51 protein-coding genes and 7 pseudogenes (2 of these 58 only partly in view) are annotated in these 57,098 nt (G+C 66.3%); 40 read left to right on the plus strand and 18 right to left on the minus strand.

The features are described from left to right. From ACRXBZ_RS34955 to ACRXBZ_RS34975, 5 genes are all read left to right on the plus strand, one after another. Window positions 1-3,610: the 3' portion of an amino acid adenylation domain-containing protein gene (locus tag ACRXBZ_RS34955; protein ID WP_433882707.1), read on the plus strand. It extends 7,772 nt beyond the left edge of the window; only the last 3,610 of its 11,382 coding nucleotides appear in the window; the start codon falls outside the window, past its left edge; the stop codon is at window positions 3,608-3,610. Beyond that, a complete protein-coding gene (locus tag ACRXBZ_RS34960) occupies window positions 3,607-3,810 on the plus strand; it encodes an MbtH family protein (protein ID WP_433882708.1) in 204 nt (67 codons plus the stop codon). Before ACRXBZ_RS34955 ends, ACRXBZ_RS34960 begins: the two co-directional genes overlap by 4 nt. A gap of 191 nt (window positions 3,811-4,001) precedes the next feature. Beyond that, window positions 4,002-5,861: a class I adenylate-forming enzyme family protein gene (locus ACRXBZ_RS34965; RefSeq protein WP_433882709.1), complete on the plus strand. Its 1,860-nt coding sequence runs from the start codon at window positions 4,002-4,004 to the stop codon at window positions 5,859-5,861. Between the two features lie 2 nt (window positions 5,862-5,863). Continuing rightward, window positions 5,864-6,409: a cupin domain-containing protein gene (locus ACRXBZ_RS34970; RefSeq protein WP_190815957.1), complete on the plus strand. Its 546-nt coding sequence runs from the start codon at window positions 5,864-5,866 to the stop codon at window positions 6,407-6,409. Between the two features lie 163 nt (window positions 6,410-6,572). Continuing rightward, complete coding sequence (locus tag ACRXBZ_RS34975) at window positions 6,573-6,950, plus strand: Scr1 family TA system antitoxin-like transcriptional regulator (RefSeq protein WP_433884068.1); 378 nt, start codon at window positions 6,573-6,575, stop codon at window positions 6,948-6,950. A gap of 118 nt (window positions 6,951-7,068) precedes the next feature. Here the strand turns inward: ACRXBZ_RS34975 and ACRXBZ_RS34980 are convergent, their stop codons facing one another. Then, window positions 7,069-7,731, minus strand: a complete 663-nt coding sequence (locus ACRXBZ_RS34980) for a GntR family transcriptional regulator (RefSeq protein ID WP_168587862.1) — start codon at window positions 7,729-7,731, stop codon at window positions 7,069-7,071. Window positions 7,732-7,968: 237 nt separating this feature from the next. Here ACRXBZ_RS34980 and ACRXBZ_RS34985 point away from each other — a divergent pair, with 237 nt between their 5' ends. The 9 genes and pseudogenes from ACRXBZ_RS34985 to ACRXBZ_RS35025 all read left to right on the plus strand — a co-directional run bounded on the left by ACRXBZ_RS34985 (window position 7,969) and on the right by ACRXBZ_RS35025 (window position 14,246). Further along, a complete protein-coding gene (locus ACRXBZ_RS34985; RefSeq protein ID WP_433884069.1) occupies window positions 7,969-8,337 on the plus strand; it encodes a CoA transferase in 369 nt (122 codons plus the stop codon). Then, a complete protein-coding gene (locus ACRXBZ_RS34990) occupies window positions 8,321-8,641 on the plus strand; it encodes an HpcH/HpaI aldolase/citrate lyase family protein (RefSeq protein ID WP_433882710.1) in 321 nt (106 codons plus the stop codon). The genes ACRXBZ_RS34985 and ACRXBZ_RS34990 overlap by 17 nt, the downstream gene beginning before the upstream one ends. A gap of 168 nt (window positions 8,642-8,809) precedes the next feature. Beyond that, window positions 8,810-9,618: pseudogene (locus ACRXBZ_RS34995) on the plus strand (amidohydrolase family protein). Between the two features lie 153 nt (window positions 9,619-9,771). Continuing rightward, complete coding sequence (locus tag ACRXBZ_RS35000; protein WP_433882711.1) at window positions 9,772-10,419, plus strand: ABC transporter ATP-binding protein; 648 nt, start codon at window positions 9,772-9,774, stop codon at window positions 10,417-10,419. Next, window positions 10,416-11,840 carry an ABC transporter permease gene (locus ACRXBZ_RS35005; protein ID WP_433882712.1) on the plus strand — a complete coding sequence of 475 codons (1,425 nt, stop codon included), beginning with the start codon at window positions 10,416-10,418 and terminating at the stop codon, window positions 11,838-11,840. The genes ACRXBZ_RS35000 and ACRXBZ_RS35005 overlap by 4 nt, the downstream gene beginning before the upstream one ends. Then, window positions 11,792-12,277: an acyl-CoA dehydrogenase family protein gene (locus ACRXBZ_RS35010; RefSeq protein ID WP_433884070.1), complete on the plus strand. Its 486-nt coding sequence runs from the start codon at window positions 11,792-11,794 to the stop codon at window positions 12,275-12,277. Before ACRXBZ_RS35005 ends, ACRXBZ_RS35010 begins: the two co-directional genes overlap by 49 nt. 9 nt (window positions 12,278-12,286) lie before the next feature. After that, window positions 12,287-12,455 (plus strand): annotated as a pseudogene (locus ACRXBZ_RS35015) (alpha/beta fold hydrolase); the annotation flags it as partial. Window positions 12,456-12,878: 423 nt separating this feature from the next. After that, a pseudogene (locus ACRXBZ_RS35020) lies at window positions 12,879-13,460 on the plus strand (transposase); the annotation flags it as partial. Between the two features lie 219 nt (window positions 13,461-13,679). Continuing rightward, a complete protein-coding gene (locus ACRXBZ_RS35025; RefSeq protein ID WP_433882713.1) occupies window positions 13,680-14,246 on the plus strand; it encodes a polysaccharide deacetylase family protein in 567 nt (188 codons plus the stop codon). Between the two features lie 574 nt (window positions 14,247-14,820). Here the strand turns inward: ACRXBZ_RS35025 and ACRXBZ_RS35030 are convergent. Together ACRXBZ_RS35030 and ACRXBZ_RS35035 are read right to left on the minus strand one after the other, a co-directional pair. After that, a complete protein-coding gene (locus tag ACRXBZ_RS35030) occupies window positions 14,821-14,976 on the minus strand; it encodes a hypothetical protein (protein WP_433882714.1) in 156 nt (51 codons plus the stop codon). After that, the gene (locus ACRXBZ_RS35035; RefSeq protein WP_433882715.1) at window positions 14,977-15,813 is read right to left on the minus strand and encodes a class E sortase; all 837 of its coding nucleotides are present in this window, start codon (window positions 15,811-15,813) and stop codon (window positions 14,977-14,979) included. It abuts the gene before it with no gap. 228 nt (window positions 15,814-16,041) lie between these two features. Between ACRXBZ_RS35035 and ACRXBZ_RS35040 the strand changes: the two genes are divergently transcribed. Next, the gene (locus ACRXBZ_RS35040; protein WP_433882716.1) at window positions 16,042-16,596 is read left to right on the plus strand and encodes a DUF2020 domain-containing protein; all 555 of its coding nucleotides are present in this window, start codon (window positions 16,042-16,044) and stop codon (window positions 16,594-16,596) included. Window positions 16,597-17,131: 535 nt separating this feature from the next. On the opposite strand, the gene ACRXBZ_RS35045 is transcribed toward ACRXBZ_RS35040, so the two are convergent. Further along, window positions 17,132-19,546, minus strand: a complete 2,415-nt coding sequence (locus ACRXBZ_RS35045; protein WP_433882717.1) for an SdrD B-like domain-containing protein — start codon at window positions 19,544-19,546, stop codon at window positions 17,132-17,134. A 217-nt stretch (window positions 19,547-19,763) separates the two neighbouring features. On the opposite strand from ACRXBZ_RS35045, the gene ACRXBZ_RS35050 reads away from it, so the two are divergent. Both ACRXBZ_RS35050 and ACRXBZ_RS35055 read left to right on the plus strand, forming a co-directional pair. Continuing rightward, a complete protein-coding gene (locus tag ACRXBZ_RS35050) occupies window positions 19,764-20,543 on the plus strand; it encodes a hypothetical protein (RefSeq protein ID WP_433884071.1) in 780 nt (259 codons plus the stop codon). A 12-nt stretch (window positions 20,544-20,555) separates the two neighbouring features. Continuing rightward, on the plus strand, window positions 20,556-20,867 hold the full coding sequence (locus tag ACRXBZ_RS35055) for a hypothetical protein (RefSeq protein WP_433882718.1): 312 nt from the start codon (window positions 20,556-20,558) through the stop codon (window positions 20,865-20,867). Window positions 20,868-21,047: 180 nt separating this feature from the next. Here ACRXBZ_RS35055 and ACRXBZ_RS35060 read toward each other — a convergent pair whose 3' ends face one another. Further along, window positions 21,048-22,655, minus strand: coding sequence for a helix-turn-helix transcriptional regulator (locus ACRXBZ_RS35060; RefSeq protein WP_433882719.1), 1,608 nt, complete (start codon window positions 22,653-22,655; stop codon window positions 21,048-21,050). Between the two features lie 620 nt (window positions 22,656-23,275). Continuing rightward, window positions 23,276-23,494 (minus strand): ferredoxin, encoded by a 219-nt coding sequence (locus ACRXBZ_RS35065; RefSeq protein ID WP_433882720.1) that lies wholly within the window; start codon window positions 23,492-23,494, stop codon window positions 23,276-23,278. A 450-nt stretch (window positions 23,495-23,944) separates the two neighbouring features. Between ACRXBZ_RS35065 and ACRXBZ_RS35070 the strand changes: the two genes are divergently transcribed. The 3 genes and pseudogenes from ACRXBZ_RS35070 to ACRXBZ_RS35080 all read left to right on the plus strand — a co-directional run bounded on the left by ACRXBZ_RS35070 (window position 23,945) and on the right by ACRXBZ_RS35080 (window position 27,277). Further along, on the plus strand, window positions 23,945-25,027 hold the full coding sequence (locus ACRXBZ_RS35070; protein ID WP_433882721.1) for a thiamine pyrophosphate-binding protein: 1,083 nt from the start codon (window positions 23,945-23,947) through the stop codon (window positions 25,025-25,027). Further along, window positions 25,024-26,109 carry a transaldolase gene (gene tal, locus ACRXBZ_RS35075; protein WP_433882722.1) on the plus strand — a complete coding sequence of 362 codons (1,086 nt, stop codon included), beginning with the start codon at window positions 25,024-25,026 and terminating at the stop codon, window positions 26,107-26,109. The genes ACRXBZ_RS35070 and tal overlap by 4 nt, the downstream gene beginning before the upstream one ends. Window positions 26,110-26,321: 212 nt before the next feature. Beyond that, window positions 26,322-27,277 (plus strand): annotated as a pseudogene (locus ACRXBZ_RS35080) (phosphoglucose isomerase-related protein). Here the strand turns inward: ACRXBZ_RS35080 and ACRXBZ_RS35085 are convergent. Further along, the gene (locus ACRXBZ_RS35085; RefSeq protein ID WP_433882723.1) at window positions 27,254-28,627 is read right to left on the minus strand and encodes an IS701 family transposase; all 1,374 of its coding nucleotides are present in this window, start codon (window positions 28,625-28,627) and stop codon (window positions 27,254-27,256) included. The pseudogene ACRXBZ_RS35080 and the gene ACRXBZ_RS35085 overlap by 24 nt on opposite strands. A 56-nt stretch (window positions 28,628-28,683) precedes the next feature. Between ACRXBZ_RS35085 and ACRXBZ_RS35090 the strand changes: the two genes are divergently transcribed. From ACRXBZ_RS35090 to ACRXBZ_RS35150, 13 genes and pseudogenes are all read left to right on the plus strand, one after another. After that, complete coding sequence (locus ACRXBZ_RS35090; protein ID WP_433884072.1) at window positions 28,684-29,505, plus strand: phosphoglucose isomerase-related protein; 822 nt, start codon at window positions 28,684-28,686, stop codon at window positions 29,503-29,505. 109 nt (window positions 29,506-29,614) lie between these two features. Next, window positions 29,615-29,716 (plus strand): annotated as a pseudogene (locus tag ACRXBZ_RS35095) (IS982 family transposase); the annotation flags it as partial. Between the two features lie 283 nt (window positions 29,717-29,999). Next, a pseudogene (locus ACRXBZ_RS35100) lies at window positions 30,000-30,250 on the plus strand (alpha/beta fold hydrolase); the annotation flags it as partial. Window positions 30,251-30,281: 31 nt separating this feature from the next. Beyond that, window positions 30,282-30,467, plus strand: a complete 186-nt coding sequence (locus ACRXBZ_RS35105; RefSeq protein WP_433884172.1) for a hypothetical protein — start codon at window positions 30,282-30,284, stop codon at window positions 30,465-30,467. A gap of 70 nt (window positions 30,468-30,537) precedes the next feature. Further along, window positions 30,538-30,765 carry an alpha/beta fold hydrolase gene (locus tag ACRXBZ_RS35110; RefSeq protein WP_433882724.1) on the plus strand — a complete coding sequence of 76 codons (228 nt, stop codon included), beginning with the start codon at window positions 30,538-30,540 and terminating at the stop codon, window positions 30,763-30,765. A 388-nt stretch (window positions 30,766-31,153) separates the two neighbouring features. Further along, on the plus strand, window positions 31,154-31,303 hold the full coding sequence (locus tag ACRXBZ_RS35115; protein ID WP_433882725.1) for an AMP-binding enzyme: 150 nt from the start codon (window positions 31,154-31,156) through the stop codon (window positions 31,301-31,303). Between the two features lie 21 nt (window positions 31,304-31,324). Continuing rightward, a complete protein-coding gene (locus ACRXBZ_RS35120; RefSeq protein ID WP_433882726.1) occupies window positions 31,325-31,516 on the plus strand; it encodes a hypothetical protein in 192 nt (63 codons plus the stop codon). A gap of 216 nt (window positions 31,517-31,732) precedes the next feature. After that, window positions 31,733-32,335 carry a hypothetical protein gene (locus tag ACRXBZ_RS35125; protein ID WP_433882727.1) on the plus strand — a complete coding sequence of 201 codons (603 nt, stop codon included), beginning with the start codon at window positions 31,733-31,735 and terminating at the stop codon, window positions 32,333-32,335. Window positions 32,336-32,487: 152 nt separating this feature from the next. Further along, window positions 32,488-32,746 (plus strand): annotated as a pseudogene (locus ACRXBZ_RS35130) (RpiB/LacA/LacB family sugar-phosphate isomerase); the annotation flags it as partial. A 158-nt stretch (window positions 32,747-32,904) separates the two neighbouring features. After that, complete coding sequence (locus ACRXBZ_RS35135) at window positions 32,905-33,546, plus strand: non-oxidative hydroxyarylic acid decarboxylases subunit B (protein ID WP_433882728.1); 642 nt, start codon at window positions 32,905-32,907, stop codon at window positions 33,544-33,546. Next, window positions 33,536-34,957 (plus strand): non-oxidative hydroxyarylic acid decarboxylases subunit C, encoded by a 1,422-nt coding sequence (locus ACRXBZ_RS35140; RefSeq protein WP_168587879.1) that lies wholly within the window; start codon window positions 33,536-33,538, stop codon window positions 34,955-34,957. Before ACRXBZ_RS35135 ends, ACRXBZ_RS35140 begins: the two co-directional genes overlap by 11 nt. Before the next feature lie 25 nt (window positions 34,958-34,982). Next, the gene (locus ACRXBZ_RS35145) at window positions 34,983-35,228 is read left to right on the plus strand and encodes a non-oxidative hydroxyarylic acid decarboxylases subunit D (RefSeq protein ID WP_168587880.1); all 246 of its coding nucleotides are present in this window, start codon (window positions 34,983-34,985) and stop codon (window positions 35,226-35,228) included. Between the two features lie 64 nt (window positions 35,229-35,292). Beyond that, entirely contained in the window at window positions 35,293-35,571 is a 279-nt protein-coding gene (locus tag ACRXBZ_RS35150) for a hypothetical protein (protein ID WP_433882729.1), read from the plus strand. A 736-nt stretch (window positions 35,572-36,307) separates the two neighbouring features. Here ACRXBZ_RS35150 and ACRXBZ_RS35155 read toward each other — a convergent pair. The 7 genes from ACRXBZ_RS35155 to ACRXBZ_RS35185 form a co-directional block, all read right to left on the minus strand. After that, on the minus strand, window positions 36,308-36,580 hold the full coding sequence (locus tag ACRXBZ_RS35155) for a hypothetical protein (protein ID WP_433882730.1): 273 nt from the start codon (window positions 36,578-36,580) through the stop codon (window positions 36,308-36,310). Between the two features lie 439 nt (window positions 36,581-37,019). Continuing rightward, entirely contained in the window at window positions 37,020-38,225 is a 1,206-nt protein-coding gene (locus tag ACRXBZ_RS35160; protein WP_433882731.1) for a metallophosphoesterase family protein, read from the minus strand. A 766-nt stretch (window positions 38,226-38,991) separates the two neighbouring features. After that, a complete protein-coding gene (locus ACRXBZ_RS35165) occupies window positions 38,992-39,333 on the minus strand; it encodes a hypothetical protein (RefSeq protein WP_433882732.1) in 342 nt (113 codons plus the stop codon). A 132-nt stretch (window positions 39,334-39,465) separates the two neighbouring features. Beyond that, window positions 39,466-40,326, minus strand: a complete 861-nt coding sequence (locus tag ACRXBZ_RS35170) for a hypothetical protein (RefSeq protein WP_433882733.1) — start codon at window positions 40,324-40,326, stop codon at window positions 39,466-39,468. An 85-nt stretch (window positions 40,327-40,411) separates the two neighbouring features. Then, window positions 40,412-40,627 (minus strand): response regulator transcription factor, encoded by a 216-nt coding sequence (locus ACRXBZ_RS35175; protein WP_433884073.1) that lies wholly within the window; start codon window positions 40,625-40,627, stop codon window positions 40,412-40,414. A gap of 241 nt (window positions 40,628-40,868) precedes the next feature. After that, the gene (locus ACRXBZ_RS35180; RefSeq protein ID WP_433882734.1) at window positions 40,869-42,107 is read right to left on the minus strand and encodes a tetratricopeptide repeat protein; all 1,239 of its coding nucleotides are present in this window, start codon (window positions 42,105-42,107) and stop codon (window positions 40,869-40,871) included. Between the two features lie 1,057 nt (window positions 42,108-43,164). Further along, complete coding sequence (locus ACRXBZ_RS35185) at window positions 43,165-43,482, minus strand: hypothetical protein (protein ID WP_433882735.1); 318 nt, start codon at window positions 43,480-43,482, stop codon at window positions 43,165-43,167. 893 nt (window positions 43,483-44,375) lie between these two features. Between ACRXBZ_RS35185 and ACRXBZ_RS42200 the strand changes: the two genes are divergently transcribed. Beyond that, on the plus strand, window positions 44,376-45,737 hold the full coding sequence (locus tag ACRXBZ_RS42200) for an NsdA family TPR-like regulatory protein (RefSeq protein ID WP_490885432.1): 1,362 nt from the start codon (window positions 44,376-44,378) through the stop codon (window positions 45,735-45,737). After that, entirely contained in the window at window positions 45,734-46,198 is a 465-nt protein-coding gene (locus tag ACRXBZ_RS35195; protein ID WP_433882737.1) for a GNAT family N-acetyltransferase, read from the plus strand. Before ACRXBZ_RS42200 ends, ACRXBZ_RS35195 begins: the two co-directional genes overlap by 4 nt. Window positions 46,199-47,292: 1,094 nt before the next feature. Here the strand turns inward: ACRXBZ_RS35195 and ACRXBZ_RS35200 are convergent. Genes ACRXBZ_RS35200 through ACRXBZ_RS35210 form a run of 3 tightly spaced genes read right to left on the minus strand, consistent with a single transcriptional unit; the run spans window position 47,293 to window position 49,019 of the window. Next, window positions 47,293-48,159, minus strand: coding sequence for a helix-turn-helix domain-containing protein (locus tag ACRXBZ_RS35200; protein WP_433882738.1), 867 nt, complete (start codon window positions 48,157-48,159; stop codon window positions 47,293-47,295). A gap of 16 nt (window positions 48,160-48,175) precedes the next feature. Further along, the gene (locus ACRXBZ_RS35205) at window positions 48,176-48,709 is read right to left on the minus strand and encodes a DUF6879 family protein (RefSeq protein ID WP_433882739.1); all 534 of its coding nucleotides are present in this window, start codon (window positions 48,707-48,709) and stop codon (window positions 48,176-48,178) included. Further along, window positions 48,690-49,019 (minus strand): hypothetical protein, encoded by a 330-nt coding sequence (locus ACRXBZ_RS35210; RefSeq protein WP_433882740.1) that lies wholly within the window; start codon window positions 49,017-49,019, stop codon window positions 48,690-48,692. The genes ACRXBZ_RS35205 and ACRXBZ_RS35210 overlap by 20 nt, the downstream gene beginning before the upstream one ends. A gap of 388 nt (window positions 49,020-49,407) precedes the next feature. Between ACRXBZ_RS35210 and fxlM the strand changes: the two genes are divergently transcribed. From fxlM to ACRXBZ_RS35235, 5 genes are all read left to right on the plus strand, one after another. Beyond that, complete coding sequence (fxlM, locus tag ACRXBZ_RS35215; RefSeq protein WP_433882741.1) at window positions 49,408-50,580, plus strand: methyltransferase, FxLD system; 1,173 nt, start codon at window positions 49,408-49,410, stop codon at window positions 50,578-50,580. Window positions 50,581-50,696: 116 nt separating this feature from the next. Further along, window positions 50,697-50,909, plus strand: a complete 213-nt coding sequence (locus ACRXBZ_RS35220) for an FxLD family lanthipeptide (RefSeq protein ID WP_433882742.1) — start codon at window positions 50,697-50,699, stop codon at window positions 50,907-50,909. Between the two features lie 122 nt (window positions 50,910-51,031). Further along, window positions 51,032-54,268, plus strand: coding sequence for a lantibiotic dehydratase (locus tag ACRXBZ_RS35225; RefSeq protein ID WP_433882743.1), 3,237 nt, complete (start codon window positions 51,032-51,034; stop codon window positions 54,266-54,268). Continuing rightward, complete coding sequence (locus tag ACRXBZ_RS35230) at window positions 54,265-55,503, plus strand: lanthionine synthetase C family protein (RefSeq protein WP_433882744.1); 1,239 nt, start codon at window positions 54,265-54,267, stop codon at window positions 55,501-55,503. Before ACRXBZ_RS35225 ends, ACRXBZ_RS35230 begins: the two co-directional genes overlap by 4 nt. Next, the gene (locus tag ACRXBZ_RS35235; protein ID WP_433882745.1) at window positions 55,485-56,528 is read left to right on the plus strand and encodes a thiopeptide-type bacteriocin biosynthesis protein; all 1,044 of its coding nucleotides are present in this window, start codon (window positions 55,485-55,487) and stop codon (window positions 56,526-56,528) included. The genes ACRXBZ_RS35230 and ACRXBZ_RS35235 overlap by 19 nt, the downstream gene beginning before the upstream one ends. 543 nt (window positions 56,529-57,071) lie before the next feature. Here ACRXBZ_RS35235 and ACRXBZ_RS35240 read toward each other — a convergent pair. After that, window positions 57,072-57,098: the 3' end of a hypothetical protein gene (locus tag ACRXBZ_RS35240; RefSeq protein ID WP_433882746.1), read on the minus strand. It continues 318 nt past the right edge of the window; the window shows 27 of its 345 coding nt (coding positions 319-345); the start codon falls outside the window, past its right edge — the gene reads right to left on this strand; the stop codon is at window positions 57,072-57,074.

Here is a 57,098-nt window from a genome sequence, read left to right on the forward strand (position 1 = left end):
CAGCCCCGAGCAGCTGCGGTTCGAGCACATCCAGGTCGCCGAGGCTGATCTAGCGGCGCGGCTGGCGGCGGACTCCGCGCACCGCTTCGACCTCGCCGCCGAGTTGCCGATCCGCGCCACCCTCTACGAGTACGGTCCCGACCGGCACGTGCTGCTGGTGCTGCTGCACCACATCGCGGTGGACGGCTGGTCGCTGGCCCCGCTGGCCCGCGACCTGTCCACCGCCTACCGGGCCAGGTCCACCGGTCGAAGCCCGCAGTGGCCCACCAGCCCGGTGCAGTACGCCGACTTCACCGCCTGGCAGCAGGCGATCGACGCCGAGCCGCAGCTGCGGCACTGGACGAAAGTGCTCGCAGGTGCCCCCGAACTGCTCCCGCTGCCCACCGACCACCCCCGCCCGCCGGTCTCGGCGCACCGCGGCGAGACGATCGAGGTCGCCCTGGATGAGAAGCTGCACGCGGCGGTGCTGCGGCTGGCCCAGGACCACGACGTCAGCCCGTTCATGGTGCTGCACGCCGCGTTCGCCGCCCTGCTGTGCAGGCTCGGCGCCGGGGCGGACATCCCGATCGGCACCCCGGTGGCCGGGCGCAACGACGCCGCGCTGCACGACGCGGTGGGCTGCTACGTCAACACCGTCGTGCTGCGTACCGACCTGTCCGGGCGGCCCAGCTTCAGCGAACTGCTGCGGCGGGTCCGGGCGGCCGACCTCGACGCCTTCGACCACCAGGAGGTGCCCATCGAGCGGCTGGTGGAGGTGCTCAACCCGGCCCGCTCGCTGGGCCACCACCCGCTGTTCCAGGTGATGCTGGCCTTTCAGGACACCCCGCCGCAGGAGTTCGACCTGCCCGGCATCAGCACCGAGCAGGTGGCGCTGCACGGCGAGTCCTCCCGGATGGACCTGCTGCTGAGCCTGCGCCAGAACCACACCCTGACCGGGATGCCCGAGGGCATCACCGGGGTGCTGGAGTACGACACCGAACTGTTCGCCCCGGACACCGCGCGGAAGCTGATCAGCCGCTTCGAGCTCCTGCTGCGCGCCGCGGCCGACGCGCCCGGCACACCGGTCGCCGAGCTGCCGGTGGTCTCCGAGCAGGAGCAGCACTGGCTGGTCCACGGCTGCAACGACACCGCCCGCCAGGCCCCGCCGACCCCGTTGCACGAGCTGTTCGCCGCGCAGGTCGCCCGAACCCCGCACGCCGAGGCGGTGCTGCACGACCAAGGAGCGCTGACGTTCCGGGAACTCGACCAGCGGGTGCGGGAGATCGCCGCGCAGCTCACCGAGCACGGCATCGGCCCGGGAGCGCTGGTGGCCTTGGCCCTGCCCCGCACACCCGACCTGCTCGCCACGATGCTGGCGGTGCTGCGCACCGGCGCCGCCTGCCTGCCCTGCGAACCGGACTGGCCCGCGGCGCGCACCGGCGCCGTGCTGGACGACGCCCGGCCGGCGCTCGTCGTCGGCACCGACGCGCGCGGCGAGCTGAGCTTCACCCGCCCCGGCCGATCACCCGCACCGATCGCGACCGGTACCGCTTACGTCCTCTACACCTCCGGCTCCACCGGCCGCCCCAAGGGCGTGGTGGTGGCGCACCGCGCGGTGGTGAACCTGCTGGCCGCGCTGGCCGAGCTCCTGGAGGTCGGCGCGCGGGACCGGGTGCTGGCCACGGCCCCGGTGGGGTTCGACATGTCCGTGCCGGAGTTCTACCTCGGCGCGCTCACCGGCGCGGCCGTGGTCCTGGCCGACCGCGACACCACCCGTGATCCCGATGCGCTGCTGGAGCTGGTCGAACGGCAGCGGGTGACGGTAATGCATGCGACACCGTCGCTGTGGCGCACCCTGGCCGCCGGCCGGCCGCGGGCGCTGCGCGGCATCCGCGGGGTGATCGGCGGCGAGGCCGTGCCCGGCCCGCTGGCTGAGCGGCTGCGCGGACTCGGGGTGCGGCTGCTGGCCTGCTACGGCCCCACCGAGACGACGGTCTGGTCCAGCGCCTGCCCGGTCGAAGGCCGGCAGCGGGAGGTCGTGCCGCTGGGCCGTCCGTTGTGGAACACCGCCTGCCACGTGCTCGACGAGCGGCTGCGCCCGGCACCGCCGGGCACCGTCGGCGAGCTCTACATCTCCGGACTCGGCGTGGCTACCGGCTACCTGCACCGGGCGGCGCTGAGCGCACAGCGGTTCGTCGCCGACCCGTTCGGCCCGCCCGGCACCCGCATGTACCGCACCGGCGACCTCGCCTCCCGCGCACCGGACGGATCGCTGCGCTTCCACGGCCGCGCGGACGAGCAGGTCAAGATCCGCGGCCACCGCGTCGAACCGAGCGAGGTCGAGGCCGCGCTGCTCGGGCACCCGCAGGTGCGGGCCGCCGCGGTGACCGTGCACGCGCCCGACGCCCACGACCGCAGGCTCGTCGCGCACCTGGTCGCTCCCGGCGTGGATCTCGCCTCGGTGCGCGAGCACCTCAGGGCGACGCTGCCCGGATACATGATCCCGTCGCGGCTGCTGACCTGCGACGAACTGCCACTCTCGCCGAACGGGAAGCTGCTGCGCGACCGGCTGCCCGTCCCGGCCGAGGACACCGCAGCCGAGCAATCCGCAGCCGAGCAATCCGCAGCCGGGGAACCGGACGTGGCGACGCCGGTGCGGGTGCTGTGCGAGATCTTCGCCGAGGTGCTGGGGACCGCCCGCGTGGGGCCGGAGGAGAACTTCTTCGAACTCGGCGGGCATTCGCTGATCACCGCGCCCCTGATCGCCCGGATCCGCTCGCGGCTCGGCCTGCGCGCGAAGGTCCGCGACGTGTTCGAGGCGGGCACCCCCGCGGCGCTGCACCGCGCGCTGACCGGCCCCTCCGCAGCGGGAGGGCACCTGCTGCCGCTGCGCTCCGGCGGGCCGGCCGCGCCACTGTGCTGCGTGCACCCGCTCAGCGGCCTGGGCTGGTCCTACGCCGGGCTGCTGGCCCACCTCGACCACGACCAGCCCGTCTACGCGCTGCAGGGTGACGCAGGCGCGCAGCCACCGGGCAGCATCGAGGAGATGGCCGAGCGCTACTTGCAGGAGATCCGCTCGGCGCACCCGCGCGGACCGCTGCACCTGCTCGGCTGGTCCTTCGGCGGCCTCGTCGCCCACCACATGGCGATCAAGGCGCGCGATCGGGACCTGCAGGTCGGCTTGCTGTGCCTGATCGACCCGCCGCTGGGCGCCGAGCCCGCACCGGTCGACGCGCAGCGGGTGTACCGGATCCTGCTCGCCGCCATCGGCCACGACGACCAACCCGAGGGGGAGCTGACGTTCGAGGCGGTCTCGCAGCTGCTGCGCCGAGACGACGGCGCGTTCGCCGCGTTCACCGAAGCCGACATCGCCCGCACCGTGGCCACCGCCCGGCACAACGCCGAGCTGCTGCGCGGCCACCGGCCGGGCCACTACCCCGGCGACGTCGTGCACATCGCGGCCGAAGCCGGTCCAGGAGCCCGGGCGTGGCGTGCGCACGTCGGCGGCGAGCTGGCCACCTATCGGATCGACCTGCCGCACGACCGGCTCATGCAACCCGAGCACGTCGGCGAGATAGCCCGCATCGTGCGCGACCACCTCACCGAGCAGAAGGGCCACGGCACCCCATGACCAACCCGTTCGACGACGAGGACGGCACGTTCCTGGTGCTGCGCAACGAGCAGGCGCAGCACTCCCTGTGGCCGGCGTTCGCCGCGGTGCCCGCGGGCTGGGAGGTGGTGTGTGCGGAGACCAGCCGGGCGGAGGCGCTCAGCTACGTCGAGCACAACTGGACCGATCTGCGCCCGGCGAGCCTGCGCGAGACGCCCTGAGGTGTTCGCGCCCGCGCTCCGCCGGATCGCCTGGCTTTGCGCGGCGTCGCAGCTGTCCTCGCCAGCGGACCGCGAGCCCGCGGAGCTGCCGGTGGGCGTTGCGGGCCACCGGCGTCGATCGGAACGACGAGACGACAACCCGGTGCACCGCACAGGTGTGGACACCGCCAACGACCAGGAGATAATCACCGGTGGATCACCGCAGCGAACTGGCCGACCTCCCCACCGGGGCACGGGTGGTCATCCGCCTTCCCAACGGCCCCGTGCTCGCTTCGGCGTTGCTGGCGTGCTTCGAACGCGAACTGGTCGCCGTGCCCATGGCACCGCGGGCTGGGAATGCACAGCTCGAGCGCATCGTGGACCGAGTCTCGGCCAGCGCGGTCATCGACGGCCGGGGCTCGACGAGCTCGCTGCGCCGGACCGGGCTGCCCGCCGAGCACCCCGACGCCGCGGGCCTGGCGCTGATCATGTTCACCTCGGGCTCGACCGGCACTCCCAAGGGCGTCATGCTCAGCCGCCGCGCCGTGGTGGGCAACGCGACCAAGACCGCCGCGCTGCACGGCATCGGACCCGGCCGCCCGCACGGGACGTGCCTGCCGCTGCACCACTGCAACGCGCTGGTCATGTCGCTGCTGGGCACCCATCTGACCGGGGCACGGCTGGTGCTGCACCCGGCCGCGGACCCGACGGGTTACTTCGCCGCGCTCGAGCAGGCCGGGGCCCGCACCGCCTCGATCGTGCCCGCCCTGCTGCCGGACCTGCTGGAAGCCGCGCCGCCTTGGCCCGACGGGCTCGACTACCTGATCATCGCCGCCGCCCCGCTGACCGGCGACCTCGCCCGCCGGTTCCACCGCACCTACGGGCCGCGGCTGCGCCAGGGCTACGGGCTGACCGAAGCGGTCAACTTCAGCGCCACCATGCCCGCACCGGACGAGGCCGGGTTCACCGAGCACTACCTCGACCGGTTCCCGCCGGTCGGGCTGGCGCTGCCGGACACGCGGCTGCGCCTGGAGGGCGGCGAGGTCTGGATCAGCACCCCGGACCTGATGGACGGCTACTGGCAAGACCCGGCCGCCACCGCCGAGGCCATCACCGCCGACGGCTGGCTGCGCACCGGCGACCTCGGCGAATTCCGCGGAGATCTGCTGGTGCTCAAGGGCCGCACCAAGGAACGCATCGACCGCGGCGGCGAGAAGCACTACCCGCTCGACGTCGAACGCCGCTGGCGCGAAGACGGCCTGACCGGCCGGTTCGCCGCCGTCGGCGTCACCGAGGCCACGCTCGGCCAGGAGATCGGCCTGGTCGCCACCGACCAGCCCGTCGACCGGCTGCAGCAGTTGTGCGAGCGCACCGAGCTGCGCCCGGCGGTGCTGCGCATAGGCGATTTCCGCGCCACCGCCACCGGGAAACCGCAGCGTTCGCTGATGGGCGCCACGCTCGCCGCCCGCCGCGAAAGCCCCTCCCGCTACGAGCGCCTGCTGCGCTACGCCGCGGCCACCGCGCACGAACTGCTGCGCGGCACCCCGCACCCGGACGTGCCGCTGCAGAAGGTGCGCGCCCTGGCCGAGCGCGTCCCGGAACCCGACTCGCTGGAGCCGACCGGCGAACCGGTCTACGAGGCGTTCGACTCGCTGCGCCTCGGCTGCGACGCGGATCCCGAGCGGCGCGTGGCCGACCGGGCGGTGCTGCGGGCCAAGCTCACCGCGTCGTGGCCCCTGTCGTCGTACGCCGAACTGGCCGCCGCGGTGGCCGAGGTGCAGGGCGCGCCCGGGGGCGCGGTGCCCTTCGGCGTCGAGACCACCCTCGACGACGGGCGACTGGTGCTGCTGCCGCACGCACCGGCGGCCACCGCGGGCGGCCTGCCGTGGGCGTTGGACCTGCTGTGGACCTATCTCAACGACGGAAGAACCGGCCACTGCGCCGACCGATGGGCCCGGCTGCGCCGGTTGCGGCACGACGGCTTCGCCATCGCGGGTTTCTCCGCGTTACGGGCCGGGCGCCATGACCTCGGCGGAGTCATCTGGGCAGTCCGCCCCACCGAGGAGGAGTAACCATGCCGCACGACGACCTGCACATCGCGACCTGGGCGAAGAGCTCGATCGGCCCCGACCACACCGAACTGCGCGTGGACCACGGGGAGCTGGCAGTGCCCATGCACGGCACCGCCGCGGCCAGCGGTCAGGAACTTGCCACCAACGGCGAGATCGGCGCCGACCTGATCCGGCTGCCGGCCGGGCAGGGTTTCGTGCCGCACACCCATCCGGGCCACCACGTGCTGACCGTGGTCGCCGGGACGGGGACGATCACCTACGGCGGGCGGATCCACGAGACCCATGCCGGGCAGACCTTCCTCATCGAAGGGCAGGTGCCGCACGCGGTGGGCGCGATCACCGATCATCTGATCGTCGCGGTCGGCGCCCCGCACAAGCGCATCGACTCCACCGACCGCATGACGCCGGTGCCCTATGAGGAGATCATCGCCGACAGTGGTGAGCTGACCTGCATGATCTGCGACAAGACCGCCGGGGCGCCGCGCTACCTGCACTCGGTGGACTGCCGGCACTGCCCGTGCCGGGAGTGCGCCGGGATGCCGGGCTGATCCGGCTAGCCACCGGACATCCGCCAACCAGACCGACTCGTGTCCGGTCAACAGCCGAACCGCCGGCCGACCTCGGCGCAGGCGCGCTTGGTCGCCGCGAAGACGGCCCCGTCCCAGGCCTTGATCCGCCGCTGCGGGCGGCAGTCAGTTCCGGCAGCGCCGTCTGACAGATGACGATCCGGTGCAGTTCTGCTCGATCATGAGCGAAGCAGTGATCAGGCAGCAGATCGGTGGAGAGCGTGTCCTAAAAGGACAACTCGAGCACTTGGCGGCGCTCATCGACGAGCGCCCGAGACGATCGAGGTGCGAATCGTCCCGTTCGAAGCTGCCGCGTATGACGCCTTGGGCGGCTCAGCCTTCCTCCTGCCGGGATACCCCGATCTGCCGGGATACCCCGATGAGCAACTTCCCAGCGAGCTCTGCAGGAATCGATCACCTCAACCCTGCTCACCTCGGATGCCGTAACGATTCGCGAGTGCTCCATCGCACTCGCTGGCGCGACATCGGTCTCACTCAGTCGCGAAGAGTCGTTTTGAGCTGATCAGAAAGGCTTCCAGCAAGCTGTAAACCCGGAGTACAGTTGCGCTTCTTGAATTCCTTGCCGGAGAAACCCTTGTCAGCCAGCCGTCGCGCATGCCGAGGATGACGCGTCGGAGAGATCAGCGTTTGAGCCGGTAGCGTCCACTGGCTTCGACGTGGTCGATCATGATTCGCTCGGCGGTCGCCCCGTCGCCGGCCTGCAGCGCGCGTAGGATTTGTTCGTGCACGGTCAGGTGGTGGCGCGCCTGGTCGGCGTCTAGCCACAACGACGCGTCTGCGGGCACTGGGAAATTGTTGCGCACCGCGCGGGCATGTCGGCCCAGAAACGCTGGGCCGCCGATGTCGGCGATCGCGAGGTGCAGCTTCCGGCTTTTCTCGCCCAGCGCCTCGTTCTGGCCGGCCCGCTCGTGGGCGACCATTTCCTCGTGCAGTGCCCACAGCGAGGCGAGCTGCCCGGCGGTGATCCGGGAGGCCGCCAGGCGCGCCCCGAGCCCCTCCACGACCGCCCGCACGCTGTAGTACTCGGCTAGTGCGTCGTCTGACAGGTCGATCACAGTGGCGCCGTGGTGACGCTCGTAAGTAATGAGACTGTCGTTCTCCAGGCGCCGTAACGCCTCCCGAACAGGGGTGATCGACACCCCTAGGCGTTCGGCCACCGCGGCCGCTCGCAACGGTGTGCCGCCGGGGATGCGTGCGTTGCGGAGGTCATCGAGCAGCGTTTCGTAAACGTAGTCGGCCTTGCTTGACGGCGGTACGTCGCGACGTCCGTCAGCTGCACTCACGCTGCGCTGCGCCGTATCACGGCTAGGTGGCACCACCTACTGGACGGTACAGGACAACCGCCCGCAAACGTGACGAGAGGGGCGGGGCCTTGTGTGACCGGCACCGCGCCCCGTCGTGTTGTCCGATCCGTAACCAGTCCTTCCGCTCATGGGCAAGATCTTATAAATTACTAGTCATGGTCGGCCCTCTGAAATCACTCCGCATCATCGATACCGCCACGTTGTTCGCCGGGCCCACTGCGGCCTCGATGCTGGGCGACTTCGGCGCCGCTCGATTCGGCTGTCGGCTCGTGGATCGCTGCGCGGGACGCCGAGGAGGTGCTGCGCGAATTCGAGCAGGCCCAGGCGGCGATCTCGTTGGTCTACGACGCTTCAGACGTGGTGAAGGACCCGCAGTATCAGGCACTGTGCACGTTCCTTGACTTGCCCGACGAGGAACTCGGCGAGGTCACTGTGCAGAACGTGCAGTTCCGGTTGTCCGAGACTCCCGGCAAGGTCCGCTGGCCTGGTCCCGCGCTGGGGCGGCACACCGACGAGGTGCTGGGTGAACTCGGCTATGACACCGGCCGGATCGAAGCCCTGCGTGCTGATGGGGTGGTCGCGTGAGCGCTCCGTTGACCTGGCTCTACGTGCCCGGCTCGACGTCGACGGCCTGGTCGAGTCCACCCGGCACGGCCGCTCGCTCGGCCTGTTCGGGCGTTCGGTCATCCATCCTCGCCAGATCGACCCCGTTCGCGCGGCTTTCACGCCGTCGGCCGACGAGGTGCGCCACGCCCGCGAGATCGTCGACGCCGCCGATGCGGCAGGTGCGCCAGGCGCGCTCGCGCTACCCGACGGCCGTTTCATCGACGCTCCGGTTGTGAATCGGGCCCGCCGTGTCCTCGATCTGGCAGAACGGCTGGCCACCTGAGCGCGACTGCCCCGCTCGACCCGCGACCGCGTGTGAGCCCCTCAGATTCCTTGGCGCCGTCGTGGTGTTCCTGTGGACGCGGAGTCCCTGGCCGTGACCGGTGCTCGCCGGGGACACATCTGACCGGCTCACACTGTCCACATCTGTTGGCGCCTCGAGGAGACCGACATGCAGGCTTGCGACGCCCACATCCATGTCCTTGATGCGCGGTTTCCGCGCATCTCCGATCCAGCAGCACCTCTTCCCGCGAGGTCCACAATCGACGATTATCTGCGGGTGCGAGAGACCTTTGGGACCACTCGCGCCGTAGTGGTCCAGGCAAAGAACTTCGGCACGGACAACCGAGCGATGCTGGACGCGGTGCAGCGACTGGGACCCGACGGGCGAGGGGTCGCGGTGCTGACCCCGTTGGTCTCTGATGACGAGCTGCGGGTGCTCGCCGCCCAGGGCGTTCGAGGAGTGCGGTTCAGTGTGTGGAACCCCGATGACGCCGTGGTCCGGATCGACATGATCCCGACACTAGCGCGGCGGATCGCCGAGCTCGGGTGGCACATCCAGGTGCACCTGCCCGGCGAGCAGATCGTGCGCCACGCAAGCATGCTCGCCAGCCTGCCTTGCCACATGGTTGTCGACCACATGGCCCGGCTTCCCCCGGTCAGGGCACCGAGCACCAGGCCTTCAGCATCGTTCGGCGACTCATCGACGCAGGACGGACCTGGGTCAAGCTTTCCGGGCCTTACCTCAACACCGCTGCGCCACGGCCGGACTATTCGGACGCGAGCCGCGTTGCACGCGCGTTCGTCGCCGCCGCGCCAGAACGCCTTGTGTGGGGGAGCGACTGGCCACACGTGACCGAGCGTGAGAACCCGCCCGACGACCGCCAACTTCGCCGGCTGCTGGACGAGTGGGTTCCACGGCCAGAGGATCGTCGGCGCATCCTCGTCGAGAACCCGGAAATACTCTACGGATTCGCCTGAGGGAGTTGGTCGGAGCCAGCGACGGCGTCGAGCAGTCGAGGTGCTCGAACTCGTCGGCCTCGGCGCGCTCGGCGATCGTGGCGCGAGCATGCTCTCAGGAGGGCAGATGCAGCGCGTGGCGCTGGCTCGTCGATGGCCATGGAGCCCGCAGTCATGCTCCTGGACGAGCCGTTGTCCAACCTCGACGCACGCCTGCGCGACGACCTCCGGGTGGAACTTCGCCGGATTCAGGTCGAGCGCGGGCTGACGAGCCTCTATGTCACGCACGACCAGCAGGAAGCCCTTTCGCTGGGGGACCTGATCGCCATCATGCAAGGAGGCAGGATCACACAGCTCGGTACTCCGGAGGAGATCTATCAGTACCCGGCGAGCGCATCGATCGCGCGGTTTCTCGGAGTCACCAACATCTTCCCGATTGACATCTCTGACACAACGGCGGTCCGACTCGCCGCGAGTGGACAGACCCTGGTCAGCGAGGACCGAGTCCCGATGGGGCCGTCGTCTGCGTGCATCCGACCTGAACGCGTCACCGTCGCCTGTCGCTTCGGTGGCCCGTCCGACGCGCCCCCCGAGGTCAATGAGTTCCGGGGCGTAGTCGAGGTCGCGATCTTCCAGGGAGCGTCGATCCGCTGCAAGGTCGTGACCGAATCTGGACTTCGACTCGAGGCGATCTCTCCGCCGCCAGTCTCCGGGACGTTCGTCGCCGGAACAGAAGTGATCGTCCGAGTCGCGGCGCGCGACGTCCGTCTGTTGCCCGAGGACGTTTCGCGCGCAACCGAGAAGGTAGCGGTGGCCGCATGAGCTCCACGACGATCGAGCGGCCGCTTGTAGGCGACGAACCGCCCTCGCCGGCTTCCACGCGGGGACGCGCACGACCGGGTTTACGCGGTCGACTGGTCAGCCTGCCCTTGCTGGCCCTCGTCTCCTTCCTCGTTCTCGTGCCCGTCGGATTCATCCTGCTGGCGGCCTGGGTCGACGAGGTGCCACGTCCTGGCAACATTTCCCTTTCCCCCACCTTGGACAACTTCCGCGTCCTCGTCGCCGACGGCGTCCTCAAGGCGGCAGGAAACTCGATCCTGATCGCGGTCGGCTCCACCGTGCTCGCATTGCTGATCGGCGGGTTCCTCGCGTTCGTCACAGCGCGAACCAACATTCCGGGCAAGCCCCTGGTTTTCCTGATCGGTCTGATGCCGCTGTTCTTGCCGTCCTACGTCGGAGCTCTTGCCTGGTCCATCCTCGGCAGCCCCGGCGCAGGATTGATCAACATCGCCTTCCGTGACATGGGAATCACCGGGCCCGTGATCGACGCCTACTCGCTGGTAGGGGTCGTGGCGGTGATGGCGATGTACTACGCGCCGTATGCCTTCCTGATGATTCATAGCTCCATGAAGATGATGAACCCTGATCTCGAGGATGCGGCGGGCGTGCATGGCGGCACGTCGTGGCGCACGATCCGTTCCATCACGATTCCCCTTTCCCTGGTGGCAATCCTGGGCGCCGGGCTCCTGATCTTCGTGCTTGTGTTCGAGAACTTCCCGGTTTCGCAGGTACTGGCCACGCCGGGCGGAATCGACACCCTGCCCACGTTCATCTACAAGTTGATGAACTCAACGCCATCCCGAGGCAATCAGGCCGCGGTCGTCGCAATCGTGCTTGTCGCAGTCGTGCTTGTCGCAGTCGTGCTGATCGTGACCGCGGTGCAGCGTCGCTTCCTAGCCAAGCGGTCGTTCACGACAGTGTCGGGCAAGGGGGTGAAGCCTCGGCAGGTGTCCCTGGGGCGGTGGCGCTGGCCGGCGGTGGCCGCCGCGATCGTCTACTTCACGCTCTCCATCGTGCTGCCGCTGGGTGCGCTTCTCTTGTCGGCGATTCGAACTTCGCCTTACATGAGGTCGTTCACGTCGCTGACCGAACCGGGCGCCATCGACTTGTCCTCGTTCGTCGCCGCTGTGAACTCCTCCGGGTTCACGACTTCCACGGTGAACAGCGTGGTCGTCTCGCTGCTCGCGGCGACCGCCGGCACAGCCCTGGCTTTCGCGACACGCGCATTTCATCGTCGCGCACATGAATTGCCGGCACGGCACGCCGGAGCAGAAGACGGACACGACCTGCCGAAGATGGAGGACGGACTCGTTCATGGTGTTTCGCCATGTCGGAGCCGGAGCTGGGCTCCGACATGGCGGCGACCAAGACCAAAGCCATCTGCGACAGCGATGACCACGTGATCGACAGGCCAAAGATGTGGCTGACCAACGGCGGTGCCTCCAACCTGATCGCGTTGGTCAAGACCGGCGAACGTGCGGGGAAGGCGCAGCAGAACCTGACGACCTTCCTGGTGGAGACGCCGGAGAGGTACGGCGAGGTGCTACCGGGCCGACCACCAGGTTCGCGAGCTTCGCTCTTCAGGCGGTCGCCGGATCCGGTATCGAACTCGCTGAAGAGTCACGTGATCATTGCCGACGGGTTCGGGCTTCGCGCCGCCCGAGCCGTCGGCGGAAGCGGTCGCGACGTCTCGGGCAGCCGATCGAGCGGTGTCCATACCGGACGGTTGGGTGTGCGCGGTGCAGGACCAACGCCCGTGAGCGGTTTTCGGTGCTATGGCGCCCAAAATCACTCACGGCCAGGTGGCGACCTTCGCCGCGGCGGCGCGTGGGGTCGGTAGCGGAAAGTCGCGGCCGCCGACATTCTGGCCCTGCTGGACCGGTTGGAGCTGCCGTAGGTCGTCCTGGGCGGATGCTCGATGGGCGGCTCCGTCGCGATGGCGGTGCTGTGGGCCTCGCCGCAACGGGGTCGCGGGTCTGCTTCTCGTCGACACCAGGGCTGTCGCCGACAACGGCGAGCGCGGACCGGCGGCTTTTCGAGCGGGCGGCGGTGGTGACCGCTTTGTTGCTGATGCTGCGCCGATCTGTGGCGAAAGCGGAGGACGAGGTGCGCGGCGAGCTGCTCACTGACCTGCTGACCTCGCCCGACCGTAACCGGGGCGCGCTGCTCGCCTGCCGGGGGCGACGGTGTCCCGCATCGCCGCCGAACTGCGATCCATCGTGGACATTCCGGTGACCGTCGCCTGCAGAACTTGTAGGCCTCGCGGATCCGCCCAGCCCTAGGCCCGTGAGCGGTTTTCGGTGCTATGGCGCCCAAAATCACTCACGGCCAGGTGGCGACCTTCGCCGCGGCGGCGCGTGGGGTCGGTAGCGGAACCGCCGCACGGCCGAGCACCCGAGTCTCGGCGCCGAAGCCGTCCACCCCGGCTTTCCCGGCTCGGCTGCAAAGCGATTATCACACTGGCCGCGTGTCGTCCATCCTGGTTCGATGACCTGTGGATCAGCGACGCCACGCCCGTTCCGTGCGGCATGTCCCGGTTACGGCTACTGTGCGTCACATTCCCGCTGGTATTGGGGTCTGAAGCTCTCTCTGGTGTGCACCGGGGACGGGATGCCGGTCATGTGGTGCCTGGCCAACCCCAAGATCGGCGAACGTGAGGTGCTGGCGGCCTTGCTCGACCACAACCACCCTCTGATCCGTGACGGCCAAGTCCTGCTGGCCGACAAGGGCTTCTCCGGCAAGGACTTCAAGAAACTCACTGAGGCGCAGGCTCTGCGTCTGCTGCGCCCGGACCGCAAGGACGAGACCTACCGCAACGGCAACCTTGGCGGAATACGCCAGTGGATTGAGTCGGTCAACCAGACACTCAAAGGACAACTCGGTCTCGAGCAGCACGGCGGACGCACCCCGGCTGGCGTGTTCCCCGCGTCGCCCAGCGTTTACTGGCCATGGCCGCCGGTATCTGGCACAACTGGACCACCGGCGTGACCAGCAAACGATCACTGATCGCGTTCGATCACTAACACCAACTTCACGGGATCAATCATCTAGACGACCACCCACCACCCACCCCCGACGCCCATGACACCACGGAAGGAGTAGAAGCGCCAAGTATGACTCAGTTTCGGGATAGTCATGGTAGACGCAGAAGGGAGGCCGCCATGGGTCAGCGTAGTTTGGTGAACAACGGATCCACTCCGGCAGCCACATCCGAGGTGGTGACCACGACCGGGGACGGCGGCATGACCGTCGCGTTCACCTTCGATGACGGCCCCCATCCGACCTACACGCCACAAATGCTCGACGTGCTCGCCAGATATGGGATCCAGGCGACATTTTGCTTGATCGGCGAGCAGGTGCAGGCCTACCCGGACCTGGTCCGCCGGATCGACGCCGAGGGGCACGAGCTGGGCGACCCCACGATGACCCACCCCGATCTGACCACCATCAGCCATGAGGCGGGCTACGCCGAAGTGATGGACACCTACTCGCTCATTGTCAACACGACGGGCCGGGACATCGCGTACTTCCGGGCACCATATGGCCACTGGACGGAATTCACGAACACGGTCGCGGCCGTCCAGGGCGGCATACAACCAATCGGCTGGGCCGTGGATACGAATGACTGGCAGCGCCCAGGCGTTCAGGCGATCGTGGACGCCGTGCGCAACGATCCTGCGACGCAAGGAGGCATCGTGCTGATGCATGACGGCGGAGGGGATCGCAGCCAGACCGTCGAGGCGGTGAACCAGCTCATTCCGTATCTGCTCGACCAGGGCTATACATTCGATCTCCCGCTCTACAAGTGACAAACCCGGCGGAGCACGCCGGCGAGCACCCGCGACGAAGCCGTCACGTGCAGCCCATGTCGGTGCCGAGACGGATGATCAGGTCGCGGAGTTCTTCGGGCGCCCTGGGGAGGATGGCTGGGTCCATTTCTTATTTACCAGGTGCTGGTGCCAGGCTAGCAGCGTGCGTGGGATGACGATCCGGTGGCCGCAGAGGGGCCGAGGTACGAGCCGCGAGTGCGGCCAGCAGCGCTCGGTCCGGTCAGGTGGGCTTCGGGGTGGGCATTTGCCGGCTCAGCACGGCCAAGATGGGGGAGCAGCAAAGGAAATCAACGTCGCCACCTGGCTAGGAGACAACGGAGTAGCCGCCGAACGTCCCATTCGTGATGTTGAGCAACCAGTTGTCGCTTTGGGTCGCGTCGTCACGTTCTGGCACGAGCTACCACCACATCAACAAGGCAGGACCGCCGACGTCGCCGTGGTGCTGCGGGACTTTCACAATCTACCGGCGCCCGAGTTCGACCTTCCCGAATTGACACCATTTGTCCGCAGCACGCGCCTCAGATGGCTACCAGGCCGGACTGTTGGGGCGGCCCTACTGCACCGACACCTTGTTGAACGGCAGCAGCGGGTCCAGGCATGGGAATACTACGAACAAGAGCAGCGCCACCACGCCCAGGAACAGCACGACCGCGAGCGCGAGCTTCGCGCCCACCGGCCCGGGCAGGTGCCGCCAGATCCAGCCGTACATCTATCCCTCCCCGAGGGCTTGTAGCAGTTGCGCGTAGGTCGCGCCGTTCCTCTTCGGGTACTGGTTGGTCAGCGCCGCGTGCACGATGAGCCGTTGCCGGTCCGAGAACTGGGGGTGGCAAGTGGTCAGCGTGAGCAGCGCGACCTGCTGGGCGGCCGGCAGCACGTCGGCAGGCTTCTGCGGCACCGGAGCGATCACCTGGACCTGGTCCGGGTTCACCACCTCGCGGCCCACGGTCTGACCGTAGGGACCGCCGTCCGGCGCGTTCGTCCGCAGCGTGCTGACCGGCGCACACTTCGGGTCGCGGCCCTTGCCGGTGCCCCAGTCGGCGATCTCCTCGGCGTACGGCAGCACGCGGTACACGAAGAGGTCGGTCTGGGTCTCGATGACGATCGCGTCACACGAGCTAAGCAGGTCGAGATCGTTGAACGGCGAACCCTTGCCGACACGGTGCCCGGCGACCGCGAAGTTGCCGGGTTCCCCGGGAAGCGCTGTGCCCTTGTAGTGCCCGGGCCCGATCTCCAGCGACTTGTCGGCTGTCCCCTGCTGGATGGTGAAGTGGTAGTCGGCGCCGAAGCTTGGGATATAGATCTTGGCGAAGGCCTGGCCGTCGATCAGCTCGGGATGCAACTGACGGCCCTTGGCCCAGTCGCCCTCCAAGGTCGAGGCGGCGTCGGTCTGCTTCCCGGCGGAGACCAGGTCGGTCACGTACAACTCGTAGACCGCGAACAGCATGACCACTAGGCCCACCGTGATCAGCAACTCGCCCAGGGTGTGGACAGTCTTCCTACCATGGCCGGGCGACGACTTCGGCGGAGATGCTTGCCGTATCGCCATGCGCGCTCCTCTCGTCGGTTCGGTGTTCGGCCCGATGTGCGGGAAGGCACCGCTCGCCGGCCGCCACCACTGGTCTGCGCCCGCGACCGCCCTCAGCGCCACTCGCTCGTGGCCTTGTAGTCGGCGCCGAACGGTTCGAGGGCAGCAGCGAAAAGTCGAGCAGGCTGTTGGCCGCGGAGCCATCTTGAGGGTGTCAGTAGCCGCTCAGGGCGTGGTTCACTTTGTCCGATGCGTGGATTCGTGCTTGTTCTCGGAACTTTCACCCTGGTCACCGCCCTGGCCGCGGCGGCCTGCTCGCAGCGGTCAGGACCGGCCACCGCGCCGCCCCCGTCCAGCGTGCCGCCGCCGGCCACCACCACCTCCGCTGCCCCGGCACTGCCGCCCGAGTCGCAGCCGGTAGCGGCGGGACCGTGTCCCTACCTCGCCACCGACTTCGTCGCCGGGGCCAATGGTCAGCGGGTGTCGGAGGTGAAGCTCTCGGCCGACCACCCCCATCCGGCGTGCTTCTTCTACGACCGGGCCGGGAACGTCCAGTTGACCGTGCGCATCTACGTCGGCGAACCCGCCGTCGCGACGGCTCTGGTGAACCACGCGGCGCCCGTGGACAGCAGCAATCCTGCGACCGAACCCACCGGCTGGCAGGGCGGATACCAGCAGACGGACGGGGGTGCGGTCTACGCGGTCGCGAAGCAGGGCGTGGCGATCGTGGTCACCACCGACCAGATGCAGACGGTCAAGGCGAGAACCGTTACGAAACAAGTAGTTTCCGCGCTCGGCCGCTGACGCAGACGGCCTGAGGCGGCCAGTCGATCTGGTACTCCGCCGCTCGCCATCTGCGGGGCAGCGGAGGACCAGCATCCGGGTTCGGTGTACCAATGGCTGTGGGCAATCCGTGTACCTGAAAGCAAAGAAGAAAACATCCGTCGGTGGCAATCGGCGCGTATCTCAACAACTCCTGCGCCACGTCGACCGCCGCCCCGCGCCGCAGCGACTCGGTCCCACAGGAGTGGTGGACTGTGTGCGGGCCGAACACCAATCCGGCGGCTGAGTTTCGCCAACTCGACCTGCTCGGCGGTTTCCTTCCGCGTTTGGCTCAAGACGATGTCTCCACGATACGAGGGGAAGACTGCTGGAAAGGACGCGTTGTCACGGGTTCAGACGAGATGAGTGGTTCTTGACAGTCGAGAGCGGGAAGAAGTCCTAGCTCGTTGTCCTCCATCGGGTGCACCGTTCGAAGGCCCAGCCAGACAGAGCTCGACCAGGCGTGGTCTGCCCGCCCGCGCGATTCCGGATCGCAGGCGGGCAGAACACCCGTTTTTCAGCGTTGCTTGGCGCGACGCTTCCGGCTCACGAACACGAATGCCGCACCCGCACCGAGGAGCACTACACCGAGGAAGATCATCTCTGGCAGGCTGGAAATACCGGTGTCGGCCAGCGAGTCCGTCCGCGTGTTGGATGGGGGCGGCGTGGTGGGCATCGGGGGCGTCGGCGGCACAGACGTCGGCGGTGTCGATGTTGGCGGCATCGGGGTCGTCGGCGGTTCCTGTGGGATGTACACGCCGGCGTCGATCGTGTGATCAACACCTCCTGGGTTGGTCGGCGCCGTGACAGGTGCGTATCCGTTGCACAGTTGCCCGGTGGTCGGCGGTATCACGTTGGAGTCATGTGCCCGGTCCTCACCGGCCAGCGGGAGTGTGAACCGCAGCTTGGTAGCCGGCGGCTGGCTTGGCACCTTGCTGGTGTTCGCGGTACACACGTCGAACTGCACGGTGTACTTCGCACCCGGCGTGAGCTCGTAGGCCGCGCCGACACCACCAAAGTAGTACTCGCCGGCGGCATCGGTCTTGGTCGTGGCGACCTGCTTACCGCTGGCGTCCAACAGGTTGATCGTCGCACCCGGCAGCGGCACCTGCCCGGGGTCCTGGATTCCGTTGTGGTCGCCGTCAAACCACACCACGTTGCCGATCTGGATCGGCGCATTCGCCGCCGTATAGGCGATATCGCCGAGCCCACCGGCCTTACCGAACCCATTCTGCGCCCGACCGACGAACTCGTAGGCGTTGGCGGCCGGGTTGTTACCGGGACCCTCGCCGGTCTTGATGTTGTGGTAACCGGTTCCGCTGGTCTCGATGTTGACGGTCGGGTCGAACTCCGTGCTGATGACCCATTGCTGCTGCGGAATGTAGGCCACCGCGCCTAGCGCGGTTTCCTGGTGCCCGGCGGAAAAGAATTCGCCCGGAAAGTATTCGACGACACTATTGCCCTGGCCGCCGTCGGTGGCGGGTTTCGCGTGGTTGGGGCAGTTTCCGGTGCCTTCCCACGAGTATCCACCGGCGGGATTGGCGCAGGCCATGTTGATGTCACCACCCGACATGCCGAGTTCCGGGGTGTTGTTGCCCGGCCGGGGGTCCAGCCCCCTCGCACTGAGAACGTCCATGAACCGGTCGCGGAAACCCAGGATCATCGAACCGTCACGGGCGAAGGCGAGGCTGGCTAACGCCGGCTGCGGATTGATGAAGGCGTTGCCCAGGCGGAATTCGTCCCAGCTTGACAGGTCGGTGTTCCACGGGTTCCAGTGGTTGTTCTGTCCCGCGCTCGGGCTACCGGCAAAGACGTCACCGCGCTCGGCCGTAAGCGGATGGGTCAGCACCGTGCTGAATTGCTCGCCGTCGTAGGCGTAGACGACCGCCTTCAGGTCCGCCCGGTTCTGCGTGCTTTCCGCGGAACACACTCCACCGACATAAAGCGTGTTGTTGTACGTTTCAAGCCCGAACGGCCGCCAGTCGGTGGCCGCCGCGCAACCCGGGTCCGGGATCGGCACCGTCGCTTCGGGTTGTAATGCGGTGGCCCCGGTCGCATCGAAGCTCACCAGGGTCCGGGTCAGCAGATTCACTGCGTACAGCGTCGCGCCGTCTTCCGACAGGGCCAGGCCACCGATGCTCTCTTTACCCGGCGCGTTGGTGAACCCGGGATCCTTAATCATGTTCGCGGTGTCGTGCGGCGTCACCGCGGCGCCTGGCACCTTCGCGAACAGGGTCGGCGCGCTTCCGCCCTTGACCGGCACGGTGTAGATGGCGTCACCGCCATCTGGCCCGTATGGGGCGTGCCGCCGGGCGAACTCGCTCTGGAACAGCCGCTGCCGGTACCTGTCGTAGGCCAGCCCGAAAGTCGTGCCCACCTGGGATTGCGTGGCGAGCGTGGTCGGACAAGCCACGTCGCTGGGACACGTACCCCGGGTGTTCATTCCGAACGCCACCAATGCCCGGGTGTCGGTCCCACCAGCACCACTCTGGATCGGCACGAAATACCGGGAATCGGGGAGCGTGTAGTCGGCCGGGTTCCAGACCCCGGTGATTACCGAGGCGTTCTTGCCGCCCGACACGTCCACGAACGTGGTGAAGCTGTCGAAGTGGTTCGCCGCGGTCGAGGCCGGCGCCGCCCGCAAATAATTGCTGTAGGGAGCCGGAACAGTGACGTCGACGCGGTACTGGCCGCCGGTCAGCACGGTCGACGACGACACGACGACTTTTCCGGTGGCATCCGTGGTGCCGGTGACGTGATGGCCGGTGGGGTCGGAAACGTCAACCTTCATGCCCTGCTGCGGCACATCCATGGTGGCGTTGATCACGCCGGTGCCAAAGAAATCGCGCAGCACCTCGACCGTCAGTGTGCCGTCAGCCGCCGAAGCCCCGGCCGCCCCCACCATCGGGCCTGTCGCGCTGCCTATCAGCAACAGTCCGGATAACCCCACACGCGCCAGTCGGCCCGTACGTTTCCCGGCTGTCCGGCTGAATCCTCTACCGGCTCGGTTCATAGCTATAGTTGTCCCCTTGTCAGGCGAGCAAGAACCGGCCTATACAACCAGAACGATGCACCGCATATACACCCAAATGCCGGGTGAATTGGGGGGTGAATCGGTGGGCCTGTTAACGTTGCGCGGCGTGCGGAGTATGAGAGTCCGGCAGCGTGGTCTGCGGCGTGGTGTTGGCCTGCGCCGGTGGCTGCGGCCATGGTGGGTGGTGGCCGTCGTGGGCTTTGCGGGTGTCGCGGTGGTCGCGTTTCTTGTCGTTGGTGGCGGTTCGGGCCCTGCCGGTCCGCGTGCTTTGACCTCGGATGAGGCGAACCGGCTGGCGATTACGCGGTTTCGCAATTACCAGGCGGGGGGCCGCGCGGTGACGATCACCGTGCCGAGTACCGCTGGTGGGCTGGTGATCAGGGGGTCGATCGACTACCGCGCCAAACTCGGGTACGGCGTGGTGCACGGCACCGGGCGTGATACGTCCAGCGACGGGCTGATCGAATGGACGGCCGACACCGTGCTTGTCCATCCGATGGCGAACGCCCCGGCGGAAGCACCGGCATCGCCGCCCGGGCCGGATTGGTTCAGCCGTCCGCTGCACACGACCGGCAGTGCGCTGGATGCCTCGTTGGCCATCGCGCTCGGTCTCGGCAGCGACCGGCCTGACAACGCCGCACTACTGCCGCAGAACGGCGCCACCTGGAGGGGACAGGACCAGTGGGACGGGCACCAGGTGGACGTCATGACCGGGCCGGATGCCGGTGCCAAGCCCGGTACGGGGGGCACCGTACGCTACTGGATCGGCTCGGACGGCACGATGTACCGGGTTCAGGTCGAGGTGGCTTCCCAACCGCGGCCAGTGGTCATCGATTTCGACACCGGGGAATATGTTCCGGTTCAGCCGGTACCCGGAGTCGGCCCGAGACCGTAGCCGCCGTTCAGGATGGCGCGCCACACTGTCCGTTGCCGACCGTCGGCTGGACGTTTCCCACCGCAGGAGGCAGTCTTCGGTCGGTACCGAGCCACCGGCGTGCCTCTCTCCGGTGGCACCATCACCTCGGACCCGGCCCTCGGCGCCAAAACCCCGGACGGACGCTACCTCATCCCGGCAGACGCCCACGTCCGCAGAGCACACTCCAACGTCGTTGGCGTCGGCCTCATGCTCCGTCGCTCCTACAGCACCGACGAACCCGCCCCCGGCCTGCTTTTTTCATCAGCTTCCAGAACGACATACGAACATTCACCAACACCCTGACCCGGATGGATCATTCCGACGCACTGCTGGAATTCACCATCACCACCGCCATCAGCACCGCCAGCGCGACCTTCCTGACACTCTCCGGATTCGACCAACAACACCCACTTGGCGCCACACTGTTCCTCTGAAACAGATCAACCACAGTGGACAGTTGTGAATAATAATCCATAGTGGACATCAAAGCACGCCAAGCTCGTAAGCCCGCATCAGCGCGTCCTCGCGGCTGGACGCATCCAGCTTGCGGTAGACGCTTTTCACCTGCGTGCGCACGGTGTTGACGGACACGACGAGCTTGCGCGCGACCTCCGCGATGGTCAGGCCGGCGCCCAGTTCGGTGAGTACCACCTGCTCGCGGTTGCTCAGTTCGACTAGCTGGACGCGTTCCGGGAACACCGGCCGGGTCCGCGCCAGGCGCTGTGCTGCCTCATCGGTCAGGGGGATGCGGGCCAGCCGGAACAGGTCGTCCCGATCGGCCGGCGACAACGAGGCGAGCGAGAGTACTTCATCGGGGGTGCGCACGTGGCTGACCAGCTGAACTGCCCGGTGGGCCTCTTCCTCGTCGCCCATCCGCAGCGCGGCGATCGTCCTGAGGAGCAGCAACTGCCGGGCGTCCCGGCGTGAGATGGTTTCGTGCCAGGAAATGCGCGAGGTTATCGCGCGGACCGCCTCGTATTCGCCGTTGAGCAGGCGGAGCCGGGCGGCAGGCAGCGTGAGCCACGACGCTTGCGGGTCCGACTCCTTGATCAACCGGAGTGCGCGGGTTGCCTGGCCGGTGGCGATCAGCAGCTCGACGTGGGCGCGTCGCATCACCCGCACGGCGGTGCCCTGTTTGACGAGCGCGGGCGCGTGGCTGAGCCGGAGCGTGCCGAGATGGGCCAGCGACGTCACCCGATCGCCGAGATACAGCCCGTGTGCAAACACCAGCGCCGCTACGAAGGGCCAGACTTCCAGCTGCTTGGTGCCGTCACCGGTGATCTCCAGGAGGTTCGCGAGGCTCGCCTCGTCGTAGCGGTCCAGCGCGTCCCAGCCCTCGGCGATCGTCCCACCCACGGTGAGCAGGAACCGGATCCGCTGGGAGGGCGATGCGAAGCCACGCATCCGGTCAAGCCACTGCCGCGCGATGGCACCGTGCCCAAGATCGGCGAAGATCATGGCGAGATTTGCCGTCGCGTTGAGGGCAGTGGCCGCCGTTATCGGCTCGACTGTCGCGTGCTCATACGCGTGGCGGTACAACTCGACCGCGGCCGGAAAGTCATCCATCAACGAACGCGTCAGACCACGTTGCATGGGAAGCCAGCCAGTGCGCGGTACCACATCGACGCCGGGCAGCGGGCTGAGCTGCGCCGCGCGGGTGGCCAGGCGCTGTCCCAACTCCTCGGCCTCGGCACACGCCCCTTGCATGCGTAACCCGATCATCGCCGCGGTGCCGACTGTGACCAGTGTCGCCACCGAAGTCTCACCCGCGATGTCCATCGTGGCCGCCAGGCGAGTACCGAGTTCTGTGTAGTGGCGCAGGTACGGCCGGAGCTCGCTGACGTCTGATTGGTTTGCCGCGTGGTAAGCGCTGATCCACGAGATCATCAGGCGCGGTCGCGCGCGCAGCTCCTCGTCCGGCACCTGACTAAGCACGAAAAGCAGCCGAGCGGCGAGTTCGCCCTCCACCGCGAGGATGTGCTGGTCGCACCAAGCTTCGAGTGCGGTCCAGTCGTGGTCCTCGGCGGTCCTGGCTAACGCTTCCGGTAGATCGGCTACTGAGACACGAGCGGGTTGAGTGCTGTCCGGCACCGTCGCCGCCCCTCCCTGAACCAAGCCGATAGATCTCACCCACAAGTATGAGGCACTGGCGCTTCGCGCGGGTGACCTACGGGAAATCCGGCCACTGATGTCACCCGATCGGGACTGATGCCGCTTGATCGGGTAGGAGCGTTCGTCTTGATCAGATAAGGAGTGGTTGCAGATTGGTTTTGCGTGGCGGTGCGGGTGGCGGAACCTCAGACGCCGTATGGACTGTGGATCCCCTCCTTATGTATGTCCAATACACGACGGAGAGGCTGTCCTCGCCTTACGACGTCTGAGAACCCGCGGCGGTGCGAGCAGAGTCCCACACCGTATGCGCCTCTTTGCTGACGCCGCATTCTGAGCGAGTTATCGCCGCGATGGAATCCTCTGGCACCGGTAAGGACCGGCATCACCACTCACGACCCGGCCGATGCCCGTCGTGAGTGACTGTTCCGGTAAGGACCGGCATTGTCGCTCACGACCCGTCAGGGCCTGCACTACCTTTTACGCAATGCGCCCTTCGGGATGGTGGGGTTGGCGCGGTGTTCGTAGCGGAGGACCTGCTGCCAGGGGGTTTCCTTGGTCATGATGCTGTCCTCTTCACTCCGCGATCGGTGCCACCATGGTCATGACGTCACGCTCCGCTCCGCATCGTCCAAGCGGTCCATTACGATCGCTTGCACCGGGCAGGCCGCCGCGGCTCGCTGAGCCTGCAGGCGCCGGGCGTCATCGGGGTTCGGCTCGTAGGTGAGCGCCTCCGCACCACTCAATCTGAAGGTCTCGTGGGCCAGGAACACGCACTGTGCGTATGCCTGGCACCGATCCAAATCCACGACGATCCGCATGGGCCGACTCCTTCGGTCCGCGCGTCCCGCCCCGCAGCGGGCCGTAGCTCGGTCAACCAGGTGACCAGCTGAGTAGCCCACCCACCGCCCGCCCGAAGCCGCACGCTGAGCGCCCGCGCAAACTCCGCGCCCGCGCCAATTCGCTCCGGCGGGAGCTCGGTTCCCTGCCACGATTGATGGTCTCGCAATTGATCAAAAGGGCCGAAAGCCACAACCCGCCCGGTGATTCGGACATATAGCTGAAAAGTTGAGCGTGGGTGCGGGCCGGCCTACGCTCGTTTGAGAGAGGTCCCACGCTCGGCCGAACATCCTGGAATCGGGCCTGCCAAGGTGGTTCTTTCTGAACCGGTGACCCGACTCATCGCGCGGCCGCGGTTCCACTCCGCACTTCTTGGCCAGGCTCGTCGACGCAGCACAGGCGTAGACCGCAGGCACGGAGGGGGCGCAGCAATGACCGACCTGGACACGCTGTCGGTGAACACGATTCGCGGTCTGTGCATGGACGCGATCCAGAAGGCGAATTCCGGGCATCCCGGGACTCCTATGGGTATGGCGCCTGTCGCATACACGCTGTGGCAGCGGTTCTTGCGCTTCGATCCCGCCGATCCCATCTGGCCGAATCGCGACCGTTTCGTGCTCTCCGAGGGCCACGCTTCTGCCTTGCTCTGGTCGCTCCTGTACCTGACGGGCGTCCGCGCGGTCGATCCCGACTACGAGGTGTTAGGCCGCCCGGCGGTAGCCATCGACGATCTGAAGTCCTTCCGGCAGCTCGATTCGCGCTGCCCAGGTCACCCCGAGTACCGGTGGACGAGCGGCGTCGAGACGACCACCGGCCCGCTCGGCCAGGGGGTGGCCACCTCCGCCGGGATGGCGATCGCCGGGCAGTGGCTGGCGGCGAGATACAACCGTGAAAACTTCACGCTCTTCGACTTCGACGTGTACGCGCTCGCCGGGGATGGCTGCATGATGGAGGGCATCTGCTCCGAGGCTGCTTCGCTGGCCGGGCACTTGCAGCTGTCCAACCTGTGCTGGATTTACGACTCCAACCGGGTCACCATCGAGGGCCACACGGGCATCACCTTCACCGAGGACGTTGCCGCTCGCTGCCTGGCCTACGGCTGGAACGTGACCACCGTTGCCGATGCCAACGACCTCGATCAGATCGGCCGCGCCTTCCACACCTTCCGGGCCGAGACCGAGCGTCCGACCTTGGTTCTGGTGCACAGTCACATCGGCTACGGCTCGCCGGTCGAGGATTCACCGAAGGCACGCGGAGCCCCGTTCGGGCTGGAGGGGGTCAAAGCCACCAAGCGCGTCCTCGGAATTCCGCCGGACGCCAGGGTCGCGGTGGAACAGGCTTCCACGTTCGGCTGGGACCGGTATGTCGGTGCCGGCGGAGCCATCGTCGGTATGCACACCTTCGGTGCCTCCGCACCCCTCAAACAGCTGCTCACGAAGTTCGGATTCACGCCTGAGCGCGTCTCGCAGGTGGCACGCGAACTGGTGGCCCGGGCTGAGGAGGCGATGACGTGAAAGCGACTCAGACCCTGCACGAGCTCGGGCAGAGCCTGTGGCTCGACAACATCACCCGCGACATGCTCGACTCCGGTCGGCTCCGGCACTACATCGACAACTACTCAGTCACCGGTCTGACATCGAACCCCTCGATCTTCGACAAAGCGATCTCTTCCGGCTCGTACAACGCGGCCATCCGCGCCAGAACGGCGTCAGAACAGCCGGATGAGGAGCTCTTCTTCGAGCTGGCCATCGAGGACCTTCAGAGAGCTGCCGATCTTTTCCTGTCCATTCACGAGCGAACGGACGGTGTGGACGGCTGGGTGTCCCTGGAGGTCTCGCCGCTTCTGGCGTACGACACCGCACGGACCATCGAAACGGCGAAGGCACTGCACGCCCGAGCGGGCCGGAGCAACCTGTTCATCAAGATCCCCGGTACCGCCCAAGGTCTACCAGCTATTACCGAGTGCATTGCCTCGGGCGTACCGCTGAACGTCACCTTGTTGTTCTCGGCCGACCACTACCGGGCTGCCGCCGACGCGTACCTGACGGGCGTCGAGCGAAGGGCGGAGCAGGGACTCGATCCGGCCGTGGGCTCGGTGGCCTCCGTTTTCATGTCCCGCTGGGATGCCGCTGTCGGCAGCGAAGTACCGGAAGATCTGCGGGACCGGCTCGGCCTCGCGGTCGGACAGGACACGTACCGGGCGTACCGCACCCTGATGGACTCGGACCGGGTACAACGCCTGGAGAACGCCGGTGCACGCATGCAGCGACTGCTGTGGGCGAGTACCCGCACCAAGGACCCCGATGCGTCGGACACGCTGTACGTCCACGGACTCGCCGCGCCGTTCACGGTCAACACGATGCCCGACGAGACGCTCAAGGCCTTTTACGATCACGGCGAGGTGGGCGAGTCCATGCCCGTCGACGGCAACGGCTGCGACGCGACGCTAGCGCGGTTCGCCGACGCAGGCGTGGATGTCACGGCGCTCGCTGCCAAGCTCCAGAGCGACGGCGCGGCATCCTTCGTCGCCTCCTGGAACGACCTTCTCGCCTGCATCTCCGCACAGCGGGAGGCCCTTGTCCGCCCCTCCTCCTGACCCGAACCGACCGATCCGAGGGTCGAGAGATGTCCATCACACCCCTCCGGCAGCAGTCGTCGTGGAAGGCACTTGAACAACATCACGCCGAGATCGGAACCGTCCATCTGCGTGAGCTGTTCGCTCAGGACCCGGGCCGCGGGGAGCGCTTGTGCGCGGAGGCGGCCGGCCAGTACCTCGACTACGCCAAGAACCGCGTCACCGGCGAGACGATGCGCCTGCTGTGCGAGCTGGCCCGAGCGTGCGGAGTGGAAGAGCGCAGGGACGCGATGTTCTGCGGCGAGCACATCAACGTTTCGGAAGACCGCCCGCCGCTGCACGTGGCCCTGCGCATGCCCAGGAGGAGTTCGCTCGTTGTCGACGGCGTCGACGTCGTCGCCCAGGTCCATTCCGTCCTGGACCGCATGGCCGCGTTCGCCCAGCGCATCCGGTCTGGCGACTGGAAGGGACACACCGGAAAACCGATCACGAACATCGTCAACGTCGGCATCGGCGGCTCCGACCTCGAGCCGGTCATGGCGTACGAGGCGCTGCGTCACCACACCCAACGCGATTTGACATTCCGCTTCGTGTCCAATGTGGATGCAACCGATTTCATTGAGGCGACCCGAGATCTCTCCCCGGAAGAGACCCTCTTCATCGTCTCCTCCAAGACCTTCGGCACGCTGGAGACCCTCACCAACGCCCGCTCGGCACGCGACTGGGTGGTCAACGCCCTCGGCAGCGAGCAGGCCGTCGCGCGGCACTTTTCGCGGTCTCGACCAATGCGCCGCGGGTAGCGGAATTCGGCATCGACACGGCGAACATGTTCGAGTTCTGGGACTGGGTGGGCGGTCGCTATTCGATGGACTCCGCCATCGGTCTTTCCACCATGATCGCGCTCGGACCCGAGCAATTCCACGACATGCTGGCGGGCTTCCACGCCATGGACGAACACTTCCGCACGGACCCACTCGAGGCGAACCTACCTGGGATCATGGGACTGCTCACCGTCTGGTACGCGGAATTCTTCGGGGTCCAGACCGTCGGCATCATGCCCTATGAGCAGTATCTGCAGCGGTTCCCGGCCTACCTGCAGCAACTCACCATGGAGTCCAATGGCAAACACGTGACTCTAGTACGGCAGCCGCACTTTCCGGTTGGGCTATGTTCGCTGGTCACGACGTAGTCGGGCGCGGTGATGGAACCAGCGGGCGCGAGCTTGGTGTCGGCGTCGCCACCAGACCCAGTGCAGGTGGTGGGTTTCGGGGTGGAGCCGGCGGGTGACCAGTGTGAATAGTCGTTTGATCTCGGCGACAGTGAGTGCGATCAGGCCGGGATCCTCGGGTGGCTGCTGATCGGGCGTGGTGGGCAAGATTGGTGCTGGAGCTCGGGTTCTGGCTTGGGCTGCGGTGATGGCGCAGACGGCGAGCGCGGCCAGAGTGAGTACGATGTGCCGCAGCAGTGCGGTGTAGAGGCGGACCTGGGAGTGATCAAGTCCGAAGTGGTCTTTGCCGAACTCGAACCCTTCTTCGACTGGCCAGCGCAAGCATGCGACCCGCACGAGGGTCATCAGCGTGATCGGCCGTCCAGCGGGAACGTGACAGTAGTGGTAGGCCAACTCGCCGGTCTGCAAGTGTTTGCGTATCAACAGAAAGTGGCGTGGGCTCGCGGTCGCGATCCAGGCCCAGGCGTACATGCGTTCGCCTTTCGACCCGCTCACCGAGCAGACCTGCCAGACCCGCTCGTGCTCGCGGCTGGCCAGGTGCGTGGCCACGGTAGCGTCCGCGCGTATCCGCTCACCCGTTGGCAACTCGATGGTGAAGGCGCACCCGACGCGCATCACGTACCCGATCTCGTTGTCCTCCAAGAAAGTCCGTAGCGGGCCCGATCGGCCATAAACCTCGTCGCCCGCCACCCACGGCGGTATCGTCTCATCCGAGATCATGTCAACGAGAATGTCTTGCGCCAGTTGCGGTTTCGTTCGGAACTCGGTCTTGTCGGGAACACCGAGGGCGACACGGCGATCAGGATCGTCGAGCTGTTCGGCCGGCACATAGATGCGGGCGCCGACCAGTGCGTGCCCGCCGGGGGTGGCGTACGAGCAATAGACTGTGTTCACCCCATTCGCGACCCGGCCCGCGCAGCCCATGTACTGCCGTTTGGCGCCCGCAGTGCATTCCCCCTGTTTCTCCTGACCGGACTCGTCCAGCGCCACCACCCGCAACGGCTGGTCTCCTAACTGGTCGACCACGAACCGTCGCACCACCCCCTGAACCTGATCGTGGTCCCACACCGCGTGATTGAGCAGCCGCTGCATCCGATCCGGAGTCCGGTCTCCCGCGTGCTCGGCGATGGTCCACCCGTTCTTGCGCGGCAGATCACTCATCAACCCGGACATGTACTTCCTGGCCTGCCCAAACGGCTTCGCCCGCGCGAAACACGGCCTCAACCGTCCGTGCAGCACCTCCAGGTTCGCCACCGCACGCGCACCCTCTACCATGACAGCCGCAGCCGCCTCACGATCTTCTTGCGTCACAACATGATCATCGCGAGGCGGCTGCCCGCCTGATCAACAGGGCCCCCTCAACGCCCCTGACCAGCCAAGATCACGAAAGTGCGGCTGCCGTACTAGAAGGAACAGCGATCGACTACGACACCGGGCCCGTCTACCGGGGTGAGCCGGGCACCAACGGTCAACACAGCTTCTACCAGCTCATGCACCAGGGAACCCGGCTGATACCGGTCGATCTGATCGGCTTCGGCAAAAGCCTCAACCCGCTCGGCGACCACCACGACATCCTGTCGTCCAACATCTTCGCGCAAGCTGATGCTGCCGGCCGCCGTCGTACGGCCCCCGATTCGCAGACCGAGACGTTCACCGCGCTGCGGCTGGAGGTGGACAACTGGCGCTGGGCCGGTGTGCCGTTTTACCTGCGCTCCGGCAAGAAACTCGCACAGCACCGCGAGGTGATCACCCTCGGCCTGCGTGAGCCGCCCCTGAGGATGTTCCCCATCGATCTCCCCCAGCAGGAGAAGAAGCGAGGCAACCAGATCGTGATCGACTTCGGGGACCCCGGGTGGATCGCCGTCTGCTTCCTGGCAAAAGAGCCCGGCCCCACCATGCGACTCGCACCAGAAGCAATGACCTTCCGCTACGCTGACTCCTTCTGCCAGAATCACGGGCTCGAAGGCTACGAACGATTGATTCTGGACGCCATGCTGGGCGACCAGTCGCTGTTCACCCGGTCGGACGGCATCAAGCGCATCTGGGACGCATCGACCCCGTTGCTCGAGAATCCACCGCCGCTACAGTTGTACGCCCCCGGCTCTTGGGGCCCCGAACCGGCCGTCAGCGAACTGATCGCACCACACCAATGGCATTTGGAAGACGCCGACGACGCCGTGCGGAAATAGCTTCGTTGCGCACGACGCGCTGGTGACACCACACGAATCCTCGTTCGCTACGACTGCACCGGTATCGACTCCGACAAGGGATGGTCGGCCACGCCCGCGAGCAGCACCCTTGCCCTCCCTGACTGCACTCTACGTGCTCGTCGACGACCACGTTGTTTCCGCCCGCACAGGGCGAGGTCGTCAACCGCTACTCACGGACAGTGCGCTCATTGCTGATGGGTTCGGGCTTCGCGCCGCCCGAGCCGTCGGCGGAAGCGGTCGCGACGTCTTGGGCAGACGGTCGAGCGGTGTCCATATCGGACGGTTGGGTGTGCGTGGTGCAGGACCAACGCCCGTGAGCGTTTTTCGGTGCTATGGCGCCCAAAATCACTCACGGCCAGGTGGCGACCTTCGCCACGGCGGCGCGTGGGGTCGGTAGCGGAACCGCCGCACGGCCGCGAGCATCCGCGACGGCGGCCCGGCCTGTGGACCAGCGGGGGCTCGGCGCGAGCGCGCTGGAGGATTCACCGGCGCGGAGCCTGGCGGAGCCTGGGGGAGAGAGAACCGCCGCACGGCCGAGCACCCGAGCCTCGGCCTCGCGGCCGCCGACATCCTGGCCTTGCTGGACCGGTTGGAGCTGCCGCAGGTCGTCCTGGGCGGATGCTCGATGGGCGGCTACGTCGCGATGGCGGTGCTGTGGGCCGCGCCGCAACGGGTCGCGGGTCTGCTTCTCGTCGACACCAGGGCTGTCGCCGACAACGACGAGCGCGGACCGGCGGCTTTTCGAGCGGGCGGCGGTGGTCACCGCCTTGCTGCTGATGCTGCGCCGATCTGTGGCGAAAGCGGAGGACGAGGTGCGCGGCGAGCTGCTCACTGACCTGCTGACCTCGCCCGACCGTAACCGGGGCGCGCTGCTCGCCTGCCGGGGGCGACGGCGTCCCGCATCGCCGCCGAACTGCGATCCATCGTGGACACGCCGGTGACCGTCGCCTGTACAATTTGTAGGCCTCGCGGATCCGCCCAGCCCTAGGCCCGTGAGCGTTTTTCGGTGCTATGGCGCCCAAAATCACTCACGGCCAGGTGGCGACCTTCGCCGCGGCGGCGCGTGGGGAATCCGGTCCGGAGGACACCCTGACGCCGCCGGGGAACGCGCGCGAACTCGCCGGCGCGCTGTCAGGAAGCGAGCTCGTGACGCTGCCCGGTGCCGGGCTCCTGCCGTCGATCGAGTCGCCGGACGCGTTCGCCGAAGCCGTCCGCCCCCGGCTTTCCCGGCTCGGCTGAGCGCTAGCCAGTTCTCGCCAGGTGGTCGGGCATCCCGCTGCGGCCGAGCCCTTCACCTCCCGGGTCGATACCGGCAGCTCGCACGCCGAGGTCACCACACGGGTCGCCGGCTGCTGCTGGCCTCCGCGAAGCCGCCCGGTTTATACGCTGGACTCGCGCCCGGCCGCCGAGTAGCGTTCCGGTCGCCCGGCCACGGCTCATTTGGCCGGGTCCAAGCAACCACCCCCATCCGCCCGGTTCGCTGGTCGGGAGCGGGGGCGCTTTTGCGGGGTTCCCGGCCTGCTGGGGGTTCAGGCTTGCCCTGGTTGTCGGAGAGCCGAGCGCCGGTGATGACGTCGAGGTCGGCGCTGGCCTCGAAGGCGCATTTCGACCGAGTACCGGGAAAGACGTGATCATTTCCGGCGGTGAGAACGTGTACCCTGCGGAGATCGAAGCTGTGCTGCAGAGCTTCGACGGTGTATCCGCATGCGTCGTGATCGGCGTACCGGATGAGAAGTGGGGCGAAGTCGGCAAGGCTGTGATCGTCGTCGATCCGTGAGCCCGCATCGACGAAGCCGCAATGCCTGCTCAGTTATGGCTTCACCTCGCCGCGTACAAGGTGCCCGAGTACGCGCAGTTCGTCGACGCGGTGCCCACCACCACATCCGACAAGATCGCCAGGTCCAAGGTGCGCCGGCTTTACGGTGGCGGCGCGGCCGGAGAACGGGGTTCGAAGCACCGAGCCCCCTCCTGCCCTGGAGTGCCCTTCTGAACCACACAGTTTGCATGTTCGTCCCATTTGGGTAGCGCTGCTTGGGCTAATTAAGCAAGACTGCGGCTGTTAGCCGATGTGTTCATCCTCTCAATTCCCGGAGGCGCGTGATCCAGGACTGGCTCGACACGACCTTGTGGAGTCATCCGGCCACCACTATCGCGTTCGTCATACCGCAAAATTCGCGCCCTGCAAAGGAAAAGAGGTTCTCGTTCAATGCAAGACGACCTAACGGAGCAGATACGGACTCTCAGTACCTGGCTTCGTGATACGGACAGTTTCACCGAAACCGTTGCCCACTGGCTGAACAGCCGGGTTGATTACATCTCGCTGTGCCACGAGTACTGCCTCGTCACGCCCGAACATGCTGCGGCATTGGATGTTTCGGCAGGCAGCAAGGCGTTATATCGACGCGGATATCTCGAAGCGGAATCGACCGTCTTTCGGCAGCGGGTGGCCGACGTACGAGCCGTCGTGGTCGAGGACCGACTGCACTCGGATGCCCGACAATTGCTGGAGTCCAAGAAGGTCCCGCTCGGTAGGATCCTAAGCGGCCACGGGATGCGGCGGCACACCCATGACATCACCAGCGTCTCAACGGTCGATGCCAACGGCCGACAGGTATTGCGCGTGGCAGCGACGGTCACGATCGCCGGTGAGCTGGTCGCGGCCGTCGACGAGATCGTCTATCTCCAACTGTTCAAGCTCGGGCCGTCGCGATGCGACACCACGGACGATGCCCCGGTCATCGACAGACTGCCGAACGCCCGAAGGCCACTGGAATCGCCGATATCCCGGAGGCCAGCGCATCGCGCGTGACCGCCGACGCCGCTAGTGACCAGCCTCGGCAGCCCGTTGCTCGCGGATGCTGACCTGGCTGGACCCGGAACTCGAGCGGCTGTGGCAGGCCCCGGCCGACACTCCCGCCTACCGCAAGGGAAATGTCGCGATGGCCGACGCGGAGAGACGAAGTGACTGAGCAGGCGCCGCTGCGCATCGTGGTCGGCTCCGACGACGCAGGTCTGCAGTACAAGAACGCGTTGAAGAAGAACGGGAGAACGACCCGCGCGTGGCTCACGCGGTGGACGTGGGCGTCGGTTCCGACGAGCACACCGCCTACCCGCACGTGGCGGTCAACGCCGCCCGGATGGTCGCCGAGGGCAAGGCGGACCGCGCGCTGCTGGTGTGCGGCGCCGGGCTGGGGTGGCGATCAGCGCGAACAAGGGTCCACAGCAGATAGCCGGACGTGCCCGAGCCGCACCTACCGTGGAATGCGACGGGGCGGTAAGAACCCGGTCCGGAACTAAGCGAACTGAGCGGCGGCCTACCGCGATGACCGAAACATTCCTTGCCTGACCGGCCGATGAGCAGCAGAGGAGCCGCACACCATGCGACTGATTGTGGGCATGACAGGGGCAACGGGTGCGGTGTTCGGCGTCCGGCTGCTGGAGGCCCTGCGCGAACTGCCCGAGGTGGAGACCCACTTGGTGCTCTCGAAGTGGGCGCGGACCACTCTCGAACTGGAGACTGGCCTGTCGGTGCGCGAAGTCACTGACCTCGCCGATGCCGCCCACAGCCCCGGAGACCAGGGGGCGTGCATCTCCTCCGGCTCCTTCCGCACCGACGGAATGATCATCGCGCCGTGTTCGATGAAGACCCTGGCCGGCATCCGGGCCGGCTACGCCGACGGGCTGATCGGCCGCGCCGCGGACGTGGTCCTCAAGGAACGCCGCAAGCTGGTGCTGGTCCCGCGTGAGACACCGCTGAGTGAGATCCACCTGGAGAACATGCTGGCGCTCACGCGCCTTGGAGCGCAGATGGTGCCGCCCATGCCCGCCTTCTACAACAATCCGGAATCGGTGGACGACATCGTCGACCACATCACCGCGCGGGTGCTGGATCAGTTCGACCTGCCGGCGCCGAACGCCCAGCGGTGGGTCGGCATCCGCGCGGCTCGCGAGCAGCGTTCCCCGCAGATGCTGCCCGCGCCGCGCGCTTTGAACGAACAAGGAGAGTCCCATGCCCTATGACGACCTGCGCAGCTTCCTGCAAACCCTCGACAAAGAGGGCCAACTGCTGCGCATCGCCGAGGAGGTGATGCCCGAACCCGACATCGCGGCCGCCGCCAACGCCGCCCCTCGCCTAGGCGCCGCCGCCCCGGCCCTGTACTTCGACAACGTCAAGGGCTTCACCAATGCCCGGATCGCGATGAACGTGCACGGCTCCTGGGCCAACCACGCCCTGGCGTTGGGCATGGATAAAAACAGCGGACCCAAGGACCAGGTGGACGAGTTCATCCGCCGCTGGGCGAACTTCCCGGTCAAGGCCGAGTACCGGGACAATCCGCCGTGGGCGCAGAACACGGTGGAAGGCGATGAGATCAACATCTTCGACGTCCTGCCGCTGATCCGCCTCAACGACGGGGACGGCGGTTTCTACCTTGACAAAGCCGCGGTCGTCTCCAAGGACCCGGACGACCCGACCTCGACGGACAAGCAGAACGTCGGTATCTACCGGATCCAGGTCAAGGGCAGGCGCAAGCTCGCTCTCCAGCCCGTCCCCATGCACGACATCGCGCAGCACCTACGCAAGGCCGAGGAACGCGGCGAGGACCTGCCGATCGCGATCACTCTGGGCAATGACCCGGTGATCTCCATCGTCGCCTCCACGCCGATGGAATACGACCAGAACGAGTACGAGCTGGCCGGCGCGCTGCGCGGTGAACCCGCCCCGATCGCCCGCTCGCCGAAGAACAACCTGCCCGTGCCGTGGGGTAGCGAAATCGTCATCGAAGGCGTCATCGAGGGCCGCAAGCGCGAGATCGAGGGCCCGTTCGGCGAGTTCACCGGCCACTACTCCGGTGGGCGCAACATGACGGTGATCCGGATCGACAAGATCTCCTACCGCACCGACCCGGTCTTCGAGCATCTCTATCTCGGCATGCCATGGACCGAGATCGACTACCTGATGGCCGCCAACACCTGCGTGCCGCTCTACGTGCAGCTCAAGAAGGATTTCCCCGAGGTCCAGGCGGTCAACGCGACCTATACCCACGGCCTGGTCGTGATCGTGTCCACCAAGAAGCGCTATGGCGGATTCGCCAAAACCGTCGGCATGCGCGTGCTGACCACCCCGCACGGACTCGGCTACGCCGCCACCGTGATCGTGGTGGACGAGGAAGTGGACCCCTTCAACCTGCCGCAGGTGATGTGGGCGCTGTCGACCAAGATGAATCCGGCCGGTGACCTGGTCGTCGTCCCGAAACTGCCGGTACTTGAACTGGCACCGCAAGCCGCCACACCGGGCATTGTGGACAAGCTCATCATCGACGCCACCACCCCCGTCGCGCCCGACACGCGCGGCAACTACGGCAACCAACTCCTGGACCTGCCCGAGATGGGCGAGTGGCTCACCAAGCTCCAGTCGCTCGCCGGCCGCTGACCACCAGTCGAAAGGACGACCTGCCATGGTCGTACAAAAAACCGTCTGCCCGCGCTGCGCCTACGAGACCGTCGACAAGCTCTACAGCTCGCCGGTCCCCGGCGTCTGGGACGTGCTGCAATGCCAGCAGTGCCTCTACGCCTGGCGCACCAGCGAACCTGCCCGTCGCACCAGTCGCGACGCCTACCCCGACAGCTTCAAGATGACGCTCGAGGACATCAAGGCAGCCCCCGAGGTCCCCACCATTCCTCCGCTGCGCTCCGCGTCCTGACGCCAGAGCCGTCACCATCCGCGGGAACCGGGTTCCCGCGGACCATTTCCTAGGAAGCTGCGAGATGACACCCGAGCCACATGACACCCTGATGTGGGAGGCCCGAACTCAGCCCGGACGCCGGGACGAACTGCTCGCCTGGGTGGAACAGACCGCGGTGCCCGCTCTGCTCGCCGAACCCGGCTGCCTCGACGCCAGTACCTACCTGGGCGGCGAGGACCGGGTCGTGGTCATCGCTCACACCACCGGCACCGTGCCCCGCCTGCCGGACCCGCCCGACGAGCTGCTGCTACGCGCCGTACACCAATGGCCCTTCCGCAAAAACGCCTTCTATCGCAAGTGACGACTGTCCATCGCCAGGCCCGGCCGCATCCCGGCCCTGGGGCACACAGTCGGGGCGCGTAGCTGTCCAGAGCCTCGACACGTCGAGGTCGCGGCGCCGCCTCTTGCTCGCCCCAAAGCAGTGGGAGGCGGTCAAGGCTGTCGATGCGGACAACGTCCCTTGGCTTGAGCACATCATCGCGGAACATGGTGTCGATCACGACACTGACCCGATCTTGGCCCATCCGTGGCTTACACGCTTGGCGTGACACCGCCGATCGATCTCGCCGACCGCTGGACACACTCCGGGATTACGGCCGGGACCGCCTCGCCGAACTCGGTGAGGCCACCATCGTCCGCCGCAAGCATTTGCACTACTACCGGCACCTCGCAGCCCAAGCCGAGGCAGAATGGTTCAGCGCCGGACACACGACGGTCTTCGCGCGGCTACGAGCCGAGCACGCCAACCTGCGTGAGGCACTTGAATTCTCAGCTTCCGAGCCCGGCGAATCGCAAGCAGGCTTGGTGATCGCTTTCTCCCTCCGATTCTTCTGGCTCAGCAGCGGGCATGTCTACGAGGGACGTCGTTGGCTGGATCGATTCTTGGCACTCAGCACGGAACGCGATCCGGTACGTGTCAAAGCGCTCTACGTCGACGGGTACTTGAATGCCGCGCTCAACGACGCGTCATCCGGGTCAGCCCTTCTCGAGCAGGCGAGCGCGCTGGCGGCGGAGTTGGGCGACCAATCAGGGGCGGCCTACGTCACGCAGATCTCGGGGCTCACAGCCCTGTTCAGCGAATTTCCGGCGCGGGCGAGCGCGGCGACTTCGAACGGGCCGACATCCTCGTCGAGGGCGGTGTCATCGTCGAGATCGGGCCGAACCTCGACGTCGGCGACACCGAGCGAATCGACGCCTCGTCGATAATCGCCATGCCGGGCATGGTCGACACCCATCGAGCGGCTGGTCAGCAGCAGCGGCAGGGTGGTGGCGCTGAGCGCCTCCAGCGCGGCGTGGTGCAGGGGCGGCAAATGTCGACCCGTCGGGCGAGGTCTCGACCAGGCCGGGGTAGTCGCGCAGCAGCTGCGCGGTCAGCCAGTTCCGCAACGCGGTGGCGATCGGGTCCCACGACCGCCGCCGGAATCCCGCACGACTTCATCGACTACGGGGACGGGAGCGGGTGGGCGCCGGGCTGCGCCGGCAAGCACGCCTCGGTGCCGTGCCTGCAAGCGAACATGGACCATTTCGTCGGCCTGATCATGCAGCGGCGGCAGCACCCCTGACCACATCACCACTCCGGGGCCCGGTCGGTCGGGCGTGGGGGATGCCCGGCCGACCGGAGCGATTTCCGAGCCACGACTTGGAAGGGAACGACATGGCCGGCGATTGCCGGTACTGGTGCGGAGAGTGCACCTACCGGACGCCGTGGTTGACCGAGGCGGAAGCCTTCCGTCGGCCCGGGGTGTCCGATCAGGACGGCAGCGGCATCGGGTCGATGCTCTGGTCGTTCGCGGTCAGGTCGATGCCGTAGTCCTTGGCGAAGACCATGTAAGTGCTGTCCAGCACGTTCTCGGTGTTCTCGTTCAGGTTGTAAACACGCGCCCCGCGCAGCCGGTTGCGCTCGGCACCGGACAGCCCGTAGGTGCCGAAGCCGGTGCTGCCGGCGTAACCGAGCAGCACGCCGTAGTAGTTGCCGTGGTAGGTGTTGATGTGGTCGTGCCCGCAGAACACGCCCTTGACGTCACCGCGGGTGAGGATCGCGTTGAACATGCCGCTGTTGAACGGCCCGGGGCATTCGGCCTCGTTGCGCTCGCCGACGATGCCGTGCCGAGCCACGCCGCGCGTGTGGTCGGCGTCGGTGCGCCCGTCGACGCTGCCGAACCACATGAAGCGGTACTCCCACAACGGGATGTGGATGAACATCAGACCCGGCACCTTCCGGCCGACCTGTCGCTCGATCTCCACCGATCGCTGGAAGTACCAGGCGACCTGGTCCATCCGCAGCCAGTCCCAGGTCGGGTAGCCCGCGAAGTTCTGCCCGGCGATGTTGCCCGGCGCGTAGCGACCGCTGTCCAGCAGCCACAGGTTGAACTTCGGGTCGTTGCCCCGTGAGCCGTGGACGAACAGGTTCATGTTGCCGGTACCGGTGATGCCGCGCGGGCCCAGCTCGTTCACGTTGTAGGCGTAGGACCGGTAGAACTCCAGCATCTCGGACTCGTCGAGGCCGCCCTTCGCGGTGGAGTCCTCGTCGTGGTTGCCGTAGGTGATGGCCCACGGGATCTTTCGCTCTTCCATCGGCTGCACGATGTTGTTCATCGCCTGCCGCATCTCCAGCTCGGTGTCGCAGCCGCTGGTGATGTTGTCGCCGTTGAGGACGACCAGGTCGGGCCGCTGGTCGTCCAGCACGGCGTTCATCAGCTCCAGGGTGCGGCGGTCGATGCGCTCGTCATCCTGGGTGTCGTTGAACTGCACGATCTTGTAGGTGCCGTCCGCCCGGAACCGCAGGTTCGCGGTCTGCGCGGCCGGCGCGGGCGCCGCCGACGCCGCAGGAGTCGTGGCGCCGAGCGCCACGGTGGCGGCGCCCAGACCGCCCAGCGCCATGAACTGGCGCCGGCCGACGCCGGCCTCGGTCGATTCGGGGGCAGCGGAAAGGTCGGACTGCTCGTTCATCGTCATCCCTTGCGAATCCATTTGGGGGAAACCGACGTTATCGGCGAATCGCGACCGCAAAGTGTGGCGTGGCTAGCTCCATGCGGCGAAACCGTGAACATCTCGGCAAGTTTCGCGCTCCGGTACCGGAGGAGATCGATCGCTCACCGCTGGAACGTGTCCGGTTACCTTCAGTCACGGGTCGCGGTGATCAGGTGTAGGTTGGTGTTCCGGAACATCGCCGGTTTGCGAAGTGGTCAGTTCGTAGTGCCGCGTTCTCAGTCGGTTCGCTGCTTCGGCGAGTCTGCCGTCGATGTCGTGCACTTCGCCAGTCGACGAATACCAGTGGGGTGTCGGCCCGTTCGCCTGGCGCGAGTCAGCGTTATTCGTGGACTGCGAAGGCGCTGAACTCCTACGCGCAGCGGGCCGCGAGATCGTCGAGATACCCGAACTCGCGGCCCTGGTTCGGCGCACTAACTCCCACCTTCCAGGTGTCGAACCGTAAACATCACAGCAAACTCGTCCTTCAAGGTTGTTGGTTGGAGACCATCCGAGACACGGCTGCCGAGATGGAACGAGCCACAGTGGCTCCGGCAGGCCCCAGGACGGGCATCGTGTCGAATGAGAGGAGATACTTGTGCAGGCGCTAAGATGGAGGGCCGCTGCGACCCCCGGCGCCTACGTCAATGGACAGAAGCCGCTTCGGCAGCAGTGGTTCCTTCTCTCGTGGGTGGGTGAGCTGGTGAGGTTGCTGATCAGCCGGCCATTGCAGGACGATCCGGCGTGGGCGTCGTCAGGACCGCTTTTTCCGCATCAGAGCAGCCTTCTCAATCGCGTTGATCACCTGGTGGAGTTGCACGCGGTCGGAGAGCCAGCCGTGGACGGCTTCGGTGACGTGGGGAAATCGGGGTTCGGCGAGCCGGTGTCCGAGATTGTTGCCGAGCCACCCAGGGCCCCGCATTCGCCACGTGTCGATGTCGTCGGCGTGGACCTGGTCGCACAACATCTCGCGGATTCGCCAGACGGCCCATTCGGACCGGCCGACCTGTTTGACGATGTGGTAAGGCCGGACGCCGTCAAGCAGTAACTGCTCGATCCTGGCGCGTTCCTCGGCGGGGACGGGAGGGGGTGGCATCGCCGCATCACTTCGTGGTCAGGGAGACGGCGACCGATGCGATCGCGTTGCGCGGCAATGCCGCTCCGCAGCCGATGGCACCTGCACGACAGCCGGCTGGGTTACCGCCGTCATCGATGTTCAGCGGGATGATCAATGGACTGCCGTCCAAGGAAGTACTCCTGTCTCTGCTGCTTCGCGTTCGTGGGCGGTGAGATGTTCCAGTACGAGCTGCGGGTATGGCCGGGGTTCGATCCGGCAGTCGGACAGGCCGAGCGAGTGCTCGGCGGCCGCCAGCCGCTGTTGCGCGTTCGTCACGGTGGAGGCGGTGACCTTGGTCTCGGCGAAACAGCTGTGGAGGTCGGTGAGTTCGTCGACGGTGACGGTGATGGTCTCTCGCACGTGCTGGAACAATGTTCGGACTTTCTGGACCCGGACCAGGCGGTGAAGGCCGAGTGCGGACAGCAGCTCGTTGGCAGCCACAGCCTGGTCTCCGGAGAGCAGCACGACGCTGGCCGTCAGGTACGTGACCCCATTGGTGTGGTCGTGTTCCGCGGCTGCCCTGGTGCGCGTGATCTCGGCGTAGCCGTTGCGCTGGCGAACCCGGGTGCCGTCGATGTAGTAGGTGTCGACCTCGAAGGCGCGATACAGGCGGTGAAAGTGGAGTTCGGTTAACCGTTGGGTGAAGGCATTGCCAGCACCGCCGGTCAGTTCGTGCGTGCGCTCGCGATGGAACATGGATGTCGCCCTTGCGGTCACAGGGAGTGCGGCCGGCCACTGAGCGCGGTCGGGCCCAGCGGCCTGCTGCGGCCTTGGAGAGACGGGTTCGCCGGCTGGCGTAGAGGATTCAGAAAGTCGTTCACAGCATCGGAACGAGAAACGTTGTGGACTGTCCAACTCGGGCGACGAACGCCCGAAAGCGTACAGGCGGCCCGCGTAGCCCTGGGTGGAGTTGATCGCGGCGCTGAGCGTGCCCTGCGCGCCGTTGATCGTCTGCGTCACCTCGGCGAGCATGCCGTGCGCGTCGCCTCTTCCACGGTACGAGGTTGCCCTGTTGGAGGACGGCGCGAGGAATAAGGACATCATCCGCTTTGGCTTGCTATTTCTGAAACGGGAAATGATTCCTCCCTATCTCGATCTGGCGCATATCGATCTGGCGACTCGCCCATCCTGGCCAGACAATTCCGGCTTCGTAGGCGAGAACTACGAGCTCCGCTCTACAGCGGAGGCCGAACTTCCGGAAAAGCCTGGCAATTTGCGCTTTAATCGTTTCCGTAGATACGTAGAGGATCTTTGCGATTTCCTCATTGTTCATTCCGCCGATAACGGCGAAAATGATTACTTCTTCCGCTGGGGAAATGCGGCTGAGGTGCCATGGTCGAAAGCGGCGTCTTGAAGCGCGTGACGCAGTGATCACCTGTTCGCCCTGGGAGGAGTGCTTCACTGGTTTTACCTTTCGCGATGCGCATGGATGAAAAGGGCGCTTCCGCTTCAGCGCTCGTGAATCCGCGGTATCGAAAGTTGACGAGCGCGCTGGTGAAGAGGGGAGCGTGGGGTCAGAGGGCGGCGAGCGCGGCGGTCATGCGGTCGGCGTTCGTGGTGTCGTCGACCGCGGCGAACAGGTCGTGGGCTTGGGTGTAGTGCTGGCGTGCGTCGGAGGTGTGGCCTAGTGCCGCGGCGGCATCACCGGCGCTGGCGAGGACATCACCAACGTAGGCATCCGATCCTGAGTCGCGCATGATCTCCAGCGCGATGAACATGTCATCGAGCGCGAGGGCGGCTTGCCCGTTGGCGATGCGCGGGGCGGCGAGCGTGACGAGGACACCCGCGTAGCCCTCTTTGTCGCCGATGGTGTCCATGCGGGCGGCCGCGTTCTCCAGGTACTCGCATGCCTCGGCGTACCGTCGCTGTGCGGTGTGGCACTCGGCGATGTGGCGCAGCGTGAGCGCGATGCTGCGAGAGTCCCCGAGACGTTCGGCGATCGCCAACGACTTCAGGAACCGCTCCAGAGCATCGTGATACTCCTCCGCGGCTTGGTAGGCCCGGCCTTCGGCGGACCAGGCGGTCGATTCCGCCCAGTCATCACCGGCTTTGATGGCGATCCTGCGTGCGGTGATGGCGGTGGTGATCGCTTCCGTGATGCGGTCGGTGCGGCGGTAGCCCCAGGACAGGCGCGTGGTCAGGATCGACTCCGCTGGGCTTCCGCATTCTCGTGCGGAGACGACAGCGAGTTCGTGGGATTCGACCAGGTAGCGGTTGAGGCGGGCCTTGAGGATGGCACCCCAGCTGGCCTCGGCCAGGTCGCAGACCGCGATGTGGTTCTCGTGTTCATGGGCCTGGTGCAGGAGTCCCCGAAGGGTTCCCAGGTGGGTGGTGAACCAGGTCATCGCTTCGCGAGGGTGACCGAAGCGTGATGTGCGGGCGCCGCTGCGGAGTTCCTCGTATGCGGGGTTGTAGCGCGGTGGGCGGGGATTGAGCGCGTAGTCGGCGTCGACGGCATCAGGCAGGTAGGCCAGGGCGATGACGCGCGCCTGTGCGGCCTTCCGGGTGTGCTGGTCGTCGTGGTTCGCGAGAGTACGGGCGTGCTCCTGGATTGCGTGTGGCATCGAATAGCAGGTGTGGTGATCGCTGGCCATTCCGCTTGCCTGCAGGTTCTCCAGTGCCGACTCGGTGGTGGCTCTGTCGGTGGGGTCGAGCATCGCGTCCGCGGCAGCGGCCGTGAAGTAACGGCTGGGGTGGTCGCCGAGCCTGCGGTACAGGCGCTTCGCTGGATCGGGCAGGGTCTCGTAGGGCATGTCGGTCACCTCGTTTGGTGTGGTCTGGACTCGGTTGTGGAGCGTGCCGGTGTTGGTCGGCGGGGGTAGGGCGAGCTGCCCGGCTGTGAGAACGGCCTGGAGCGGGAGGCTGCCGGATGTCGGCGAGAATCTCTGCGGTGGCATTGTCGAGTTCGTTGGTGCGGTCGGCGGCGTAGGCGCGAATCAGCCATGTCGTATCGGCGGGCAGCGGGTCCAGGTGAAGTAGCTGTCCGCCATGCCGCACGCGGGACCGGGCTGGTGGTGAGCGTGGCGCTGCGGGGCGAGGAGGTCAGCAGCGGCGCCACCTGATCTGCCGTGTCCGTGTTGTCGCTGACTACCGCCAGAGCCCGCTCGGCTGTCACGCTGTGCCAGGGCGGCGCGAGCTCAGCCAAGCGGTGCGGGAGGCGACTGTAGCCGAGTGCGCGCAGCCAGCACGCCAGCACATCGACGGCATCCACTCCGGAGAGATCCGCGAAGAGGTGTCCGTCGGTGAACCGGTTTCTCAGGGTGTGTACCCACTGCACGGCCAGCGCCGTCTTGTCCACGCCGCTGAGTCCGCTGACCATCACGATGGCTGGACCGTCGCGATCGGGATGCTGGGTCAACGCGGCGAGGACTTTGTTGCGGTCTGCCTGATGGCGTGGCGGCGCGGGCAGCTGCCGCGGAATCACGGTCGGCGCATGGGCGGTGTGGATGTAACTGTAACCTCCACCATGGACAGTCCCGGCCTGAACTGCCACATGAGCCTGGTCGGCCAATGGATTCTGGGTGCCTGGCTCGCTCAAGGACGGCGCTGCGCACGGGCGGGTCTCGGGACGTTTGTTCGGGTCTGTCATGGGTGAGTCCGTCCAGCGGTTGGGGGAGACTTGAGACCGTGTCTGCGCTGGCGTGCAGTCACCGTTCCAGCCTTTGGGCTTGTGGTCGTAGTTGATGGTGTGGCCGGCTGCTGCCACTTCGTTGGGGCAGCAGCCGGCCGCGACCCGTTCTGGTGGCGGAGAGACACAGAACGGGCCGAGATCAGTGCCCGGTTACAGGAGACCGCCTGGTGGCTCCTGGCTCATGCGAGGTGTGCGATCTCCAGGGTGGTGGCGATGTGTATCAACCAGTCGCCAGCGATCTGGTTGATGCGGTCGCGGAGCGCGTACGGGCCGGCTTCCGCGATGGTGTGGGAGCTGTTTTCGCGCTGCCACCAGACCACCCATGAGTCGGCAGTTCCGGAGTGGGTGGTGAATATGTGCGCGATCCCGCCGTAGTCGGGACAACTGTGGTAGCGCACAGTCGGCATCGCTTGGTATAGCGCTGTGCGGAAGTCGCCGAGGTGCACCGGGGGCAGCAGCGTACGGTGGTGCTGTTGCCTTCGCGCTTGTTCCAGCATGGATGACGGGGGCTCCATCACGAGCATGTCGATGGACCTCGAATATCAGATTGTCGGTGAGCGGGATCCTGGGGAGTAATCCGGTGGCGTCTTGGCGATCCATCAGCCGTGTGGCGGTCAGCGGTTCGCGGCTGAGGAGATGCCGTTCGATGCGTAAGGCCAGGTCTAGCGAAATCCTGGGACTGGCCAAGCACAGCGGGCACACCGACAACCAGCTCGGCAATGGCACCGAACGGCGGAGGCGAACCCAATCGTCGCCGAGCCGCAGATCGCACAACGTCCGGTGAATACCGAGTGGTGAGGTGGGGGACTCCGCGGTGCACACGAGGTGCACGTGGACCACTCGGTGATCGCTGTGCCGCGCGATCCATATGCCGCGCGGGGTTACTGGTGGCACTGAATAGCGGTGCGGAGATTCAGAGGGCACCGGCGGTCGAAAGGGCTGGCGCATCGTCACACACGCTCGGCCGGTTCCGGCTCGGCGGCCTCTGGCGCCGGGATCCGTTTGGCTCGCCGCTCGGCGGCGCATACGTCGTGCTGGAGCAGGGGAAATCCGTGAATGCACTCCAACCCTGCGGTGCCCTGGGCTTTCCAGCTGGAGCAGCAGTGCCCGGACTTGGTTGCCCGCCGCCGCTGAGCTGAGCTTGGCTGCAGCGTTGCGATGAACGGCAGATGTCCCATCGGTCAGCCTCTCGTTGAGATCGATCTGGACGTCAGGTGTCGTTGACCTACACAGGTTCCTGCCATGAGCGGTGGACCGGGAACGTTCCGCAACCCGAACAATCCGAACTTTTCCCGGCTGAACCCGAACAACCGAACTTGACCGCCGTGGCAGGCCGTAAACCCGAACAATCCGAACAACCACAGGCCAGGTGGCGTATGGTGATCGCATCATGTCTGTGAGCGACGTGTGGAAAGAGGCGGGATGGACGCCGGGTCGCTGGGCAGCGGCGATCAACCGCATCCTGGCTGCGGATGGCCACACCGACGATCGCATCTCCGATCGCACCCCAGTGGGGTGGATTCGTGATGACAGCCGATGCCCGCGATCTGGTGTGGTGCGCGCGGCGGCGGCTCGCGCACTAGGCGATCGGCTTGGCCGCACGATCACCGAGGACGATCTTTGGTTGACTGCCAGCAGCGCGACTCGTGATCACGACGCTTTGGACGTGCAATCGTGTGCTGTCTCTGAGCTCCTGCATGAACTTGCCCAGCGCCGTTCCTGGCCCGAAGTCAGCGGACTCACGTTGACAGCGACCGCACTCGACGCGATTCGTCCAGCCCCGGTACCCCATGCCTTGACCAGTGCGTGGATAGAGCCATGCCAGCAGCTTGCTGTCCTGCAGACCATGACATCCCAACTACGGGAGATGGACGACAGGCACGGGGGGAGTCCGGTCGCGCTGCGTCTGGTGAAGGAGCAGCTACGTGTTCCCGTGGCGCTGCTGCGGGACGGCTCGCTTCGCTATACCCCGGGCGAACGGCAAGCGCTGCTGGAGGCCGCCGCGCAGCTGGCGCAGCTGTACGGGTGGCTGAACTTCGATGCCGGCTTCGCTGTTGCTGCGCAGCACGCGTATTTCCGGGGCCTGCGTGCCGCGGCCGAGGCCGGCGACCAGGACGCTGTGATCAACATGCTTGGCATGCTTGCCTACATCTGCGCTTGCAGCGGGCAGGAACGGGAGGCAGTGCAGCTTGCCGAGCACGCGGCCCTGCTAGCGCGCGGTCGGCCGCTGCTCGTGCGGTCACGTGCCGCTGGGCGTCTCGCGACCGCTTACGCCGCCGCAGGTGACGAGCTCCGTCACCGCCGTGCGGCGGAGGAGGCCCGCTCCCTGCTGGACCGCGGCCACGATCCCAATGGACCAACTCACCTGTATTACTACTCCGGCGCCCAGCTCGATGCGGAGATCGGGCAAGCACTGGTCCTGCTCGCTGGCAAGGGCTCTGCACGGAGTCGCCGTCTGCACGGTGAAGCCACCGCTGCGCTTAGGCCGCTCGCCGCGTCCGGTCGTGACGTCACCCACCAACGCAGCGCTACCCTGCACGGCGCCTATCTCGCACTGGCGCACCTCGCGCGCGCCGAGCTCGAAGAGGCAGCCGAAGCCACGGTTACCGCCGGGCAACGGCTCGCCGTCGTCGATTCCGGTCGTTGTCACGCACTACTGCGACAACTCCGCAAGGCGTTCGAACGTCACCGCCGCAATGACTGGGCCAACACTGCCATTTCGGCACTTGCTGAGGCAGGGTTAGGCACGTGACGATCACCATCGAGCCCGCCAGTCCCGACAGCGCACCTGCACAGATGCTGCTCCAGGCACTCCACACTGAGCAGATCGAGCTGTACGGGCATGCCGACCCCGCCGAGGCCGTCATCGCCGAATTCATGCCACCCCACGGTGTCTTCCTGCTCGCCTACCTCGATAAGGAGCCTGTCGGCTGCGGGGGGATCCGTACCTTTGCCCCCGGTGTCGCCGAGGTGCGCAAGATGTTCGTTCGCCCCGACCAACGCGGGAGCGGCATCGGCCGCAGAATCCTGGCCGATCTGGAGAAGTTCGCTGCAGATCCGGAGTTGATCGGGGCGAAGAGGATCCGGCTCGAAACCGGCATCCGAAACACAAGCGCGATCGGCCTCTACGACTCCAGCGGATACGCAACGATCGACAGCTACGTTCCTGGGCGCACAGAGGTCAACGTCGCCAAGGAGAAACCGATCGGCTAACCAAGGCAAGGAACGGTTCCTTGACGTCGAGCTCGATTTGTCCTGTGGAATCGCCCGGGCGTGATTTTTCATGGGTGTTGGCTCCCGGCCTGGCCTGGTGTCACGACACTGATGAGTTCACCAGTCAGCAGAGGTGAAGACGATCTTCGCCGACCCGTTCGACCTGGGCCGCAGGTCGCTCATGGGCGCGATCGGCACCCTGACCATTCGCGGCGGCGACAGCCCGGCGTGCCGGGATCACAGGTCAATACCAGGAGACGGTCCACCCACTTCTGGGAGATCAGTGGTGATTGCGTCGCGTTCTGGGGGTGGTCGAGGAGAAGTACGCGCCGGGCGCCTGCGTGGTGCAGCACCATGCGGCCTCGCTGGGATCGTGCGGGAGGTGCCCCACGAAACTGAGACTGATCTTGGGTGACATCACGGTGAGACATCCTAGAAACCCCGTGCTGGGGTTGGTGGGCTCGGAAGAAGCAGGCGACCTGGACACCGACCAGGTCCAGCGTGTCGGTGAGTGCGGCTTGCGGTGGATGAACGCCTCCAGCGTCTCGCCCCGCGGCGAAGGCGGGCCCGTCCTGGTGGCCATCGCGGTCGCGGAAGGGGCGCCCGTAGCAGTCACCGAGAACGTGCGCGGCCAGATCACGAACGGTCCAGCCCGGCAAGGCTGGCTTGTGCCAGTCGGCGGGTCCAGCGCCCGTAGTGTGCCATCAGAGCCGCATGATCCGGGGCGCGGGCGGGCATCGATCGGCCTAAAGCCAGGACAGGTCAGAGACCTCATTGGACTGATCGAGCGTGAAGGCCGGGCTGAGGGCCTGGCTCCGGAGATCACGCGTGGGGAAGGTGGTATGTGCATCCTTCGGCGCACTGGCTGGGCGGGCATCGAGCCGGTCTTCACCGAGGCTGGAACCGGGACGGCATCGCCAAGTGCTAGTTCGACGCTATCGTAACGCTGGCGGGCCCTCCAGCCGTACCAGTCTGTCGATCATTTTACGTCGTCGAATGCGTAGTTCGATGGAGTTCGAGAGTTCAGCGGGCTCTTCCCCTGCCGCGGACGCCTGCTTGTGGTGGAGAGCCGGAGGCCTCGGATGTGCGGGCCTTCATGGCGTCGACGGTCCTTCCTCGTCTTGCTGCTCCTGGAAGTGCTTTAGCGCACTGGTGATGAGGTTCCGTGCAGCCGATCCTGTCACTGCCTGTTCAGCGAGCCGACGGAAGGCTTTGCTGTAGAGGGCGACTTCTCGGGGCTGACTGATGCTCAGCTCGGCAGAGATCGTTTCGACATGAACCAGCCGGTTATCGAAGATGATGAACTGGTTGGTGGGTGTTCGGTATTCGGCATTGTTCGGGATGATGCCGAACACTACCCGTGGCAATGACGTGACGGCTAAGAGCCGATCAAGCTGGCCGATCATGACGTCAGACCCGCCCACCGTCGTCGTCAACGCCTGCTGCGCCAGGACGAAGTGAAAACGATGATCACCGCGATACAGGATCGTCTGACGTTCCATGCGCTCCGCGACGCCGTCTTCGAGGTCGTCAGGCACCTCGTAGAATTCGATCACGTGACGCATGACTTCACGGGCGTATTCGGCAGTGTGCAGGATTCCTGGAATGAGTACGGGCTCGTACCAGCGCATCAGCTTGGTCCCGGCTTCAAGTCTCCGCGAAGCGGTCTGACGACGCCGGGTGCCGACACTGAGCATGCGCCGCCATTCCACGTACATCGACTCGATGTTGCGCACAGCGGCGATGAGGTCGGGGATCTGGCTCTCGGCTGAGGTGTGCTGGCACCATGCCCGGATGTCTTCTTCGGTGGGGGTTTGCTTGCCGTACTCGATTTTTGAGACTTTCGAGCTGTGCCAGCCAGCAAGCGTGGCCAGGCCCCGGCCAGTCAGCTGCGCGTCCTTGCGGAGGTCTCGCAGCTGCTGACCGAGAGCATGGCGCGCTTGGTGGAGAGAGTTCGTCACGGGATTGCAGTCCTCGTTAGGCCGTGACGTGCTTGGTCTCCAGATACCGATGGTGTGGCATCGCGACCTGCCATACCTGGTCGCGCACGGTGCGACAATGATTCACGATGACCGGGTCGGTGGTGGCTGCGCCGCCGGCGAACCGGCCGCCTGGCTCGAACACCGTGAACACCACGAAGTTGTTATCGAAGAGCCAGAAGTCGTCTGCCGACAACGTGTCTGGACTGATCAGGTGACGTGGAAGCCATCGGACATCCTCGCCAGCCGCGATGTTGTGCTCGGCGACGTTGAGACCCCACCGCGTGTAATCGCCGTGTGGAACCGTAACCACTCGCGCTCTCCGGACTACGCGACCCGTACTGGTCGCGTTACGAACTAGGTTCAACCACGGCTGAAACCACTCGAAGTCGTCGTGCTCACCGGTGAGGAACAGGTGAAACGGCCCCGACTCTTCTGGCGTGGTGTAGGTGTCCTGGACTTCAAGGTGGAACGCGTCGCGCTTGAAATCGCGGAAGAGCGCATCGAACGCGTCACCCTGTAGTAGTTCCACTGACCCAAACCTCCTTCTTCGTCGGGACCTCGATGCAGGTTTCGTGCCCGGGGATGTCCATCTGCGCCAACGCCTCGGCGTCGGTCACGAGCTCGCCGTAGAGGAGGAAGCTCCCGCGACCGGTGTCGTCGAGATGGGTGCCCAAGCATTTCCCCTTCTCGACGTGTCCCAGCAGGCGGTGGGGAATCTCGATCCATGTTGGGTGTCCCTCGACCTTCCATCCCTGCACCACGTAGGTGCCGCGGTCGGTGGCGTACAAGGTCGGCGAGCCTCCACCCTGTGTCTCTGTGCCGAGGAACGTTAGCTGCATGGCTACCCCTTCCACCAGTGAGGTGCGCGAGTTTGCTTGGCCACGTAGATAGTGGTCTCACCAGTAACAATCAGTCAACAACCGCCCGCACGGAAAGGGTATCTTCGAGCAAACTCAAGCAAACTTCTGGCCCCGGCGCAGCCCTCGGCTCTAGCGTGATCATCACCGTGCTGATCCGCTTCACCACGACCGATAGCGCGCTGAATCAAGCGCGACATGACATCTGCATTGCGGACCGGCGCCACATCGCATCAGCAAACGTCGAGCACGAGATTGGACGAACAGCCAGGTGGACGCAGGCGGCAACGACAAGAAGACCGCGGATTCCCTGTCCTCAGCCGAAAGTGATTCCCCGGCTCCGGAACACGTGAAGAGGGCCAGGGACGCGATGATTGAACAACTGCGGGACCTGAATGCTGTCCGCTCCGATCGAGTCGCGGCGGTCTTCCGCAAGGTCGATCGCCATGCCTTCGCGCCGGGGGTGCCGTTGGACGAGGTGTATGCGGCGACGACCGCGGTGAAGACGAAGTGGGACGAGCATGGGGCTGCGGTCAGCTCGATCAGCGCACCACAGATCCAGGCCTTCATGTTGGAACAGGCCAGCGTTCAGCCAGGAATGCGGGTGCTGGAAGTTGGCTCGGGCGGCGTCAACGCCGCGATGCTGGCGGAACTGGTCGGCGAGTCCGGCAGCGTGACGACGATGGACATCGACCCCGAGATCACACGCCGGGCGCGCAAGTTCCTGGACACAGCCGGCTACTCCCGCGTTCGCGTCGTCCTCGGCGACGCCGAGGAGGGGCTTCCCGACGGCAGCCCATTCGACGTAATCCTGGTGACCGTGGGCTGCTGGGATATTCCGCCCGCATGGTTCGAGCAGCTGATCGACGGGGGACGGCTCGTCGTTCCACTGCGGATGCGCGGGATCACACGTTCGTTGAGCTTGCGACGCGCAGGTGATCATCTGGTGTCGGATTCGGCCGAAGTCTGTGGCTTCGTGAAGATCCAAGGCGAAGGTGCGCATCAGGAGCGGATGCTGCTGTTGCACGGGGATCGGATCGCGCTGCGTTTCGACGACGACACCTATCCATCCGGTCCGCACCAGCTCGACGGTGTGCTGGCGAACGACCGCGCAGACACATGGTCGGGAGCGACCGTCGGTGGAAAAGAGTCTTTCGACTCGTTGCCCCTGTGGCTGGCCACCGCGTTGCCCGGGTTCTGTCTGTTGTCCGTCGACAGCGACTACGTCCCGTCGGATGGTGGTCCGGTCATGGCTGTCGAGGGTGGTCGATGGTTCCCGTACGCCCACGTTTACCACGGTGATTCGTTCGCCTACCTCGCCAGCCGTCGGGTGCGGCCGGGTGTGTTTGAGATGGGTGCGCACGGCTTCGGCCCCCATGGCCATGCCGCAGCGGAGGCACTGTCCGAGCAGATCCGCACCTGGCACGACCACTATCGGCACGGACCCGCTCCTGAAATCACCATCTGGCCTCAAGACACCCCAGATGACCTGATTCACCTGCCCGAGGCTGGCGGACGACCGGGGCCACCACTACGGCCGTGATCGACAAGCGTCACACCCGCATCTCGATCTCCTGGCTGCCGCCGACTGCCTGACCCGGGTGGGTCAGTGGTCATGGCCAGGTCTTTCAAGCAAACCGACAAAGAAAGAACCAGAATATGCTTAACAATACCAAAACGTTGCCCCGCCCCGCGACTCCCGACACGACGGTCGGCCTCGGCGCCGGCACGACCGCCGAGGATTTCACCCTTAACTTCCAGGTGATTGAGGCCGCGTACCCGTTGGCGAAGTTGACCTGCGACACCAGTGACGGCTGCGGCCAGACATGCTCGACCAGCGCCTGCAACAGCCAGGCCAACAACCCCTCCTGATCATTGCAAACCCGGGTGCGTTGACGCCCCTTCCCCGACACACGGCGTCAACGCACCCGCCCCTTTTCGCTCCACGTCGACGCCGTTGCTGATGCGGAAATCCCGCGAGGAGGTCTACGCACATGGCAGTACCACGGCACTTCCGCCACGCCGGATTGGTAGTGGTGCGCGCCAGCACCGATCCCGGCGGACTGTGTCTGCCCAGGATGGACCTACACACCGCAGACGGCGCCGAGACGATCGGCCGCGCATGGCTGGCGCGAATGTGGGAGCGCGAAACCGTGCGCACGGCGCTGCACGTGGCGAGCCCCGCCTTGTGCGAGCGAATTACTGCTGCCCTCTCCGGTGCCCATTTAGAACGTCGGCAGTGGCGACGGCTGCTGATGGCGGTGTGCTCGTACGTGCTGCGGTGGCGTGGCAGGCCCACCCCGTTCGGCATGTTCGCCGGCATCACCACTGCCACGGTCGGGCCCTTCGCGCGGGTCAAGTTCGGCGAGAACCACGCGGCCCATCCGCGGGTCGATCCGGCCTGGCTTGCCCATGTGATCTCCCGCCTAGAGCACGACTCCAGCGTGCTGGCGAACCTCTGGCTGATGGTCAACAACGCGGGTGTGCACCGTGGGAACCAGTTAGTCGTGCCCAAACCCATACCCCAGGGGCCGGTGGGCGAGACCATGGAACGGCTCGCCGCGGATCTCGGCGCGGTCGAGCTGGCGCTGCAATGCACCCGCCCGGTAGCCGCCGTCCTCGCCGCCACCGCTCAACCCGTACGCGGGCACGAGCTGATCACAAAGCTCGAACGCGACTTCGCGGCCTCGCGCGAGCAGATCACCACGATGCTGACCGGGTTGATCGACCACCAAGTTCTCGTCACGAACCTGCATGCCCCCGCCACCAGTACCGATCCGGTGGAGCACCTGGCCGCCCAACTCGACATTCTCCTGCAGCACGCCGAGGAAGATGGACAGGATCGCGAGTGGGGGCGGGTCGCGGCGGTCCGCGACGCCCTGCGCGCTCGACACGATGACCTGTCCGCGCCCGATCGCGATCCCGCTGCCTCGCTTTCCCTCGCCGCTCACCCCGCGGAACGAAGCGACAGCGCCCTTGACGAAGGCGACGACGTTGGAACGGCCGCTCCGGACCTGCTGCCGACCACGCCACCACGACTGGCCGTCGATGTCGCAGTCGACGGTCATCTCGAACTTCCTGCCACGGTGCTGCGGGAGGCCGAGACCGCAGCATCCACGTTGTTGCGGCTGACCCGCAGTCCTTTTGGTAACGCCGCGTGGCGGGACTACCACCAGCGCTTCCGCGACCGCTACGGAGCGGGCGCCGTCGTGGGAATCCGCGAACTGGTCTCCGATGCCGGTCTGGGCTATCCCAGGGGATTCCTCGGCGCCGCCCGCGACCAACCGGTGCGGCCCTTGACTGACCGCGACGCCGCTCTCCAACGGATCGTCCAGGAAGCCGTGCTCGACCGACGCACCGAAATCGTCTTGTCCGAGGAGCTGATTGATCAGCTCACTGTCGGCAACCACGCTGAGCTGATCCCTCCCGAGCGGGTAGAACTCGCCTTCACCCTGCACACCTGTTCCGCCGAGGCGTTGCGGCACGGACGGTTCCAGTTATGGGTCAGCGGCGCCCCTCCCGCCTCCTGCAGCATGATTGGCCGCTTCACACCCCTGCTTGATGAGCAGGCCCGTGACCGCTTGGCAGGTAGCTACGCTGCGTCGGACCCCGACGTGATGGTGGCCCAGGCATCGTTCCCACCTCGCCGGTTGCACAACGACGCGGTCACCCGCGTCCCGCGCCTGATGCCCTGGCTGCTGCCCATCGCCGAACACCGCCCTGTCGAGAACGATTCGGCCAGCACCCCTGGCCTTCTTGCTCTCGACGACCTGGCGGTGACCGCGAGCGCAACGCAGTTCTTCTTGATCCACCGTCCCACCGGCAAGCAGGTCCAGGTCCACGTGCCGCACGCTCTGGAAACGACGGTGTTCACCCCACCCTTGGTCCGGTTCCCCGCCGAGCTGGCCACAGCGCGCAGCGCGGTGTGGGGGCCGTTCGACTTCGGCGCTACCCGAACTCTGCCATTCCTGCCGAGAATCCGGGTCGGGCGAAGTGTGCTTGCACCCGCACGATGGCTCCTGGACACTGCAGATCTCCCCGGGCCGAAGGCCAACCCGCGCGACTGGCACGACGCCTTCGCCGCGTGGCGACACCGATGGCGTGTCCCCGCACACGTGGTGATGTGCGAGGGCGAGCAGCGCCTGCCACTCGACCTCGACGACCCCACCCAACGCGGCCTGCTACGTGCCCGCCTGCACAGCAGCAGCACGTCGGTGGAGCTACGCGAAGCGGGCGAGCCCGCCGGCCACCGATGGCTTGGGCGAGCATGCGAGTTCGTAGTCCCCCTCACCGCGTGCCCGCAGCGATCCGGACAGCACCCCTCACACCCGCCGCAACAGACAGCGCACGCCGATCGCGCCATGCCCGAAAAAACCGGCGGCCACAGCGTCTGCAGCCCTGGTACGCCGGGGGCGTCGTCACTCCTGAGAGCACAGGTCGAGGGCCATCCCCAACGGTTCGACGACATTCTCACCGCTCATCTGCCGCGGTTGTACGACCGCGTCCAGGACACCGCGGTGCGAGTGTGGTTCCGTCGTTGCAATGACACCACCCGGCCCGAGGCCGACCACTACCTTCAACTCGATGTGCGGCTGGCCAGTGCCGATCACTACGCAACGGTCGCAGCCGAGATCGCCGCGTGGGCGAACGAGTTGCGGGACGCCAGACTCGCTGCCCAGCTCAGCTTCCACACAGCATGGGTGCAGGTCGGCAAGTATGGCCCAGACATTCCGACGGCAGAGCGGGTATTCGCTGCCGACTCAGTCGCTGCGCTGGCCGAGCTCAGCCTGGCTCATAACGCACAGGTGCCCGTCCAGGCGGTGGCCGCAGCGTCAATGGCCGACCTAGCGACCGCGCTTGCCCAGACGCCCCACCGGGGATGGGAGTGGCTGATCACCGTGCTCGGGCAGCACCACGGTCGCAACGACAGCGGCCTGCGCGAGCACGCCCTTCACCTCGCGCAACGCCTTGGCCACGCCACCAACGAACCGCGAGCACACCACACTCCGACTGAGGCGGCGGTGCTCACCGCGTGGGCGCACCGCCGGAGCGCCCTGGTGGACTACCGAGCACACCTCGACCGCGACCCATCGACCGTGCTGCGGGCACTGCTGCATGACCACTTCGTCCGCACGGTCGCGGTCAACCCCGAACAGGAAGAAGCCACCAATCACCTCGTCCGCGCGATCGCGTTGCGCACCAGAGCACTTGTCTCGCGGGAACGCCCATGATCTCCCTGTCCCAGCTTCGTAGCGGCGCCGAACACGTGCTGCTCAAGCGGTTGACTCGCCCGCTCGAAGTACCGGACATGACCGAGTGCCGCCGAGAGACGCAGTCGTTGGCGCGTGGAGCGGCCGGCATCGCGCTGTGGCACATCCACCAAGCGCACCAGGACGATCCAGACGCACGGAAGCGGGTACATCACTGGGTACAGGCGGCACTCGCCGAACCGGTCAGCAACGCCGAAGCTGCGGGGCTCTTCGCCGGACTGCCCGCCATCGCTTTCGTCTTGCACGCTGCGGAAAGAATCATCCCCGAATACCGGCCCGTGATCGAGGAATTCGATGCTCATCTGATCGCGCTGACCCATCGCCGTGTCGATGCAGCACTGGCCCGGATCGACCGGGAAGAAGTGACCTCGTTCGCCGAGTACGACCTCCTGCGCGGGCTAACTGGCATCGGCCAGGTGCTGCTGAGCTTCCTGCCCGGCAACGACGCCTTGGAGCGAGTCCTGCGGTATCTCGTGCGGTTGACCGAACCAGTGCAGGTCAGCGGCGACACCCTGCCGGGCTGGTGGGTCGGCCACGACCCCGATCCATCGTTGCCGACACCGGGTGGGCACACCAACCTCGGGCTCGCGCACGGCATCAGCGGTCCTCTGGCATTGATCGCAACCGCCATGCGGGCCGGAATTTCCGTCGACGGCCAGGATGAAGCCATCAGCACCTTGTGCGCCCATTTCGACCAGTGGCGTCAGGTTACCGGGACAGGTTCGTGGTGGCCGTACTGGATCAACCGCGAAGACTACGCCCGCGGACGAATCGAGGAGCACGTCCCAGGCCGGCCGTCGTGGTGTTATGGCACACCTGGCATCGCCCGCATTCAACAACTCGCCGCGCTCGCCGTCGGCGACACCACCCGACAGCGCAGCGCCGAGACCGCGTTGACTAGCTGCCTCGCCGATGACGCGCAACTGAACCTGATCACCGACCTCGGGCTCTGCCACGGCTGGGCCGGGCTGTACTACACCGCCGCCTGCGCAGCCGCCGACGCCCACACACCGGCACTCGCCGATCGCCTGCCGTTCCTGGCCCAGCGCCTCATCCAGCACGCAACGAACCGCCGACCACCCGAGGACGGATTCCTCGACGGCGCCGCAGGCATCGCCCTGGCTCTCAGCGCGGCCACCGACAACCACGCTTCCAACACCACATCCGGATGGGACCGATGCCTGCTCATCAACTAGCCACCACGGTCACCAGAGCCGGCGTACCTGCAGATGCCCTGACCGCTGCTGTGCACAGCGTCCTGGCCGGCACGCCGCTCGCAGAGACCGCCGCACAACACGGACTGACCTCCGCAGACCTGGACGACGCGGTGGAGACCTATTGCCAAGCGGGGGCCACCGCCCTCTACGACCGGACCGCGGACGCCGGCTGGTGGCAGGCGCACCTGGAGTTCGCCGACTGGGCACACGCCGAAAACATCGCCGCCACTTGTCTTGAGCCCCACCTACGCAGCTGGTGCGCGAACGGACTGCTGGACGCGTGGTGGTTTATTCGCAAAGCACCCTGCTGGCGCCTCCGTCTTCGCACGCACCTCGCCAACAAGACAGACACGCCCACCACGACCGTTGCGGCCTTGTTCGACCAGCTCGTAGACGCCGGGCATCTCCTCCGGTGGTGCCCCACCCATTATGAACCGGAAGCCCTGGCATTCGGCGGACCGGTGGGGATCGCCATCGCTCACGACCTGTTCAGCGCCGACAGCGCTAATCTGCTCGAATACCTCCGCGCCGATGAACATCCCCTCGGCCGGCGTGAGCTGTCCCTACTGCTGTGCACGGGACTCTTCCGAGCCGCTGGTCTGGAATGGTACGAAGCTGGCGACGTCTGGCACCGGGTCACCTGCCTGCGCAGCGATCCGAACCACACCAGCACCGACCACGGCCACCACACCACATTGAGCCGCCAGCTGCGGACCCTGCTGACATATGACACCCGACCCGCCGGGCCGATCTTCGGACCGGACGGCGCTATAGCCGCGCTCCGGCCATGGGCCAAAGCATTCCACAACGCCGGACACGCCCTCGCCGCAGCAGCAAACCAAGCCAGCCTGCATCGCGGACTCCGAGCGACCCTGGCCCACCACGTGATCTTCCACTGGAACCGGCTCGGACTCGACGCCGCAACGCAGCACGCGCTCGCCCACGCCGCCACCACAGCCATCCTCCAACCCTCCGAAGAGGACAGACGAGCGACCTCGCGCTGATCATCCGAAAGCACGTAACCGAACCCAACAAGGGACAATCGTGCCTCTGATCGACATCTTTGATCTTCTGCCAGACGTGTGTAGACACTCGTCCACCAGTGTTGATCTCCGTTTCATACCCATGGCTTGTTCTGTTTATTGGCTACGTTCCTTTGAAAGCGCAGGGTGATGGAAAGTGCGCATGGACGTGAACTCCACCATGGACAGTCCCAGCCTGAACTGCCACATGAGCCTGGTCGGCCAATGGATTCTGGGTGCCGGGCTCGCTCAACGACGGCGCTCCGTACGGGTGGGTCTTGGGACGTGTGTTCGGGTCATGGGGTGAGTCCGTCCAGCGGTTGGGGGAGACTGGAGACCGTGTCTGCGCTGGCGTGCAGTCACGGTTCCAGCCCTTGGGCTTGTGGTCGTAGTTGGTGGTGTGGTTGGCTGCTGCCACTTCGTTGGGGCAGCAGCCAGCCGCGACCCGTCCTGGTGGCGCGGAGACACAGAACGGGCCGAGATCAGTGCTCGGTTACAGGAGACCGAATGCCTGGTGCCCCTGGATCACGCGAGGTGCGCGATCTCCAAGGC

The sequence above is a fragment of the Saccharopolyspora hattusasensis genome, from assembly GCF_050972075.1.
GTDB lineage: Bacteria > Actinomycetota > Actinomycetes > Mycobacteriales > Pseudonocardiaceae > Saccharopolyspora > Saccharopolyspora hattusasensis.

Bases quoted from the DNA above. Each gene is read 5' to 3' on its own strand.
- ACRXBZ_RS34960 (WP_433882708.1), top strand. From the start codon at position 3,607: ATGACCAACCCGTTCGACGACGAGGACGGCACGTTCCTGGTGCTGCGC.
- ACRXBZ_RS34970 (WP_190815957.1), top strand. From the start codon at position 5,864: ATGCCGCACGACGACCTGCACATCGCGACCTGGGCGAAGAGCTCGATC.
- ACRXBZ_RS34990 (WP_433882710.1), top strand. From the start codon at position 8,321: ATGGGGTGGTCGCGTGAGCGCTCCGTTGACCTGGCTCTACGTGCCCGG.
- ACRXBZ_RS35000 (WP_433882711.1), top strand. From the start codon at position 9,772: ATGCTCCTGGACGAGCCGTTGTCCAACCTCGACGCACGCCTGCGCGAC.
- ACRXBZ_RS35005 (WP_433882712.1), top strand. From the start codon at position 10,416: ATGAGCTCCACGACGATCGAGCGGCCGCTTGTAGGCGACGAACCGCCC.
- ACRXBZ_RS35010 (WP_433884070.1), top strand. From the start codon at position 11,792: ATGGCGGCGACCAAGACCAAAGCCATCTGCGACAGCGATGACCACGTG.
- ACRXBZ_RS35025 (WP_433882713.1), top strand. From the start codon at position 13,680: ATGACCGTCGCGTTCACCTTCGATGACGGCCCCCATCCGACCTACACG.
- ACRXBZ_RS35030 (WP_433882714.1), bottom strand. From the start codon at position 14,976: ATGTACGGCTGGATCTGGCGGCACCTGCCCGGGCCGGTGGGCGCGAAG.
- ACRXBZ_RS35035 (WP_433882715.1), bottom strand. From the start codon at position 15,813: ATGGCGATACGGCAAGCATCTCCGCCGAAGTCGTCGCCCGGCCATGGT.
- ACRXBZ_RS35040 (WP_433882716.1), top strand. From the start codon at position 16,042: ATGCGTGGATTCGTGCTTGTTCTCGGAACTTTCACCCTGGTCACCGCC.
- ACRXBZ_RS35050 (WP_433884071.1), top strand. From the start codon at position 19,764: ATGAGAGTCCGGCAGCGTGGTCTGCGGCGTGGTGTTGGCCTGCGCCGG.
- ACRXBZ_RS35055 (WP_433882718.1), top strand. From the start codon at position 20,556: ATGGCGCGCCACACTGTCCGTTGCCGACCGTCGGCTGGACGTTTCCCA.
- ACRXBZ_RS35065 (WP_433882720.1), bottom strand. From the start codon at position 23,494: ATGCGGATCGTCGTGGATTTGGATCGGTGCCAGGCATACGCACAGTGC.
- ACRXBZ_RS35070 (WP_433882721.1), top strand. From the start codon at position 23,945: ATGACCGACCTGGACACGCTGTCGGTGAACACGATTCGCGGTCTGTGC.
- ACRXBZ_RS35110 (WP_433882724.1), top strand. From the start codon at position 30,538: ATGGCGCCCAAAATCACTCACGGCCAGGTGGCGACCTTCGCCGCGGCG.
- ACRXBZ_RS35120 (WP_433882726.1), top strand. From the start codon at position 31,325: ATGCCTGCTCAGTTATGGCTTCACCTCGCCGCGTACAAGGTGCCCGAG.
- ACRXBZ_RS35125 (WP_433882727.1), top strand. From the start codon at position 31,733: ATGCAAGACGACCTAACGGAGCAGATACGGACTCTCAGTACCTGGCTT.
- ACRXBZ_RS35135 (WP_433882728.1), top strand. From the start codon at position 32,905: ATGCGACTGATTGTGGGCATGACAGGGGCAACGGGTGCGGTGTTCGGC.
- ACRXBZ_RS35140 (WP_168587879.1), top strand. From the start codon at position 33,536: ATGCCCTATGACGACCTGCGCAGCTTCCTGCAAACCCTCGACAAAGAG.
- ACRXBZ_RS35145 (WP_168587880.1), top strand. From the start codon at position 34,983: ATGGTCGTACAAAAAACCGTCTGCCCGCGCTGCGCCTACGAGACCGTC.
- ACRXBZ_RS35150 (WP_433882729.1), top strand. From the start codon at position 35,293: ATGACACCCGAGCCACATGACACCCTGATGTGGGAGGCCCGAACTCAG.
- ACRXBZ_RS35160 (WP_433882731.1), bottom strand. From the start codon at position 38,225: ATGACGATGAACGAGCAGTCCGACCTTTCCGCTGCCCCCGAATCGACC.
- ACRXBZ_RS35165 (WP_433882732.1), bottom strand. From the start codon at position 39,333: ATGCCACCCCCTCCCGTCCCCGCCGAGGAACGCGCCAGGATCGAGCAG.
- ACRXBZ_RS35170 (WP_433882733.1), bottom strand. From the start codon at position 40,326: ATGCTCGCCGAGGTGACGCAGACGATCAACGGCGCGCAGGGCACGCTC.
- ACRXBZ_RS35175 (WP_433884073.1), bottom strand. From the start codon at position 40,627: ATGAACAATGAGGAAATCGCAAAGATCCTCTACGTATCTACGGAAACG.
- ACRXBZ_RS35180 (WP_433882734.1), bottom strand. From the start codon at position 42,107: ATGCCCTACGAGACCCTGCCCGATCCAGCGAAGCGCCTGTACCGCAGG.
- ACRXBZ_RS35185 (WP_433882735.1), bottom strand. From the start codon at position 43,482: ATGCTGGAACAAGCGCGAAGGCAACAGCACCACCGTACGCTGCTGCCC.
- ACRXBZ_RS42200 (WP_490885432.1), top strand. From the start codon at position 44,376: ATGTCTGTGAGCGACGTGTGGAAAGAGGCGGGATGGACGCCGGGTCGC.
- ACRXBZ_RS35210 (WP_433882740.1), bottom strand. From the start codon at position 49,019: ATGCAGCTAACGTTCCTCGGCACAGAGACACAGGGTGGAGGCTCGCCG.
- fxlM (WP_433882741.1), top strand. From the start codon at position 49,408: ATGATTGAACAACTGCGGGACCTGAATGCTGTCCGCTCCGATCGAGTC.
- ACRXBZ_RS35220 (WP_433882742.1), top strand. From the start codon at position 50,697: ATGCTTAACAATACCAAAACGTTGCCCCGCCCCGCGACTCCCGACACG.
- ACRXBZ_RS35225 (WP_433882743.1), top strand. From the start codon at position 51,032: ATGGCAGTACCACGGCACTTCCGCCACGCCGGATTGGTAGTGGTGCGC.
- ACRXBZ_RS35230 (WP_433882744.1), top strand. From the start codon at position 54,265: ATGATCTCCCTGTCCCAGCTTCGTAGCGGCGCCGAACACGTGCTGCTC.
- ACRXBZ_RS35235 (WP_433882745.1), top strand. From the start codon at position 55,485: ATGCCTGCTCATCAACTAGCCACCACGGTCACCAGAGCCGGCGTACCT.